Source organism: Lysinibacillus sp. BF-4 (assembly GCF_000743635.1).
Classification (GTDB): Bacteria; Bacillota; Bacilli; order Bacillales_A; family Planococcaceae; genus Metalysinibacillus; species Metalysinibacillus saudimassiliensis.
The window spans coordinates 1-57,671 of record NZ_JPUW01000005.1 but is presented as its reverse complement, the minus strand read 5'-3'; the positions used below and the strand labels follow the sequence as shown (position 1 = coordinate 57,671).

At 39.9% G+C, this 57,671-nt stretch carries 51 protein-coding genes and 2 riboswitches (1 of these 53 running past the window's edge); of the genes, 40 read left to right on the top strand and 11 right to left on the bottom strand.

The window, feature by feature from the left end; genetic code table 11:
- Positions 1–1,358, bottom strand: the 5' portion of a protein-coding gene (locus CH76_RS03825) for a hypothetical protein (RefSeq protein ID WP_036143177.1). It extends 43 nt beyond the left edge of the window; only the first 1,358 of its 1,401 coding nucleotides appear in the window; it begins with the start codon at positions 1,356–1,358; its stop codon lies off the left edge, out of view.
- Complete coding sequence (locus CH76_RS03820) at positions 1,358–2,038, bottom strand: hypothetical protein (protein WP_036143175.1); 681 nt, start codon at positions 2,036–2,038, stop codon at positions 1,358–1,360. Before CH76_RS03820 ends, CH76_RS03825 begins: the two co-directional genes overlap by 1 nt.
- A 226-nt stretch (positions 2,039–2,264) precedes the next feature.
- Here CH76_RS03820 and CH76_RS03815 point away from each other — a divergent pair, with 226 nt between their 5' ends.
- From CH76_RS03815 to CH76_RS03800, 4 genes are all read left to right on the top strand, one after another.
- Entirely contained in the window at positions 2,265–6,206 is a 3,942-nt protein-coding gene (locus CH76_RS03815; protein ID WP_036143172.1) for a hypothetical protein, read from the top strand.
- A gap of 59 nt (positions 6,207–6,265) precedes the next feature.
- Positions 6,266–7,321, top strand: a complete 1,056-nt coding sequence (locus tag CH76_RS03810) for a CAP domain-containing protein (RefSeq protein ID WP_036143169.1) — start codon at positions 6,266–6,268, stop codon at positions 7,319–7,321.
- A 299-nt stretch (positions 7,322–7,620) separates the two neighbouring features.
- Complete coding sequence (locus CH76_RS03805) at positions 7,621–8,535, top strand: C40 family peptidase (protein WP_036143167.1); 915 nt, start codon at positions 7,621–7,623, stop codon at positions 8,533–8,535.
- Positions 8,536–8,720: 185 nt separating this feature from the next.
- Positions 8,721–10,625 carry an N-acetylmuramoyl-L-alanine amidase gene (locus CH76_RS03800; protein WP_235190343.1) on the top strand — a complete coding sequence of 635 codons (1,905 nt, stop codon included), beginning with the start codon at positions 8,721–8,723 and terminating at the stop codon, positions 10,623–10,625.
- Positions 10,626–10,670: 45 nt separating this feature from the next.
- On the opposite strand, the gene CH76_RS03795 is transcribed toward CH76_RS03800, so the two are convergent.
- A complete protein-coding gene (locus CH76_RS03795) occupies positions 10,671–12,602 on the bottom strand; it encodes an S-layer homology domain-containing protein (RefSeq protein WP_036143163.1) in 1,932 nt (643 codons plus the stop codon).
- A gap of 174 nt (positions 12,603–12,776) precedes the next feature.
- Between CH76_RS03795 and CH76_RS03790 the strand changes: the two genes are divergently transcribed.
- The gene (locus CH76_RS03790; protein WP_036143159.1) at positions 12,777–14,078 is read left to right on the top strand and encodes a membrane protein; all 1,302 of its coding nucleotides are present in this window, start codon (positions 12,777–12,779) and stop codon (positions 14,076–14,078) included.
- A gap of 44 nt (positions 14,079–14,122) precedes the next feature.
- Here the strand turns inward: CH76_RS03790 and CH76_RS03785 are convergent, their stop codons facing one another.
- Complete coding sequence (locus tag CH76_RS03785; protein WP_051910224.1) at positions 14,123–16,045, bottom strand: S-layer homology domain-containing protein; 1,923 nt, start codon at positions 16,043–16,045, stop codon at positions 14,123–14,125.
- Positions 16,046–16,214: 169 nt separating this feature from the next.
- On the opposite strand from CH76_RS03785, the gene CH76_RS03780 reads away from it, so the two are divergent.
- From CH76_RS03780 to murJ, 4 genes are all read left to right on the top strand, one after another.
- Positions 16,215–18,485 (top strand): S-layer homology domain-containing protein, encoded by a 2,271-nt coding sequence (locus CH76_RS03780; protein WP_036143157.1) that lies wholly within the window; start codon positions 16,215–16,217, stop codon positions 18,483–18,485.
- An 84-nt stretch (positions 18,486–18,569) separates the two neighbouring features.
- Positions 18,570–19,715 carry a polysaccharide pyruvyl transferase family protein gene (locus CH76_RS03775; RefSeq protein WP_036143155.1) on the top strand — a complete coding sequence of 382 codons (1,146 nt, stop codon included), beginning with the start codon at positions 18,570–18,572 and terminating at the stop codon, positions 19,713–19,715.
- On the top strand, positions 19,712–20,797 hold the full coding sequence (locus CH76_RS03770; protein WP_036143153.1) for a glycosyltransferase: 1,086 nt from the start codon (positions 19,712–19,714) through the stop codon (positions 20,795–20,797). Before CH76_RS03775 ends, CH76_RS03770 begins: the two co-directional genes overlap by 4 nt.
- Positions 20,794–22,320, top strand: coding sequence for a murein biosynthesis integral membrane protein MurJ (murJ, locus tag CH76_RS03765; RefSeq protein ID WP_036143151.1), 1,527 nt, complete (start codon positions 20,794–20,796; stop codon positions 22,318–22,320). The genes CH76_RS03770 and murJ overlap by 4 nt, the downstream gene beginning before the upstream one ends.
- A 45-nt stretch (positions 22,321–22,365) precedes the next feature.
- Here murJ and CH76_RS03760 read toward each other — a convergent pair whose 3' ends face one another.
- Complete coding sequence (locus tag CH76_RS03760; protein ID WP_036143149.1) at positions 22,366–23,409, bottom strand: glycosyltransferase family 4 protein; 1,044 nt, start codon at positions 23,407–23,409, stop codon at positions 22,366–22,368.
- Positions 23,410–23,586: 177 nt separating this feature from the next.
- On the opposite strand from CH76_RS03760, the gene secA2 reads away from it, so the two are divergent.
- Positions 23,587–25,965 carry an accessory Sec system translocase SecA2 gene (secA2, locus tag CH76_RS03755; protein WP_036143147.1) on the top strand — a complete coding sequence of 793 codons (2,379 nt, stop codon included), beginning with the start codon at positions 23,587–23,589 and terminating at the stop codon, positions 25,963–25,965.
- Entirely contained in the window at positions 25,965–26,867 is a 903-nt protein-coding gene (locus CH76_RS03750; RefSeq protein ID WP_036143145.1) for an accessory Sec system S-layer assembly protein, read from the top strand. Before secA2 ends, CH76_RS03750 begins: the two co-directional genes overlap by 1 nt.
- A 43-nt stretch (positions 26,868–26,910) precedes the next feature.
- Here CH76_RS03750 and CH76_RS03745 read toward each other — a convergent pair whose 3' ends face one another.
- Both CH76_RS03745 and CH76_RS03740 read right to left on the bottom strand, forming a co-directional pair.
- A complete protein-coding gene (locus CH76_RS03745; RefSeq protein ID WP_081892609.1) occupies positions 26,911–27,915 on the bottom strand; it encodes an LCP family protein in 1,005 nt (334 codons plus the stop codon).
- Positions 27,916–27,989: 74 nt separating this feature from the next.
- Positions 27,990–28,625, bottom strand: a complete 636-nt coding sequence (locus tag CH76_RS03740; protein WP_036143143.1) for a YigZ family protein — start codon at positions 28,623–28,625, stop codon at positions 27,990–27,992.
- Positions 28,626–28,757: 132 nt separating this feature from the next.
- On the opposite strand from CH76_RS03740, the gene CH76_RS03735 reads away from it, so the two are divergent.
- The 29 genes from CH76_RS03735 (at position 28,758) to secA (ending at position 54,077) form a co-directional block, all read left to right on the top strand.
- Entirely contained in the window at positions 28,758–29,924 is a 1,167-nt protein-coding gene (locus CH76_RS03735) for a sensor histidine kinase (protein WP_036143141.1), read from the top strand.
- Between the two features lie 19 nt (positions 29,925–29,943).
- Complete coding sequence (locus tag CH76_RS03730) at positions 29,944–30,618, top strand: response regulator transcription factor (RefSeq protein ID WP_036143139.1); 675 nt, start codon at positions 29,944–29,946, stop codon at positions 30,616–30,618.
- Positions 30,619–30,776: 158 nt separating this feature from the next.
- The gene (locus CH76_RS03725) at positions 30,777–31,295 is read left to right on the top strand and encodes a hypothetical protein (RefSeq protein ID WP_036143136.1); all 519 of its coding nucleotides are present in this window, start codon (positions 30,777–30,779) and stop codon (positions 31,293–31,295) included.
- 58 nt (positions 31,296–31,353) lie between these two features.
- Positions 31,354–32,211 (top strand): DegV family protein, encoded by an 858-nt coding sequence (locus tag CH76_RS03720; protein WP_036143134.1) that lies wholly within the window; start codon positions 31,354–31,356, stop codon positions 32,209–32,211.
- 37 nt (positions 32,212–32,248) lie between these two features.
- Complete coding sequence (locus CH76_RS03715) at positions 32,249–33,574, top strand: DEAD/DEAH box helicase (protein WP_036143132.1); 1,326 nt, start codon at positions 32,249–32,251, stop codon at positions 33,572–33,574.
- Complete coding sequence (locus CH76_RS03710; protein WP_036143129.1) at positions 33,571–34,161, top strand: ComF family protein; 591 nt, start codon at positions 33,571–33,573, stop codon at positions 34,159–34,161. The genes CH76_RS03715 and CH76_RS03710 overlap by 4 nt, the downstream gene beginning before the upstream one ends.
- 48 nt (positions 34,162–34,209) lie before the next feature.
- On the top strand, positions 34,210–34,620 hold the full coding sequence (locus CH76_RS03705; protein ID WP_036143127.1) for a TIGR03826 family flagellar region protein: 411 nt from the start codon (positions 34,210–34,212) through the stop codon (positions 34,618–34,620).
- A 116-nt stretch (positions 34,621–34,736) separates the two neighbouring features.
- Positions 34,737–34,994 (top strand): flagellar biosynthesis anti-sigma factor FlgM, encoded by a 258-nt coding sequence (gene flgM / locus CH76_RS03700; RefSeq protein ID WP_036143125.1) that lies wholly within the window; start codon positions 34,737–34,739, stop codon positions 34,992–34,994.
- A gap of 13 nt (positions 34,995–35,007) precedes the next feature.
- A complete protein-coding gene (locus CH76_RS03695) occupies positions 35,008–35,502 on the top strand; it encodes a flagellar protein FlgN (RefSeq protein WP_051910222.1) in 495 nt (164 codons plus the stop codon).
- 10 nt (positions 35,503–35,512) lie between these two features.
- A complete protein-coding gene (flgK, locus tag CH76_RS03690) occupies positions 35,513–37,069 on the top strand; it encodes a flagellar hook-associated protein FlgK (protein ID WP_036143123.1) in 1,557 nt (518 codons plus the stop codon).
- Between the two features lie 15 nt (positions 37,070–37,084).
- On the top strand, positions 37,085–37,987 hold the full coding sequence (flgL, locus tag CH76_RS03685; protein WP_036143121.1) for a flagellar hook-associated protein FlgL: 903 nt from the start codon (positions 37,085–37,087) through the stop codon (positions 37,985–37,987).
- Positions 37,988–38,048: 61 nt separating this feature from the next.
- On the top strand, positions 38,049–38,618 hold the full coding sequence (locus CH76_RS03680) for a DUF6470 family protein (RefSeq protein WP_036143119.1): 570 nt from the start codon (positions 38,049–38,051) through the stop codon (positions 38,616–38,618).
- A 15-nt stretch (positions 38,619–38,633) separates the two neighbouring features.
- Entirely contained in the window at positions 38,634–39,068 is a 435-nt protein-coding gene (gene fliW, locus CH76_RS03675) for a flagellar assembly protein FliW (RefSeq protein ID WP_036143117.1), read from the top strand.
- Positions 39,069–39,290: a carbon storage regulator CsrA gene (gene csrA / locus CH76_RS03670; RefSeq protein WP_036143115.1), complete on the top strand. Its 222-nt coding sequence runs from the start codon at positions 39,069–39,071 to the stop codon at positions 39,288–39,290.
- Between the two features lie 208 nt (positions 39,291–39,498).
- Entirely contained in the window at positions 39,499–41,190 is a 1,692-nt protein-coding gene (locus tag CH76_RS14195) for a flagellin (protein WP_036143113.1), read from the top strand.
- A gap of 73 nt (positions 41,191–41,263) precedes the next feature.
- On the top strand, positions 41,264–41,851 hold the full coding sequence (locus tag CH76_RS03660; protein WP_036143111.1) for a hypothetical protein: 588 nt from the start codon (positions 41,264–41,266) through the stop codon (positions 41,849–41,851).
- 17 nt (positions 41,852–41,868) lie between these two features.
- The gene (gene fliB, locus CH76_RS03655) at positions 41,869–43,065 is read left to right on the top strand and encodes a flagellin lysine-N-methylase (RefSeq protein ID WP_036143110.1); all 1,197 of its coding nucleotides are present in this window, start codon (positions 41,869–41,871) and stop codon (positions 43,063–43,065) included.
- Positions 43,066–43,264: 199 nt separating this feature from the next.
- Positions 43,265–43,666 carry an IS200/IS605 family transposase gene (tnpA, locus tag CH76_RS03650; RefSeq protein WP_036143108.1) on the top strand — a complete coding sequence of 134 codons (402 nt, stop codon included), beginning with the start codon at positions 43,265–43,267 and terminating at the stop codon, positions 43,664–43,666.
- Positions 43,667–44,026: 360 nt separating this feature from the next.
- Complete coding sequence (locus CH76_RS03640; protein WP_036143106.1) at positions 44,027–45,478, top strand: hypothetical protein; 1,452 nt, start codon at positions 44,027–44,029, stop codon at positions 45,476–45,478.
- 254 nt (positions 45,479–45,732) lie between these two features.
- On the top strand, positions 45,733–46,014 hold the full coding sequence (locus CH76_RS03635; RefSeq protein ID WP_152553285.1) for a hypothetical protein: 282 nt from the start codon (positions 45,733–45,735) through the stop codon (positions 46,012–46,014).
- Between the two features lie 209 nt (positions 46,015–46,223).
- On the top strand, positions 46,224–46,661 hold the full coding sequence (locus CH76_RS03630; protein ID WP_051910218.1) for a flagellar protein FlaG: 438 nt from the start codon (positions 46,224–46,226) through the stop codon (positions 46,659–46,661).
- Positions 46,662–46,682: 21 nt separating this feature from the next.
- Positions 46,683–48,752: a flagellar filament capping protein FliD gene (fliD, locus tag CH76_RS03625; RefSeq protein WP_036143101.1), complete on the top strand. Its 2,070-nt coding sequence runs from the start codon at positions 46,683–46,685 to the stop codon at positions 48,750–48,752.
- A gap of 25 nt (positions 48,753–48,777) precedes the next feature.
- On the top strand, positions 48,778–49,185 hold the full coding sequence (gene fliS, locus CH76_RS03620) for a flagellar export chaperone FliS (RefSeq protein WP_036143098.1): 408 nt from the start codon (positions 48,778–48,780) through the stop codon (positions 49,183–49,185).
- Entirely contained in the window at positions 49,182–49,538 is a 357-nt protein-coding gene (locus tag CH76_RS03615; protein WP_051910216.1) for a flagellar protein FliT, read from the top strand. The genes fliS and CH76_RS03615 overlap by 4 nt, the downstream gene beginning before the upstream one ends.
- An 89-nt stretch (positions 49,539–49,627) precedes the next feature.
- Positions 49,628–50,002, top strand: a complete 375-nt coding sequence (locus CH76_RS03610) for a PilZ domain-containing protein (protein WP_036143096.1) — start codon at positions 49,628–49,630, stop codon at positions 50,000–50,002.
- Between the two features lie 86 nt (positions 50,003–50,088).
- Complete coding sequence (gene hpf / locus CH76_RS03605) at positions 50,089–50,640, top strand: ribosome hibernation-promoting factor, HPF/YfiA family (protein WP_036143094.1); 552 nt, start codon at positions 50,089–50,091, stop codon at positions 50,638–50,640.
- 60 nt (positions 50,641–50,700) lie between these two features.
- On the top strand, positions 50,701–50,868 hold the full coding sequence (locus CH76_RS13890; protein ID WP_161769861.1) for a hypothetical protein: 168 nt from the start codon (positions 50,701–50,703) through the stop codon (positions 50,866–50,868).
- Positions 50,865–51,494, top strand: a complete 630-nt coding sequence (locus CH76_RS03600; RefSeq protein ID WP_036143091.1) for an S-layer homology domain-containing protein — start codon at positions 50,865–50,867, stop codon at positions 51,492–51,494. Before CH76_RS13890 ends, CH76_RS03600 begins: the two co-directional genes overlap by 4 nt.
- A 69-nt stretch (positions 51,495–51,563) precedes the next feature.
- A complete protein-coding gene (gene secA, locus CH76_RS03595) occupies positions 51,564–54,077 on the top strand; it encodes a preprotein translocase subunit SecA (protein WP_036143089.1) in 2,514 nt (837 codons plus the stop codon).
- A 49-nt stretch (positions 54,078–54,126) separates the two neighbouring features.
- Here the strand turns inward: secA and CH76_RS03590 are convergent, their stop codons facing one another.
- From CH76_RS03590 to CH76_RS03575, 4 genes are read right to left on the bottom strand one after another with little or no spacing between them, the layout of a single operon-like run.
- Positions 54,127–54,630, bottom strand: a complete 504-nt coding sequence (locus CH76_RS03590) for a cupin domain-containing protein (protein ID WP_051910214.1) — start codon at positions 54,628–54,630, stop codon at positions 54,127–54,129.
- On the bottom strand, positions 54,630–55,244 hold the full coding sequence (locus CH76_RS03585; protein WP_036143087.1) for a methylthioribulose 1-phosphate dehydratase: 615 nt from the start codon (positions 55,242–55,244) through the stop codon (positions 54,630–54,632). The genes CH76_RS03590 and CH76_RS03585 overlap by 1 nt, the downstream gene beginning before the upstream one ends.
- Positions 55,228–55,893, bottom strand: a complete 666-nt coding sequence (locus CH76_RS03580; RefSeq protein WP_036143085.1) for a 2-hydroxy-3-keto-5-methylthiopentenyl-1-phosphate phosphatase — start codon at positions 55,891–55,893, stop codon at positions 55,228–55,230. Before CH76_RS03580 ends, CH76_RS03585 begins: the two co-directional genes overlap by 17 nt.
- 1 nt (position 55,894) lies before the next feature.
- Positions 55,895–57,115: a 2,3-diketo-5-methylthiopentyl-1-phosphate enolase gene (locus CH76_RS03575; protein WP_036143084.1), complete on the bottom strand. Its 1,221-nt coding sequence runs from the start codon at positions 57,113–57,115 to the stop codon at positions 55,895–55,897.
- A gap of 71 nt (positions 57,116–57,186) precedes the next feature.
- Positions 57,187–57,293: riboswitch (SAM riboswitch) on the bottom strand.
- A gap of 155 nt (positions 57,294–57,448) precedes the next feature.
- Positions 57,449–57,597: riboswitch (SAM riboswitch) on the top strand.
- Positions 57,598–57,671 lie beyond the last annotated feature (74 nt).

Sequence of the window (57,671 nt, the reverse complement as noted above, 5' to 3'; positions counted from 1 at the left end):
AATTTTTTAAATGTGCGCCATTGCTTTTTATCTAAAGTAAAAGGCATTGTGCGGAAAGTACGTGCCATTGGCTCGCGTTTTTGATTGTTGAGCATTGGTGTACCATCATCAAGAATACTTGTAAAAACTGTTTTCCCTTTATCTTCAAAAGCAATGTCAACTGACTCTAAACGAACCTTGCCATCGTAATCAACATAATAAATGTTATCAACCGCATAAGGTTCAGCTTCCTCGTCATCCTCATCTTGCTCAATCGTCTCGACAACCCAATCACTTGGCACTTTGTTAGCGTCTGTTGCTTCATCCGTAATGATTGACACATGACCATCCGCTGCAAATGGTGCTTCCTCAATAGTTTGGTCAGGAGTTATGATAATTTCGTAGTAAGCTTCTTTCTTTTTAAGAGGGTGCAATACGTTATAGTTAGCTGTCCATAAATTTGTTAGGTCAGCAGGTAATAATACTTTATGTGCTACAACACCCGTTAATAAATTTTTTGGTTCTTCTTCAAGCTCTAGTTTAGCACGATGTTTAGCAAGTGCTTCTTGTAGCGCTTTAGATTGTTTTTCGTCCTTTGCTTCTTCATTTTTTAATGCAAGCTCAACAGGATCGTTATTTTCGATTTTACGCCAATCTTTTTCCGTTACATACGTACGAAGGTGACGCTCGTTACTAAAGATAGTAAATGTAACGTAACCACCAGACTCAGCAATATCGGCTACTACACCATCAACAGGGCTACTTACACTTTGACGTGTTTGAAGCTCATTTAATTGTGCATCAACGATAGAGATTTGGCGGTTAGCCTGTGCGATATTACCTTCAATAATTGCTTTAGCTGTCGCAGGTGATTCGCTTTGTGCTAATTCAAGTTGTACATTAACGTTTAAATCTTTTTCTTTTTGTTGCGTTTTAATACTGCTCTCAGGTTTACGTGCAGAGCGTAGGTCGCGTTCAATCGTAGCAAGTGCAGATTGCAAATCACTTAGCTCACGTTGGTAGGCAGTACGTTCTTTTTCTAAGCGTGTGCGGACATCGTCCACTTCGCTACCACGGTAGGTGGCTAATTCGTCCGAAGAACTAATCGCATCGCCTACTTGTACCTTAATTGCTTCAAGCTCATCGGCTTTTGCTGTAACAAGCTCTGTTGTGGTTGGTGTAACAATGGCAGGTTTATTAATACGTGCATCAAAATCACTTGCATGCGCGCGCTTAAACTCGTCAACAAAGTAGGTGCGTGTAACCGCACTTTCCTTTTCGAAGGTTGCATAAATACTAGCAAGTAAAAGTACAAGCCCTATAGTAATGCTAGCAAACTGCCAAGGCTTATCCTGAATAAAGTTGCGTAAACGAGACATTATACAAGCCCCCTTACAATCCATTGCTGTAATGGCATACTACTCATTAAACCAATAATGATAGCAAGCACGATGTGGATGGCAATAATTTTAGCAAGCAAACCTTTATGAGCGCTTTGCTCCATCCAGCGTTTTAAAAATGTGTACTGCACAATGATAGCGAGTACAGAGAATACTGATAACTGGTTTAGCGTAAATAAAATAATTGGTTCAGACGTTACTTTAGCTACCAAAGGCGCTAAAGAAAAGAAATTTAAGTTTGTCGTGAAACCTACGCTATAAAATACAGCAAGCAGTATGGCCTTTTCGGTCATAAAAATAGCTACCACAAATAATTGTACCTTGCGAACCCATTGCTTAGGAAGCTCATTGAAGGTAGCTAGTACAAAGGCGATTAAATAATAATGGAATACAAAAAATAAAATAGCCCAAACTATCGTTATTGCAAATGAAATCATACGTGCAACAAAGTACGTGTTAGCTTCATTTGTAGCAAATAGATGAGATAGCCCGGCTGTGCCCATTCCCCAAATGTTTTGCAAAGCAAAAATAAGTAATGTAAAAAATACAACAAATGCAACGCGGCGTTTGTAACCACGTATCTCTGCTTCTCTTGCTAATGCAGTTGTTAGGGAAGAGGGATTAAATAAGCTTTTAAAAAATGCGTAATCATAAAACATGCACAGCTTCCTCTCTTAATATCATTAAAACGTTATGATACCTCATTATACAATCACTTTGGTAATAACGATACCAAAATCATGTAGCCTATGTGTTTAATTACCTTCTAGGCTTTATGCTAAACGTCAAATGCCAACAGTTGCTAAAAAAGCGGCCTAAAATGCCGATATAAAGTATATAATTATAAAGAAGTAACAGCATACATAAAAGGAAGGATTGAGTTACGTGACTAAAAAAATACAAATAAGCGTAGTAGCAGGAGCTTTACTTATACCAACGATACTAACACCTATTGCAGAGGCAGCACCTACTATGCCAACATCTACGTCATTACCGACAGCCGCGACAATGTCCGCAGACCCAGCTGAGTTAAAGCAACAACTCATTACACTTGTCCATGGATTAACTGAGCTTGCTACAAGAGAGCAAATCACTTTAGCCCAAAGCTATATTACTACTAATCAACTTGACAAATTAGGTTTTACTACCGAAGAAATTGAATTACTAACAGCAAAAGTTACATATATTGATGCGTACTTTACGTATCGTGCCGATATTCAAGCGTTAGGTACAAAGCTTGCGCCTTTATTATTTACACATACTAGCTTAGTAGACGCTTACGAAGCGAGTGGAGTTAAAGCTGCGTACAACGACATTGATACAAAGATGACAGCAACTAATAAAGCATATAAAGATTTTCTAGTTGTAGATAAGGTAACGCCAGCGCTCATTGACCAATTTGTAGGACAGGCACTGCAGTATGGTAATAGTGAGGTCAATCAAAAGAAGTTTTTTGTTGATCAAGGTTTAAATGTTGACCATTTATTACGCGTAGAGCAAGTGGTAAGTGAGATTAAACCAACAATTGATAAATTGAAAACTTTCCATGGGACACAGGATAGTAAAGCAGCAGATGAGCTTGCGCGTGAGATACGTACTGCTTATAATAACACCTCGGTTGAGGGACAAAATGCTATTGCATCTTTTACGATGCCTGGTGAATCAAAACCTGTCTTTACTTTACTTACTCAAACGGAGCAAGTAGCAAGTGAGGTTGAGGCTGTGCGCGTAATGCTCGAGGAGCTAAATACTAAACACTATAAAACGTCAGCTGATTATTTACGCGCCGTGAAAGCAACTGAAGCGGCATATTATCGACTAACACCAGTGGGGCAAGGCTTAATTGATAAGGTGGAGCTAGATGCTTTTGTTAATGAAGCAACCTTTATTGAGGAAGTTGCAAAGTTACGTCCTTCTAACAAACCTGAATACCGTACACAAGTAGACGATTTAGCGAAGCTTGGTGCTAGCATTACAGCACCACGTAATAAAATTGAAGTAGACCGTGCACTCGAAATAATCGGAGCCCAACAACAATTACTAGAAGACGTGCTAGCCGTAGAAAAGGCTATTGCGGCTATTACTTCTATTGATGCGGTACAAGCAGCACGTGCTGATTTCGAAAAGTTAGATAAGGAGGCACAACGTCTAGTTGCTAACGCAAAGGATTTAAGCACATGGGAGCGTCAAATTAAAGCGCTAGAAAAATTAGATAGTCAACTAGAAGCACTGCACCCAGCAGATAAATCATTTGCTACAAAAACATTAAGTGCGCAAAAAAATGTAGAAAAATATACACCAGCTGAACAAGCATTACTAACTTATAACAATCGCTTAGCAACGTTTGTACCGCTTGCACAACTTGATCAAGCTGTCAGCAAGCTCAAACCAACACATTACGATTATGCAAATGAATTGAAAAAATTACGTCAGATGCATAGCGAATTAAAAAATGATATAGCTGAAGGCAATCTTAAAGAAGCGACTGCCAAACGCATTACACAATTAGATAACCAAATTAGTGTAATGGAGGACGAAAAAAAGGTAGCGGCAGATGTTATTAAGTTGATTGACTCACTTGATACATTAGTTAAAGGTGATAAGACTACCTATATTAAGACAATGATTGAAGCGCGAGCTAAATATAATGATTTGCCAACGTCAGCACGTAAAGTAGTAGTCAATAGCAAAGACTTAGCGACCCACGAAAAGGACTATAAGGCTGTGTTACGCGTGATTGATATGATTGATACTATTGACGAAGGCGCTAAAAACTTCACTAGCAAAGTAAAGTCTGCTAAGAGTGCTTACGATAAGTTACCAACTGTACAGCAGGCCTATGTTACTAACTACGCCTTTATCGAAGAAGCCTTAATTTATAGCGATATTATCGAAGCATTAAATAAACTACGCCCTACTACAAAAACTTTCCGTGAAGATACGAAAACCTTGCGAACAACGTATGATGCATTGCAGTCTTCACATCAAGCTAAAGTATTTAACTACGGCAAACTGTTAGAGGCTGAGGGCTTTATTAAAGCGGCAGATGATATGGATACACGTATTATGGCGCTTGAAAATACGCCACCTGAAAAAATGGTAGAAGAAGTAGCGAAACTGGGTACAGAGTATAAAGCGATGGATAGCAATATCAAACGCCTTGTACAAAATGGTAAAGTTTTAACGAATTTTGAGCGTGAAAATAAAGCAGTTATTAAAGTAGTACAGTTAATTCAAAACTTAGATCCAGGTTACCGTGATTATGCTAAGCGTGTGACAGCAGCGCGTAAGGCGTATGATAATTTAACACCGCTATCGAAGGCGCGTGTTACAAACTACAAAGATTTAGTAAGCGTGGAGCCAGTTGCTTATTTAATTGGTGATATTGCTGCGCTCAAGCCTACAAATAAAACTTTTGCGAAGGATGTAGAGCGTTTACGCAAAGCGTATGAAGCATTAACCGAACTAGAGAAGGGGCTTATTACTAATCTTGATTTACTAGTAGAGGCTGAGCAACAACTTGGGCAAGCTGCAGAGGTAATTACACTTATTGATGAGGCAATCGCGGATACAAAACACGAGGACTATATGAAGCGTTTAACAGCAGCGCGCATAGCGTTTGACCGTCTTTCTTCACAACAAAAACGCCTCGTTAGCAATCAAAAAGAGTTAACAGTGCATGAGCGAGCAGTAAAGCCTGTATTAAATACAATGGTGTTAATTGAACGCATTGATCCTGAGATGGATAGTTTCATTAAAGATACAGCAGCGGCACGTAACGCCTATGGCAAGCTCGACCGTACACAACGAACTTTAGTGAGCAATTACGATTGGTTGCAATATCATGAGCCTGTAGCTAAGGTGACAGAGCTTATTAGTAAAATTAAACCTGCAAGCAAAACGTACCATGACGATACCGAAAAATCACGCGCGCTTTACAATGCGTTAGATGATGAGCGTAAGGCGCTTGTACCAAACTTAGACATTTTACTAGAGGCCGAAAAAAATATTGCGAGTGCTTCTGATATTGATGAGCTAATAGCTTCATTACCTAACTCACCAGCCGAAGACTATTTAAAAAATGTACAAACAGCACGTAATATTTACAATGGGCTTTCTGCAGAGCGTAAACGCGCTGTAAAAAATTATTCCTTACTACAAGCCCAAGAGAAAATAGCAAAACCTGTACAGGATGTTGTAAATAAAATTGATGCTATTTTTACTGCTAGAGATATGGCTAAACAATATCAAATTGTAATGAATGCCTATGACAAGCTTGATGGTACACAACGTAAGTATGTTTATAATGCAAAAGTATTTTTAACATTAACAGATGTTATTAAGGTACATGATAAAATTGAAGCACTTAAGCCATCAGACCCTAACTATTTTGGTCTCGTTCAATTAGTGCGTAAAGAGTATAATCAATTAAGTAGTGCAGATAAGCAACGCGTCTCTAACTATAATAAGTTACTTGAGGCAGAGGCACAGCGTGCAACGTTGGATAAAGTTATGGAAACCATTGCACGTATTTCACCAACATCTTCCGATTACTTTACAATGGTAGAAGATGCACAAGCAGCCTACGTATCCTTACCAACGGCGTTACGCAAGCATATTATTAATTATGATAAGCTTGATAAAGCAAATAAGGATGTTACAGCTGCTCGCAAAGTGATTGACTTGATTACGAGTATTGATGAGGATTCGCCGAACTTTGAAAAACAAGTGCTAGCCGCACAAAAAGCATACGATGCTTTAACGTCTGAGCAACGACGTTTAATTCATAACGCCTTTATGTTAGAAGATTATTTAAAACAACTATAATAGAAGAAAGGCTATCTGCGGACAACTCAGATAGCTCTTTTTTTAGCCAGGGGGATGGAATGAAAGTACAACGTTATGTTAAAGAAACTGTTGGTATGATGCTACTAATTATGTTTATGGGGAGCACAATGACTGTGCAAGCAAAGGAATATGAAGATGTACCGCCAGAGCATTGGGCGTATAGCGCGATTAATCGTTTAGTTGCGGGTGGCTATTTAAAGCGCGAGAGTGATTTCTTTGAACCAGAAGCTTTTGCTACTAGAGAAGAGGCAAGCGAAGTTATTGCAACATTAATTGATCGCGAAGTACCTACAATCCCGCTTGCTTTTAAAGATGTTACAGACAAGATGCCTCATTACGAAGCAGTAAAGCGTTTGACAGCTGTAGGTGCTCTACAAAATACGACGCATTTTAATGGCGATAAATATTTACGTCGTAGCCATGTTGCAAAGATGGTAGCTATCGCTAATGAAATGGAATATAATACACCTCACTGTTTAACATATGCGGATGTTACAAAAAATACATGGTCTTATAATTATATTGGTGCGCTTGCTTCAGCAGACATTATGAGCGGAGTCTCTTTACAACATTTTTATCCAGAGCGTTATGTAACACGTGCACAGCTAGCCGTAATTATGGAGCGTGCTATTGATTATAAAGAGCATGTAGACTACCGAGCAGTTTATGATTACCTAAATAAAATTATGCTACCAACTGTTAACTATTCACGTGAGTGGGCAATTGAAATTGCCAATTTAACAAATGCTTATCGTGCACAGCAAAACTTGCCACCATTACACTATGATCGCTCACTTGAACAAATTGCTATTGTCAAAGCGAATGATATGATTCAAAACAATTATTTTGAACATTACTCACCAAGCTATGGGCAACCATGGGATATGGCTACGATTTTTGATTATCAATTTGTAGGGTTTGGTGAAAATATTGCACGCTATTTTGCTACGCCAAAGCATACCGTACTTGGGTGGATCAACTCGCCAGGGCATCGTAAAAACATGTTAAATGAGCATTACACACGTATTGGTGTAGCGATTGCTCAGGATGAAGATGGTAATTTTTATTGGGTTCAGCATTTTGCAGGTAGATAAAAGGGGAATGAGTTAGGAGATTTGTTGGATTTTATGAGAAAAACGTCGAAAATAACTATTACAATGTTACAACAGTGTTACAAACGGGTATAAACATAGAGTGTGAAAAAATAAAAAAGGGCGACAAACGTTGATTTAATAACGTTTGTCGCCCTTTTTTAAGCGTTACACAATTGAAAAGTAATTCGGTGTTTATTTATGATAGTCTATATACAGGTCAAAGAGAGACCGCATAACACAGCAAAATATAAAATTCGTTCATATAATAATTTATTAGTCGAGAGGGGAACATTAACAAGATGAAGAAAAAGTGGTTATTACCAGTATTCGCAGCATTCATGCTATTTACAACAGCACCAGGTGAAGATAATACAGCAGAGGCTGCATCACCATCAGAATTAATCCAAAAAGCTAATAAGTATCAAGGCATTCCTTACCGTTGGGGCGGTACTACTACAGCAGGTTTTGACTGCTCAGGTTTCACACAACGTGTTTACTCAGATATGGGTATTAATATCGGACGTACAACTTGGGATCAACACGCTCGTGGTACAAGCGTTTCAAAGAGCAACTTACAAACAGGAGATTTAATCTTCTTTAATACAGCAGGTCCAGGAAGCTTAAGCCACGTTGGTATTTACGTAGGTAACGGCAAAATGATTCACTCTGGCACAAGCCAAGGCGTTAGCTACGCAAGCATCAACGACCCATACTATTGGGGTAGCCGTTATGCAGGCGCTAAACGTATCACAAACTTTGAAGAAGTAAAAGAAGCTTCAATTGACACAGCTAAATACGCTACACGCGGTGAGGTAGCCTACCAAATTGCAACAGCATTAGGTTTAGATACTTCTGATCCAATCGTAGATAGCACACAAATTAAAGATGTAAAGCCTACTCATGAGTATGCAGGTGCTATCGAAGCAACGCGTAAAGCAGGTATCTTCTCAGGTGATGCTGAAGGTAAATTTAATCCTTCTTCATTAATTACACGTGCACAAGCAGCTAAAGCTTTAACAATTGCATTTGGTTTACAAGATCAAGGCGAAGTTAAAACATTTACAGACGTGCCAGCTGACCATTGGGCATTCTCATATGTTAGCACATTAGCTAACAATGAAATTACTACAGGTAAAACAAATGGTAGCTTTGGTCTTAACGATAACTTAACTAAAGATCACTTAAAACTGTTTATTGAGCGTTCAGTGAAGTAATAGTTCAACAACAGTGATAATTGTATAAACAGTTTTAATGGGAGGGGTGGGGTTGCAATATGCAAAACCCCCTTTTATTTGTGAAAAGGAAGTGTTGTTTACGTAGAGATGAAAATAGCTAACTCAGACAACCTTGGATTTTGGATAATAATAGAATAGGTGAACAACGAGAGGAGGAATTTGTTTTGTGGCGTAAAATGATAAGTTACATTGCAATTATCGCAGTTACTATGGCAGCTTTCTTCACAGCAGCTATGAGCACACAAGCAAGTCGAGCATTTTCAGACGTAAGTGAGTCACACGGAGCTCACAAGGAAATTGAGTATTTAGTAGGTAAAGGTGTTATTAAAGGGTATACAGGTGAAGATGGTTTCGCTATCTTTAAACCAAATAACAAAGTATCACGCGCGCAAGTAGCTAAAATGTTAGTTATTGCTAGCGGTCAAAACCCAGCAGATACAACAGAGTCAAGCTTTACAGACGTAGAAGCTACAAGTGAGTACATTCCTTATATCGAACGTGCCGTTGAATTAGGTTACTTCGAAGTAGAAAAAGGGCAAAAGTTCTTCCCACACGAAGCGATTAAACGTGGCGAAATGAGCTATGCTTTAGTAAAAGCATTTGATTTAGATACAAGTGATTTTGAAGGCGAAGATACAATTTTTAGTGATGTAACAGCCAATCATAAGTATGCAACATCAATTAACACAGTGTATTATAATGGTTTAGCGATTCGCGCTATGAATTTTAAGCCTGATAATACATTATCACGCGCACAATTTTCTTCATTTGTAGCACGTGCAAGCTCTGAGGATTTCCGTTTAGAGTTACCTGTAAAAGGTGAAACAAACGTAGCTGAGAAGCCAGATCCAAAAGAAGTAATTGCAATTGTGAGTTCTACAACACAAGCTGCACCAATTTATGCAGAAACTAAAGTTAATAGCAAAGTGATGGGTAATGTTAATACAGGTGGTAAATTAGCCGTTTATGATATGCAAGATGACTGGTTAAAAATTACGTACAATGGTGAGTTTGGTTATATTCAAAAAAATAACGTAGCGTATGTAGATGCTACAACACGCGAGCCATTAGGCGTTTCGACTAAAAAAGTAAAAGCTAACCAAGATTTAAATCTATACTTTGATGCTTCTTCTTCAAGCAAAAAAATTACACAAGTTGGTGTAATTAAAAAAGGTACTGAATTAGATGTTTATACAAGTAAAGATGGTTACTACCAAGTTGCTTATAAAAATGTACCAGGTTACATTGTAGCTAATAGTACAACAGATATTACACCTGTACAGCCAACACCACCAACAGCAGGACCAACTTCAACAGTAGGTCGTGTAACAGTGGATTATGTTAATGTACGTGCACAAGCTAACAACCAATCAAAACAAGTTGGTCAATTACGCATGGGTCAACGTGTAGCAGTTAATAAAATTTCTGGCTACTGGGCTAACATTAACTACAATGGCCAATCAGCATGGGTATACAAATCATATTTAAAATTATTAAACCAAAACGGCTTACCATTACAAAATCGTATTATCGTAATTGACCCAGGTCATGGCGGTAAAGATCCAGGTGCTGTGTCAAATGGTTATAATGAAAAATCAATCGTATTAAAAGTAGGTAATTTAGTAGGCCAAAAATTACGTGCAGCAGGTGCTGATGTGCGCCAAACACGTACGACAGACAAATTCCTTGAGTTAGGTGAAATCGTAGACTTCACTAACCGTAACGAAGCAGAAATCTTTGTAAGTGTACACGTTAACTCATTCTCTGGACAAAATGCACATGGTACTGAAACATACTACAGCGTTTCAGCGGGCGATATGTACAAAGAAGATCATGACTTAGCAACGTTTATTAATACACAAATTGTTAACAATGCAAACATGTATAACCGCGGTATTAAAACTGCACCGTTCTACGTAACACGCAATGTTATCATTCCAGCAGTATTAGTTGAGCTTGGCTTCATTTCAAATGATAGCGACCGTGCTAAATTAGTTTCTGATAAATATGTAGAAATTTATGCAGAGTCAATTTACCAAGGTATCGTTCAATACTACTCAAAACAATAATACGACAGTAAAAGAGCTCATCGCGATTAGGCGATGAGCTCTTTTTTACTTAGCTTGATTAAATAATGTGCGGTTAACAAATTGTGAAAAGTTTTGACGAGTTACCGCATTATTAGGGCGGAACGAATTATCTTGGTAACCTGTTGTAATGTCTAGAGCTGCCAATGTTTGAATGGCGTTATGTTGTGGATGTGTAGATGGTACATCTGTAAATGTTCGAGTATGTGGGCCAACAAGTTTAAAGCCACTCACTAATGCTTGTGCCATATCACCACGTGTCATAGGAGCGTTGGCATTAATGCGACCATTTTGTGGAGATACGATGCCATATTGTGCTGCAGTAGCTAATACATCGTAACCATATTGACCACGTTGTAAGTCACTAACATTTAAGTTAGCACTACTTGAAGGTGATACGCCTAGTGCACGTAAAACCATTGTAGCAGCTTGTGTGCGTGTAATTGTTTTTGTTGGTGCAAATGTTGTAGCGCTATAACCTGTTACAACACCAAGGGCATGTAAGTTTTTAATATCATAATAAGCGCCGCCACTTTGTGATACGTCGCGGAACATTGGTACATTATTAAAGCGCGCATGCGTGTTACCACCAGCGTAATGGAATGTTTTTACTTCAGCCATTGTTTTAAATTTAAAGCCTACCGTTTTTTGGTCAAGGCGACCTTCTGTAAAGCTTGTACGTACTGTATAAACACCAGCAGGTAAGCCTTGAAGGTAAATTTCAAATTTTTCGTGGTGCTTACTTACGTCACGCTTATCTGCATTATTTTCAGTAGCGTCTGCAGCAAGACCTGGCAAGTAGCGCTGATGGCTTGTACCTACAACTTTACCATTACTGTTTAGCACTTCTACTTTTAATGTACCACGTGCGGGTACATTACCATTATTTTTTACAGTAGCTGTTGAGCGGTAAACAAAGCCTCGTGGTGATACATAAGCTTGGAGACCGTCTGTATAAAGTGATAGGTTGTATTGACGTTTGTTGTTGCTTTGGTTTGGTGCTTTTACCCAGTTTAATGAAGACTTCATAAATGCTTTAGCATCTTCATTACCTTTTTTGTCGTTGAAGGCTAAACCTTTTGAGTTGTCTTCCCAATTATCGTTTGCTTCGACATGAATATAGTCCATGATTTTGTAGCCGATTTGCACAACGCGCCCTTTACCATATTGGATGGCATGTGCTGCACCATACGTATCAGCGTTCATTGTCGCAGACTTATCAGTATAATCATATTTTGAAAAGAATAATACAGGTTGGATATTATTGTTTTTGTTTTGCCAAGGTTTAATGATTTCTACCCAGTTGTGTGATGTGTCGGTCATTGCTAGCTTACGTCCTAGCTCAGCTTGTGCATTTGCTACGATAGGGTGTGTGCTGTTACCAGCTGTTACAGTAGCATTTCCTAATACAACATCATCAATAAAGCGAGATTGGAAAACTTCAGTTAAATTATCCCACTCAAAAATCCAAGAGTCAGTGTGGAAAATAAGTGGTGATACGTCTGGCTGTCCAGCTTTAGGGAAATGAGCCCCTTCATTACGAGCTGTTTGGAATGCAAATACTGCACCGCCACCTGCACGGACATACGCTTTTAATGATTCGCGTTGTTGGTGGTTCATCATTACAGTATACGGGAACACAATAGCATCAAATTTCGTCAAGGTAGTAACATCGCTTAACATACTTTCCGAAACCTTTTCTACGTCATAGCCCATTTGTTTATACATGTGGTAAGCTTTAAGCTCTTTGTCTAGTGTTGAGCTGTAATCTACCTTCGGATACACGGTTTGTACACGATCAGTGTTAGGGCTAGTAAATTCTCCACCAGGATGTGTTGTGTTGGCGTATTTTTCGCTGCTCTCAGAAAACATAATACCAATCTTCTCTGCGCTAGCATTAGCAGTTGGTAAAAATGAGAACATGAGTACAACAAATAAAGCAATTGATAATTTCTTCATAAACTTCCTCCAATATGGGATTTTTTAGAACAGACCTATTATAGCATGAAAATATAAGGTATCGTATAGGTCTTACAATATGTGTTATAATGAAAAAAGTTTTGTGAGTTTAAGTACGAAGCGATAAATTTTAAGCTGCGAGGAGGTAGCACATCTACATAAGATGTGAAAAACATGAGTTATTTAAAATCAACATTGGCGAAGATGAACAAGATTGATACATTTTCTCCGTATTTCTTTTTACCATTTATTTTAGTATTGTATTTCTTTACAAGTTTATTTGACTTCCATCGATTTGAATTATTTAATATTTCTTATTCGATTTGGCCCGCTGTAATTACAGCGCTACTATTTTATTATATTGGTGTTTATATTGTAGATAAAAAAGGGTGGACATTTCCTACATTTGGCCTTGCAGCGTTAGGAAAATATGTTGTGCACTTTATTGTGGCATTAATGGTCATTGGTATTGTAGCTTATGGCTTTATGATTGTACAAAATGGTTTAGGGATCTCAGACGAATCCGTACGCCGTGGTTTAAATCCTAAGTTAATGTTCTTTAGCCATTTACTATGGTACGGGGCATTATTATTGCTCTCTTACCGCATGGTAAAAGAAACAAGCATGACTTGGAAGAAGGCAATTGTTTATGCAGCAGCATTTGCTGTTATTATGTTCTTATTCCTATTAATGGGTTACCGCACGCCATTAATTTTAATGTTATTTACAGGGATTATTGTGTTCCATTATACGGTTCAGCGTATTAAGCTATCATGGTTCTTAAGCTTCTTATTAATCGTAGGTATTTTATTCTCTATGTTTGGTTTCCTACGTGTTGTAACAGAGGATACAACGAAGGAGTTTAACAATCGCGATCAGCCTGATATTAGTGAAATGAAAGAAGAAGAAAAAGAAAAATTATTAACGGTTGAACAACAAGTTAACTTAACACCAAAATGGATTCGTGGTTTAAATGGTGAGAGTGTAACAGGACATATTGTATTAAGTAAAATTATTGAGTATACCGATAAAGAGGGTTACCTTGGTGGCGAAATCCATGCGGGTGTCTTTAGTACAGTACTCCCAGGTGAGCAAGTATCACCACGTATGAAAGTAACAGAAGTTGTTAACTCATTAAGTGTAGAGGATGGTAAGTTTATTACACGTCCTAACCGCACAACAACGCCAACATTTATTGGACAGCTATTTTTAGATGGTGGGTACTTACTAGTAGCATTAGGCTTCCTATTATATGGTGCGATTGTATCGCTCGTTTATAATAAAGTGAAGCAAGCAGGTATGCACAGCTTCCATACGGTGGCTTATGCATTTGTTATTACGATGTTTACCGTATCTATGCACACAGGGTTACTTGATTTAATCTTTGTGTTGATGCTAGGCTTTGTGATATTAGCGTCCGCTATTATTAAAACGCCTGATACAACAGGTCGCATTAAATTTGATATTCGTAACTAATAAAAAGCCTTTGAAATCAATTTGATTTCAAAGGCTTTTGTGTATTATTTTGTTGTTGGGATAATACGTACATTTGCTTTTGGTGCGTAGATTGGTGCTGAGTGAAGTTTGTCTGACAGCACTTCGTACCAGTCAGCAATATTATCACTAGTAATCGCTACTGGCATACCAGCGCGTTTGTATGTGAAGAATGGTGTGTTGTTGTTCATTGTTGCTACTGTACGAACAGGTAGGGCAGATGTTGTTAAGCCAAGCGTGTAAGGCTGGTTAGCATCTTTAAAGCCCATTGTTTTTTCGGCACGGTAATAGTGACCTGCAATTTTTGCACCCCAGAATGGATCAGAAGCATATTTCATATTAAAACCAACTGCTTTAGAGCCTACAGCACCACCGTTAGCGTAAGGGCCTGTTGGTGTTAAGTAGTTAGGTTGTAAAAACTTATTAACAAGCTCATCAATGTTAGCTTCAATTGAATTGAACTTTTTATTAAGTGGGTTTGTATCATAAACATACAGACCAAATAAATTGTTTAACTCTTGTGCATGCTTACTCATACCGTAGGCACTTTCGTGTTGTGCTAATGATAGGATAAGCATTGCGTTAATTTGGTATTTTTGTTCAATACGTTTTAATGGCTCACCAAGACCAATTAATTTACTGCGTGATGCAATATTTTTTTGTTGAGCACCGTTTACCCAAATGCCGCCGCTAGCATCTAAAGAGCGTAGCATTGTCATAATGTAAGCATCTAGCTCAGCTGCAGTGTAGTTTGTTTTTGTACGTGCAGGTAAAAATTGATAGTAGTTATATGCTTCGGCTGTAGTGCCGCCGCCTGTAAAGTTCATGCCGTTCCAGCTATAATAGCGCTCGCCAGGCTTCATGAAGTCTGGTGCTTTACCAATCGTATATGAAGCGTAGTATTGGTTAGCTGAGTGTTTGTATAAATAATGTGTTAGCTCGCCGTTAACGTTAGCATAATACGCACGACCTTTAGCTAATGAAAATGGATAAAGTGTAACATCATTTAAACTTACTGTACCGATTTGACCTGAAAGACTTACTTTAGCATTAACACCATCACTACTAATAAATTCTAGCTCTGTGTTTTCGGCTACTGCTAACTGATCATTAATTGTTTGTGAACGGTATGGGATGTATTTATTTGTAACAGCAAATCCTGATTTCATTTCGATGATACGGTTGTTAAGTGTTACGACTTGATTAGCATTTGCCATCGCTGCACGTGCTTCAGTTAATGTAGGGAAGCTTGATTTAGCGATTAATTGACCATGCTGTACTTCTTTAACTACATACTTACCTGTAATTGCAGGAGGTGGTGTAGGTTTTTCACTTGGCTTAACTTCAGGTACTTCAAGTTTTGGGTCAATAACCTTTACAGTACGAACAATAAATGTTGCAGCTTGTGCAATCGTTGCGTTGTCCTGTGGCATAAAGTAACCTTTTTTACCTTGGATAATGTTAAGTGCAGCGCCAACAGCTACTGCATCTTGATAGTCAGCTAAAATTTTATCAGCGTCTTCAAAGGCTAGTGGTGCTGTTTTTAGCGGAACTTTTTTGTATTCGAGCATACGGTTAAGCATAACCGCCATATGGACACGTGAGATAGGTTCGTTTGGTTTGAACGTGTTATCCGTGTAGCCTGTAACAATGCCAGCCTCAACAGCTTTACTAATATCGCTGTAGTTTGTAGCATCTTTAGCTACGTCGGTAAAAGTAGCATCGCCCTCTGTTGTTAGGTTTAAACTTTTTGTAATGAATGAAGCAAATTGTGCGCGCGTGACAGGTGACGTTGTGTTAGTAGAAGGCGATAACGCATTAATATTAATTAAATAATTAATCCCCTCTGTGTGTGAGTTGACCGTAGCAGCTTTTGCGGATGTACTACCAATCGCCAAAAAACCAAGTAATAAAACGAATGTGAAGAAGTAATTACTAAATTTCTTCAAACAAAACCCTCCCAATATATAATTACTTTAATAGTAACATACGATTTAACGCGAATGACACATTGCAATCGTAATATAAACAAATTGCCATAATTGTAATATAGCAATTGCAAGTAGAGTTTGTTAGTGTAAATAGTAGTGTGTCTAAGAAAGGAAGGAAGTAGAAAAAATGAATACGTTTTCGAAGATGTTGTCCGTTGTCGCAAGTGCGTTTGTGCTAGCTAGTCCCATTAGTGCGTCTGCATTTCAGTCCACTGAAAAGGAATATCCTCTCGCAGAGGACATTCAATATAAACAATACAAATATTACGATAATGGTCAGCAATATATTAATCATATTGCGGTTGACGTTACACCAGGTAAAACTGAGGTGCAACTTGGCTTACCAACGCGTATTAATGGTAAGGAAACAACAACTTCACTTGCAACGCGTAACTCACGTGATGGCAATCGTGTAGCAGGTGCTATTAATGCGGGCTTCTTTAATATGGCAGAGGGCTTTCCGTTATTTTTATTAGCGTATAAAAATACGATTGTTAACGGTGGCGTTGTATCCAAGGGCTCTGACGAGTATTTAAATGTACCAACAGCATTTGGTATTGATAAATCAGGTAAGGGGCTTATTGATTTCTTTGATTTTAAAGTGAGTTTAACGAGTGGCGGTGTCACAAATGAAATTACAGGTATGAACCGTCAACGTAATATTTACGAATCTATTATTTATACTCCGCAGTTTTATAAAAGCTATACTGATACAAATGAGTACGGCTTTGAGATTGTCGTAGATACAGGTAAGGAGATTAGCTCTAACTACTTTGGTCAAACCTTAACAGGTAAAGTAACACAAATTAAGCCGTATGGTTCAAAGCAACGCTTAACGATTCCGCGCACGGGTTTTGTTGTGTCACTGCAAGGCTCTGATTGGTTTAATAAGTACAAACATATCCAAGTTGGTGACGAGATGACGGCCAATTTCCAAATTGACTCGAAATGGCACGGCGCAGATTATATTATTGCGAGCGGTCCAATGCTTGTGCGTGATAGCAAACCGTATGTCATGATGAGCAGCTCAAGCCCACGTGCACGTGAGACAGCACCACGCACAGTTGTCGCAACTAGTAATGGTGGTAAACAAGTTCATTTAATTACGATTGATGGCCGTCAGTGGCATAGTAAAGGTATGAATATGACACAGCTCGCAAATTATTTAGTAAAGCTTGGCATGGAGTCGGCAATTAATTTAGATGGCGGTGGTTCAACGACAATGGCAGTACGTAATCGCTTATCATTTGATAGCCGTATTGAGCTTGCTAACTTGCCATCAAATGCAGGCAATGCACAGCGTCAAGTTTCAACAATTTTACAGGCTGTTTCTAAAGAGCCAACAGGCGCGGGTAGCCGTGCGTGGATGGAAATCGACAAAGATATACCATTAGTAGTAGGTGCTAGCTCATCCGTTAAAGTAAGCGCTGTTTTTGACAAAAACTATAATCGCTTGCCGCATGATAAAGGTATCACCTTATCATCACAAAATGGTACGCTCGCAATTAATGGCACAAGCTATAAGGCAACAACTGCTGGTGATGACCGCATCTTTGTATACCATAATGGTACACAAGTCGAGTCCTTCCCAGTAAAGACACTAGCAGGCCCTACAACAATGGCCGTACAGCCAAGCGCGATTACGATGAGTGAGGGGCAACAAGTTAAATTTAATGTCGTCAATGTATTAGACGACAATGGACAAAAGATTGCGTATGATGAAAGCGCGATTGAATGGTCAACAACAGGTGATATTGGTGGTGTGGCAAGCAACGGTACATTTACTGCACGTACACCAGGGGCATCAGGACAAGTAATTGCTAAACTAGGCAATAAACAGGTAGCTGCAAATGTTACGGTTAAAAAGCAAGGACTATTTACGGACATTCCTGTAGATTATACCTACGAAAAGGAACTTGCGTATTTAACAGATAATAAAATTATTAATGGTTATAGTGATGGTAGCTTTAGACCAAACCAATCATTAAGCCGTGAGCACGCAGCACTGATTTTAAGTAAAGTGTTACAACTTGATACATCAACGATAGAAAACCCGAACTTTGCGGATGTACCAACAACACATGCTTACTATAAAGAAATTGCAGCCTTAGCTAACGCTGGTATTATTTCGGGCTCAAATGGCAAATTTAATCCTAAAGGTACGCTTACACGTGCACAGATGGCAAAAATGATTAGCCTAGGCTTTGAGCTAACTGACGGCGTGGCAAAAGACTTTAGCGACGTAAGTGAAGATGATTGGTATTATGAGCACGTGCAAAAAATGGCGGCACATAATATTACAACGGGCTATGGTGATGGTACATTTAAACCAACAACAGCTATCACACGTATGCACTTTGGCTTGTTTGTTTATAAGGCAATCAATATGGAAAAATAATTAAAAAGCTGCCTTTGTTCATAAAGGCAGCTCTTATTATGTATGGTATAATCAACCTTAATTAAAATAAAAGGATGTAGTGGAATGAGAATAGGTATTGTAGGCAACTACGGCAATGATAACAACGGTGACGAGTCTATTCTATATAGCATTATTCAACAGGTTAAAGAAGTATTTCCTGTTGATGACCAAGACATCACTGTGTTTAGTAACAATACGCAGCAAACATCCGAGCGCTACGGTGTCAAAAGTTATCCGCTATATTATAGGAAGAATAAATTATATAAAACATTTATTCATACGTATAAGAATAATAAGCGTTATGTGTCGCAGTTTGATTTACTTATCATTGGGGGCGGCGGTATTTTAATGGACTTTTATCGCAGAGAAGCTCATTTATACGGTGCCTATGCAATGATGGCAAAAAATAGTAACGTTCCTTATATCGTTTATGGTTGCGGTGCAGGTCCGCTCGATACATTTATGGGGCGCACCATTATTAAGGTGATGTGTCGCTACGCCGCAAATATTTCGGTACGTGATCCCGAATCTAAGGAACTGCTTAAAAAGATTGGCGTCAAGAAGGATGTAGAGGTAATTGGTGATCCTGCATTTACGCTTAAACAGGAGCGTACGCATTATGCCAAAAAGCCGCGCAAGATTGGTATTTCGGCTGTGCCTTATTATAATGCCAACTACTGGCCTGAGGGTAATATCGAAAAATACGATGTTTATACGACAAGTATGGCAAAAAATATTGATAGCCTAGTAGAGCAACAAGATGTAGATATTACATTTTTTGCGACAAAGTATCCACAGGATGTAACGGTGACAAAGGATATTCAAAAAAAGATGCGTTATAAAGAGCGTGTCTCTATTTTAGATGAAAATTTATACCCAGAACGTTTGCTTGAGGTAGTAGGGGAGCAGGATATTGTCATTGGTACGCGGCTACACTCGTTGATTTTAGCAACAGATGCTGAAACACCTGTGTTAGCCATTTCGTATCATGTCAAGGTGCGTGATTTTATGTCACTTGTTAACGCATCACATCGTTGCCTATCAATGGAAGACATCGCACGAGATGATGCAATTGTAGCAAGACGCATCAGTGAGATGTTTGGCGACTGGGATAATCTTATTATTGAAACAAAGCAAATTGCTAATCATATTCACAGCGAAGCCATGAAGGGGAAACAATTAATGAAAGAGGCGGTGAAGGAGCTATGAAGAAAATTTTAGTCATTAGCAACATGTATCCTACCGACAATCATTTATCCTTTGGCATTTTCGTGAAAAATCAGGTAGAAGCATTGCGAGAAGCGGGCTTTGAGGTTGTAACAGCGGTTAACGACAATCCTGCGACAGGCAAGAAGAACGTATTGTTAAAGTATACTAAGTGGGGACTAACAGCACTTAGACAGGGCTTTAAGCATCGTAAAACTGTGCAAGTCACACATGCACACTATGCCTTTCCATCAGGTATGCTAGCGTTAATGATTAAGCGTTTATTTGGCATCCCTTATGTAGTAACAGCACACGGTGGCGATATTGAGCGTATGGCGCGTAAAAGCTCGCGTTTATTTAGTTGGACCGAAACAATTTTGGCAGGCAGTGAGCATGTCATTGCAGTTGGTCCCGTATTAGCTGAACAAATTGAACAGGATTTTTCTGTACCAAAGGAAAAAATCTCTGTCATTAGTATGGGTGTAAACCGTGAAGTGTTTAAGCCAGCACCAAAAGCTATAGTAACGAATGATGAGCCTTTCCATTATTTATTTATTGGTAATGTCATTGAACAAAAAGGTGTAGAGGAGCTTGTACAGGCTTTTCAAATGGTGAAAACAAAAGGTGATCGACCTGTAAAGCTTACGATTATTGGCGCACGACGCGATCAAGAATTTTACAAGCGTCTAAAACCATTTATTGATGAGGATGTTACTTTTATTGATCCATTGCCACAAACTGAGCTTGTACAATGGTTACAGCGAAGCGATGTTTTTGTTTTGCCATCGCACTTAGAAGGCTTTGGATTAGTAGCACTAGAGGCATTAGCAACGGGGACACCGGTGATTGCTAGTGAAGTAGGTGGGCTTGTTTCGTTATTAGGCTATGGTGCAGGGCATCTCGTACCACCACGTAATGCAACAGCACTCGCACAGGAAATGAAGCGTGCCTTAAATGTGCCGCTAGAAGATTATTATAATGAGCGTGCCGTACAGGATGTGCTGACACTACATGATGAAAAAAATATCGTCATGCGCTTGCAGCAAATTTATGAGGCTGCCGCTAAAGGCGGTCGAAACCAATGAACAAATTTTTCAAAATTGTAGGTGCAGTAGCCGTCATTAATATTGTAGCCCGTATTTTTGGTTTCCTACGTGAAATGGTGATTGGCTTCCAATATGGTTCGACAAATTACTCAGATAGTATTTTTACAGCGTACACCATCCCTAACTTTTTATATTTAGCGGTAGGTGGTGCGTTCACCACGGCGGTTATTTCGATTTACAATCGTGAAACGACAGATAGAGCGCTATTTGTAAAGCAATCCTTTACGATAGTGTTGATTACAACCACGCTGTTAACAGCAGTTATGATGTTCTTCACAGATTCATTACTTCAGTTATTTTACCAAGGTAAACAGGAAATGGAAGGCGAGCTTTTAACACTAACAGAGCAACTGTTTTATTGGATGATGCCGTCTTCAGTCTTACTCGTACTTTCTTCGTGGTATAGTGGTTTACTTAATGTAAACGACAAGTTCCATTTATCAAGTTTTGCGATTTTAATTTATAATGCGAGCTTTTTAGTTATTGCTGTTGTGCTGTCTTATTTTGTAGGCGCAGTAGGTTATGGTATTAGTGCTTTAGTGAGTGCGGCTATTATGGTGTTCTTTTTAATTATTGGCTATCGCCGATTAAAGACACACCCTGTTGGCATATCCTTTAAGCACACCTTATCCACTCAGCAACTCTGGTTGATGGTGTTACCAATGGTAATTGGTGGTGCAACAATCCAACTATACGCATTACTGCAGCGTTTATTTGCAACAGGTTTATCAGATGGTGCGATTTCAGCTGTTAACTATGCCTCGCGCTTGATGCAGTTCCCGCAGGCGATTTTAATTACCGCGGTTACGACAGTTATTTACCCGATTTTAAGTCGTAAGGAGGCCGAAAAGGATATTAGTGGTATTCGCACACTATACTCAAAAGGCTTACACTATTTATTGTTACTATTATTACCTGTCACAGTATTCTCTTACTTTTATTCCGAAAACCTCGTTCAAGTTGTTTTTGAATATGGTAACTTTGACAAAAATTCGACAGCACTGACAGCACCGATTTTAGCGATTTTTGTGCTAGCGATGTATTTCTTAGCTGCGAATATGTATATTACGCGCTTCTATTATGCGAAGGGTGACTCAATTGCACCAGTTGTATTTAGTATCATTAACGTACTTGGTATTAACATTTTAATTATGATGTTATTTGTTGATAAGTACGGACCTAGTGCTATTGCATGGGGTACATTAGTGAGTGCGGTCATCAACTATATAATGTTAGTAGCGTATGCATACTTTAAGTACGGCTTAAAGTTTGGTCTATTTGCGAAGGAGTCAAGCTACTACCGTGCGTGGCTACCATTTGTGATTATTACGTTGATTGTTTATTTAGCAAGTGAGTTTTTAGTATTTGATTATAAATGGCTAACCTTTATCGTAGGTGTCGTTGTATTCTTTGTGACGGTGTTCGTAACCTATTGGGTGTTCGGCATTGAAGAGTTTAAAGAGTTCATTCGTAAATCTACACGTAAATTTAGAAAAGCATAAGAAAAAGGCTCGCATTGTTCAATTGAACAGTGCGAGCCTTTTAGTTTACTTGTTAAAAATACGAACAATATTGAGTAGCGGACGATAGTTTTTACCTGCTAGCCCAATGATCTCTACGAATAACTCAATCGCAATTAAAATAACGCTGATGAGTAAAATCGCGCCCCATACTTTAGCCATTGAGAAAATAATTGCGGCTACACCAAACATCGCAGCAATACCGTAAATTAATAATACGGATTGACGGTGAGAGAAGCCCATATTTAATAAGCAATGGTGTAAATGGGATTTATCTGGGTCAGACCATTTTTGCTTCATTCGGAAGCGGCGCACGATGGCGAAGAATGTGTCTGAGATTGGCACACCTAGCATGATGATTGGAATGATGAACGACACCATCGTAATGCTTTTAAAGCCAAGCAGTGATAGTACGGAAATCATAAATCCTAAAAATAGCGCGCCTGTGTCACCCATAAATATTGACGCAGGATGGAAATTGTAAAATAAAAAGCCTAAGCATGCAGCGGCTAAGATGGCTGCAGTAGCCATTACAAATGTATTACCCATAATGAAGGCCATCGCAGCTAATGTCATTAACGCAATTGTTGAAACACCTGCGGCAAGACCGTCAAGCCCATCAATTAAGTTAATCGCATTTGTAATACCAATAATCCAAAGTAATGTAAATGGAATGCTCAAGAAGCCAAAATCTAAAGTGCCTTGAAAAGGTAAATTAATAAACTCTACCTGAATGCCACCTACAAAGATTACAATAAGTGCTGCGGCAAACTGACCGATTAATTTTGCCTTTGCTGAAATTTCGTACATATCATCTAGTACGCCAGTAATGACAATAATAGTTGCGCCTAATAAAATTGCGAGACTGTATTTACTTTGCGGCTGGTAAACAGCAAAGCCAATCACGAACGCTAAAAACACAGCGAGTCCGCCTAGACGAGGCATAATACGCGAGTGCACTTTACGGTAGTTGGGCGCATCAACCGCCCCTATACGAAATGCAACGCGTTTGACTACTGGTGTAAGTAAAATTGAGGCTATAAAAGCCACAACTAAAGACAAGTAACCCAAGGGTATCCTCCTCAAAAAATAATGTGCATGCCAATCTACCGTTTATTATAGCATGCGTCAAATTTTTTTTGTAGTAATTTCCTATAGTATACGTTTGCATAGGCAATGCACGCAAAATTTGTTAAAATGAGGAGTGCCTATATCGATGTAGGCAAACATTAAAGGAGCGTTAGATGCATGTTCTCATTTTTTAAACGAAATCCAGAGAAGACAAGTCGCAAAGAGTTAAAGCGCTACTACAAATTAGTAGATCAAATTAATGCGTTAGAACCAAATTATGTTGACTTAACTGATGAAGAATTAAAAGCAAATACACCTCTTTTCAAAGAGCGCCTTGAAAATGGTGAAGATATTACAACTGTAATTCCAGAAGCTTTCGCAGTGGTGCGCGAAGCGTCTAAGCGTGTGCTTGGCATGCGTCATTTTGATGTGCAATTAATCGGCGGTTTAGTATTAACTGAAGGTAATATTGCTGAGATGCCAACAGGTGAGGGTAAAACATTAGTTGCCTCACTACCATCTTATGTACGTGCCCTTGAGGGTAAAGGTGTGCATGTTATTACAGTAAATGATTATTTAGCAACGCGTGACTATGAGCAAATTGGTCAAATCCATCGCTTCCTAGGTTTAACAGTTGGTTTAAACGTGCCAATGATGGAGGCTGATGATAAAAAGCGTGCCTATAATGCGGACATCACATACGGTGTTGGTACAGAGTTTGGCTTTGATTACCTGCGCGATAATATGGCACACAGCATTGGTGAGCGCGTACAACGTCCTTACCACTTTGCGATTATTGACGAAGTGGACAGTGTACTAATTGACGAAGCCAAAACACCATTAATCATCGCAGGTAAAATGATGGCTAATGAAGAGCTTCATAAAATTGCTTCGATGCTAGCAAAACGCTTTAAGCGCGACGAGCATTATGATTTTGACGAGGAAACAAAAGCAACGTCATTAACAGATGCAGGTATTGAGATGGTAGAGGCAGCCTTCGGTATCGACAATCTGTATGACTTAGAGCACCAAACACTATATCACTATGTGATCCAAGCCGTGCGTGCCCACGTAATGTTTGAGCGTGACGTAGATTATATTGTGAAGGAAGATAAAATCGAGCTTGTGGACATGTTCACAGGTCGTATTTTAGAAGGACGTTCGTTGTCAGATGGTTTACACCAAGCTATCGAAGCAAAAGAGGGCGTTACAATTACGGAAGAAAATAAATCGCAGGCGCAAATTACGATTCAAAACTACTTCCGTATGTATCCAAAGCTATCAGGCATGACGGGTACAGCAAAAACACAGGCGAAGGAAATTAAAGAGGTGTATGGTATGGATGTTATTCAAATCCCAACCAACCGCCCACGCCAACGTATTGACCAAGACGATATTGTCTTTGAAACAAAAAAAGAAAAGTATTTATATGTAGCTGAACAGGTGAAGGCGCGACATGCGACGGGGCAACCTGTATTAGTTGGTACGACTTCGATCTTACAATCCGAAGAAGTAGCGAGCCATTTAAAAGAAGTCGGCTTAAAATTCCAATTGTTAAATGCCAAAACGGTAGAGCAAGAGGTAGAGCTTATTTCGGAAGCAGGGCAAGTAGGTCGTGTGACAGTTGCTACAAACATGGCAGGTCGTGGTACGGACATTCAGCTTGCAGAGGAAGTACATGATTTAGGTGGTTTGTTTGTTGTTGGTACAGAGAAGCACGAGAGCCGTCGTGTGGATAACCAATTACGCGGACGCTCAGGCCGTCAAGGTGACGTTGGAGAAAGCCGCTTCATTTTATCATTAGAGGACGACATGTTCCGCCGCTATGCAGGTGAGGAAGTCGAGAAATTTAAAACGAAAATGAAGAAGGACGAGCACGGTATTATTCAAGGGCCAGAAGTACAAGAGCTAATTGACCGTACACAGCGTATTGTTGAAGGCTCGCAGTACAGCATGCGTGAATATAACTTAAAACTAGATGACGTAATTAATGACCAGCGTACGGTAATTTATGGTTTGCGCGATAGTATTTTACAGGGCGATGACGTTATTAAACATCTACAAAAAATGTTAGTCGAAACCGTAGATTTTGCCATTCACGAAAATGCTTCAGATGATATGGAAGTAAGTGAGTGGAATTATGATGAGATGGAACGCTCATTAAACGGCTTATTTTTACAACCTATTGCATTTGACCGCGAAGAAACCAAAGTTAATCGCTTAGTTGCTGCAGCTCAACCTTATACGGAGGAGCTACAAGCAAAAATTGAGCAGTTTGCTAATGACGAGCGCGTAACGGAAATCATTCCGAATGTGATGCTGTCCCATATTGATGTGGCTTGGGTTAAACATTTAGAGGCTATGGCGCATTTAAAAGAGGGCATTGGCTTACGTCACTACCAGCAGGAAGATCCAATGCGTATTTACCAACGCGAAGGACTTGAGCTGTTTGGACGTCATTTCCAAGAGTTACGCCGTAATATTATTGTGGAGATTGTAGGCTTTATGAAAACAATCGAAGCACGTGATTTACAATTTGAGGAGGAGCAAAACTAATGGGTATTTTTGATTTTTTATTTAAAAAGACAGATACAGTTAAAAACGAAAACACAATTGACTCTACGGAGCTATTAAAAGGGAAGAAGTCAGCATCAGGTAAGAAGGAAGTGAAGACAGCTCTTTCATTACACCCAGATTGGGATGTGCCACAGGAGCAACAATACATTTTTAACTTCTTAGCAAATGATTTAACACCTTTACAACCAAACCAATTATCACTATCAACAATTAGCATGGAAGAAAAAGACGGTGACTGGTTTGTACGTGCCTTCTTCCGTTCGTCATTAGACCATGCGATTGAGCTTGGTGAGATTGAACTGTATATTTTAGATAAAGATGGTGAACTACTTGCCTCAAAACGCTTTGACTTTAGTGCACTTGGCGTAATCCCTGCAGAGAGTGCGCGTCCTTGGGTGTTTACATTCGAAAAGAGCACACAAAAACAAGAGCTTGAAGGCTTACCAGAAGACGGCTGGCGCATTGCGTTTAACTTAGTGTACCTACGTGGACATCAGTTAGACCTAGACCCATCATGGGAAAAACAATTATCAGCTGCCCAAAAAGAACATCTTGAAGGTATTGTGAGCCGCTTACCAGAGTTAAAAGAAGCAGAAATTAACTTTACAGGCCTACAAATCCAACAAACGGATGAAGGAGCATTAAATGCAACCGTATTAATCCGTAATGGTCACTATAAAGCAGTTAATATGGAACAACTACCACTTGAAATTTATGACGCTAACAGCAATCGTGTAGCGCATGGTTCATTTAAAATGGATCCACCAATTACAGTTGAGCCAAATACAACTAAGCCTTGGACATTTATTTTCCCAGCGAACTTAGTTGAACTAGAGGATGCAGATTTATCACGTTGGTCAGCACGCGTTGCTCGCCAGTAACATAATAAAACACCACCGAAAAATTTTCGGTGGTGTTTTTTTGTTATTCATATAAGCTTGCTTCAGGTTCAAAATCTTCTTTTGGTGGTAAGCCTAAATGCTTGTGGAGTTTTTCGCTAATCATTTCACGCGATGCTTCGTCTACTTGGTAGTAGTAGCCTTCAGGTAAGTTAACATCCTCACCCTCTAGCACAAGTGTATCAATTTGTGGCATGCCTTTTGATAAATAATAAAGAAGCGATTTAATTTCTGAGAAGGTTAAATCTGTTTTCATATTGTCACCGACAGCACGTAACACATCATCATATTTTAATAGTGAGCCCATTGAAGCGGCCTTTTTAGCAATGGCTTGTACAAGTTCTTGTTGACGCTTGCCGCGGTCAACATCCGTATCTTGTTTACGTGTACGAGCAAAAGCTAATGCCTCGCTACCATTAAGTGTTTGCTTACCAGGCATTAAATGTACCGCTGTGCGGTCAAACTCATCTTTCTCTAGCAATTCGTAGGGTACTTTTGCTTCGACCCCGTCCAGTGCATCAACGACATCAATAAAGGCGTTAAAATTCATACGCACATAGTAATCAACAGGTACGTCAAATAATTCTTCGACGGTTTCGATTGTACCAAGTGTACCTGCCTTTGAGTGAGAGTGTGTAATTTTATCGCTATAGCCTAGTGCTGGAATATGCACATACGCATCACGCGGGATGCTAACAAGCTTTACAGTTTTTGTTTTATTATTAAGTGTTGCGAGCATTAATGCATCAGAGCGTGAATTATCTGCGCCCTGCTGGCGAACCTCGCTATCATCTACGCCAATTAGTAAAATAGATAAGTTGTCCTTTAAAGGCTCTACTTTACCATCGCGTTTGCTGGAGTTTTCGCGCCCGTCTAATTTTTCGTGGGCTTGTGTAACAGCTACCTCAGCCTGTTTGGTTAAATACACAGCGTAAATAGCTACACATAGCAAGGCAATTGTAGCAATAATAAGGAGTGCTTTAACTATCGTAGTGAGACGCGTGGACCTGCGTTTCTTTTGTTTTGTCATGTAAATTCTCCTTCAGTAAATGGCGATAATACAAATTATACTATGTGCGCTATCAATGAACAATTACAAATATGTTAGGTAAGTGCAAACTCTACAAAATCAATTGCCTCGAATGTTGTCAACGCTTGCCCGTTAGTTAGCTCCGTTATCCACGCTGCAAAAGTGTCTTTTTGTTCTTCTGGTGTAGCTACAATAAGTTCTACATTTTCGGCATATACAATATCAACGAGGGTATAGCTAGAGTTGCGGATTTCATTTTCGAGTTTACCAAGCCATGTGTAATCAGCGCTCACGCGAATGGTGCGATGTTGTTTGCGCGCTACAACACCAGCGGCTTTAATACCTTCTGTTGTGGCTTTACCGTACGCGCGAATGAGCCCGCCGCTACCAAGTTTAATGCCGCCAAAGTAGCGAGTGACTACAACGACTACATCTTTCAAGCCTTGTTTTTTTAATACTTCAAGCATGGGTACACCAGCAGTACCGCTAGGCTCACCGTCGTCGTTAGCTTTTTGAATGTTGTCGTGCTCGCCGATTAAATAGGCGGAGCAGTTGTGTGTTGCTTGGTAATGTTGCTTTTTAATTTTATCAATAAAGGCGATTGCCTCTTGCTCAGTTTCGGCTCGCTCGACAAATGTTAAAAAACGTGATTTCGAAATAATAATTTCACTTTCACCGTAGCCTGTGACGGTGTTATAATTTGCTCGCATGTTTTATTAACAGCTCCTTTGAAATTTGTAGTAAACTCTTAATGGTTTTGCAATATTTTTTTTGGTATATAAATGATATAATTGATTTAGGTATGAAAAGCTATAGGGATGACAGAACTGGAGAATGAGACTATGCAATCAAAAGACAATATTGATATTGCCGCAATCGACGTCGTATTCAATCGTATGGTTGAGACGATAACGAGTTCAAAAGATGACATCTTCATTATAAGCGAAAAGAGCCGACAAAGCTTTGAAGAAATGCAGGTCGAGCTTGTGATTGTGCGAGAGAAAATCAAAGAAGCAATAAACAAGAGTGACAATCTAGAACGAAATACCCAAGCAGCAAAGCAACGCCTTGTTTATGTAAGTAAAGCATTTGATAAGTATTCTGATACACAGATTCGTGAAGCATATGATACAGCTCAGGTCTTACAAATTGACTTAGCTATTAGCCAAAGTGAAGAGCGTCAATTGCGTGATAAGCGTGATGACCTAGAGCGCCGTTTGCGTTCGTTGTCAGATACGATTGAGCGTGCGGACCATATCGTTAACCAAGTAAACGTGGTACTAAATTATTTAGTATCCGATTTAAAAAATGTCGGTCAAGCATTAGAAAAAGCAAAATTAAAGCAAGATTTCAGTATGCGTATTATCGCTGCACAGGAGGATGAGCGCAAGCGTTTGTCGCGTGAAATCCATGATGGGCCAGCGCAAATGATGGCGCATGTGTTAATGCGTTCGGATTTGATTGAACGTGTCTACCGAGAGAAAGGCATCGACCAAGCATTAAAAGAACTACGTGACTTAAAAAGTAATGTGAGAAATGCACTATCGGAAGTGCGCAGAATCATCTACGACCTAAGACCAATGGCTTTAGATGACCTGGGTGTCGTGCCAACGCTAAAGAAATATCTTTCAACTGTCGAAGAATATAATAGTGGTGTTACGATTCACTTTCAATCAATAGGCGCTGATCGCCGCCTGTCGCCTGATATTGAAGTTTCGTTGTTTCGCTTAGTTCAAGAAGGGGTAAACAATGCTGTTAAACATGCAATGCCTCAAGAGATTTGGGTCAAACTTGAATGGCGTACAGACAAAGTAAATATTGTAGTTAAAGATAACGGCACAGGATTTGATAAAAATAAGGTGGCCAAGGGGCAATCCTTTGGCATTATCGGCATGCAAGAACGCCTCGAATTATTACAAGGTACCATGAAAGTTTCTACCGAGTTACATAAAGGTTCGACTTTTTTATTTCAGGTACCTTATAAAGTCGACGGTGAAATCGTAGAGTGAACTTAAGGGGGAGCAAGTTATGACAAAGATCGTAATTATTGACGATCACCAACTATTCCGCGAAGGCGTTAAACGTATTTTAGATTTTGAAGCATCGTTTGACGTAATTGCAGAAGGTGGTGACGGTACAGAGGCATTAGCACTGTATGAAGAGTACCAACCAGATGTGATTTTAATGGACATTAATATGCCAGAAAAAAATGGTGTAGATGCAACGGCTGAGCTAACAGAGGCTTATCCAGATGCACGCGTTATTATTTTATCGATTCATGATGATGAGTCGTACGTGACACATGCCTTAAAATCAGGCGCATTAGGTTATATGTTAAAAGAAATGGATGCTGACGAAATCGTTGGCGCAATTAAAGTTGTATCTGAGGGTGGCTCGTATTTACACCCGAAAGTAACGAAAAATTTAGTGGCTGAATTCCGTCGCTTAAGCGAGCACGAAAATAAAGGTAACTTCCATCAAACAGACATTCGACGCCCGTACCATTTATTAACGAAGCGCGAGTGTGAGGTTTTACAATTATTAACGGACGGTCAGAGCAACCGCACCATCGGTGAAACACTGTTCATTTCAGAGAAGACCGTGAAAAACCACGTTTCAAGCATTCTGCAAAAGATGGCGGTAAGTGACCGTACACAAGCAGTAGTAACAGCGATTAAAAATGGTTGGGTTGAAGTACGCTAATACCATTTTGGCTGTAGGTATGTATCCGAGTGATATGTACCTACGGCTTTTTTTGTGCATGGGCAACTAAAGTTAGGTAGATACGTCAGATAATGAGAGATGTTTCACTACCACTTTTGTTGGTTTGTGCTACAATATTTCGCGGGAGGTTAGTTGAAATGAAAAAATGGTTGTTAGCGCTAGCATGTGTCATGGTATTGGCACTCGCAGCATGTAGTAATAAAGAGGAAGAAACACCGAAGGACGATGGTGTAGGGTTTCAATTAAGCGGTGATAATATCGAAGAGGCAACAAATGTGCCAGCCGATACAAAAAAAGAAATTATTGCAGGGTTTGAAGAATATATTAATTCGTTTAATGATAAAGATTTAACACGTTACCTTGCAACATTATCAAAGCATACAAATAGCTTTGATTATGCGGAGCAAGAAAAAAGTGTCGCACAGGAGTTTGAGCAGTTTGATACGACACGTACAGCTGACAAAGTGACGATTGTTAAATATAAAGAAGGTAAAGAGGCACACGTCTTTGCTAATATTGGCATCGCTCGTACGGAACAAGCGAGTGGTCAATCTGCTGAAGTGCAAGGTCGTCAAGTAACGGTATTAGTACCAGAGGACGACACATGGAAAGTATCGAGCATTTATTTCATTGCAGATACAGCACCTCATGAGTAATAAGCTGTTCACAAGCTATGCATTATACGGTAAAATAACAATAATGAGGTGAATTATTGTGAAAACGGCAATCGTAACAGACAGTACGGCTTACCTTACACCAGAGGAGCAAGCAAAGTACAATATTTCTATTATCCCACTAGCAGTTACTATCGCAGGTGAGGTATATGACGAGACGGATTTAAGTGCTGAGGCATTTTATGATAAAGTACGTACAAGCAAAGACTTTCCTAAAACGACACAACCCGCAATTGGTCGTTTTGTCGCGCTTTTTGAGCAATTAAAAAGCGAGGGCTACGAAGAAGTTGTCTCTATTCATTTATCGAGCGGCATTAGCGGTACTTATCAAGGTGCGATCCAAGCAGGTAATATGGTAGATGGCATTACAGTTCACGCCTTTGATAGTGAAATTTCGTGTGCAGTACAAGGCTTTTACGTGTTAAAAGCAGGCGAACTTGCCGAGCAAGGCGCAAGTGCTACTACTATTATTGCAGCGCTTGAGGCAATGCGCCCGAGTATTGATGCTTACTTTATTGTAGATGACCTGGCGCATTTACAACGAGGCGGTCGCCTATCAGCGGCAGCGGCATTAATCGGCGGCTTATTGCAAGTGAAGCCCGTACTTCATTTTGTAGATAAGGTGATTGTGCCTTACGAAAAAATCCGCACACGTAAAAAGGCAATGAAACGTGCTGAGGATATGCTTGCACAAGCCGTAAAAAATGATGGCATTACAGATGTTGCCATTATCGAAGCTAACTGCAAACAAGAGGCAACAGAGTGGATGAACGCACTACAAAAGCTGTACCCGCAGCTTAACTTTAAAATTAGTTATTTTGGTCCTGTTATTGGCACGCACTTAGGTGAGGGCGCCATTGGCATGGGCTTTGCAAACATGAAGGCTTCTACGAATTAATTTTCGTAGGAGCTTTTTTTATTAAGGAGGAAACCGTATGAAAAAATATAAAGGTTATATTATACCGCCAGCAGTACGTGATTTTTTTGCGGGACGTATTTGGGATGCGGCGCGTGTACCTGAAGGCATAGCAGCGCATGATATGGCGCAGCTTATACGTTATAAACATGTTGCCATACAACCTGCGATTACAGATAAATGTGAGCGCTGTGGTACAGCTGAGCTCATTCATTACAGTTTGACGTATTGTCGCCACTGCCTAACAATGGGGCGCATTACGAGCAACACTATGCTTATGACATGGCAATCACATGCCCCGCGCTTTACAAAATTTAGCTATAATGCGAGTAATTTAAGTGAGGCACAGCAACGTGTGAGTGCCGCATTAATTACCAGTGTGCGCGAGCGCCGCAATCATTTAGTAGATGCTGTTTGTGGTGCAGGTAAAACCGAAATGCTATTTGGTGCGATTGCGTATGCTTTAAAGCATGGGCTACGGGTTTGTGTTGCCACACCGCGAGCAGATATTGTGCGAGAGCTTGCCCCGCGGTTAAAGGCGGTGTTTCCACAGACGACGGTGCATGTATTGTACGGTGGTGCACCTAAGGAGGCAGGTTGCCCACAACTGGTTATTGCGACGACTCATCAGCTGTATCATTTTTATCAAGCGTTTGATGTAATGATTGTGGACGAGGCGGATGCCTTTCCCTATACGTATGACCAAGCGTTGCAACGCGCAGTTTACAAAGCTAAAAAGCCAGATGCTCCGATTATTTTTGTTACAGCTACACCTTCTAAACAAATTTTGGCGCAGGCTAAAAAAGAGCAATGGGGTCATAGCTCTGTATGGCGGCGCTACCACAGCTTTGATTTACCCGTACCACGTTATGCTCCGTTATTTCACTACCACAAAACCCTTCGCAAAAAGCTACCACCTAAACTTGCGCGCTGGACAACGGAGCGCCTAGCCGCTAACCAACCCTTTTTAATTTTCTTTGCTACCAAAAAATTAATGGCACAAGCGTTGCCTTACTTTAAACAACTACACGCTACTATTGAAAGCGTACATGCTGAGGACGAGCACCGTGCCGAAAAAGTACAGCGCCTGCGCGATGAGGAGTGTGTGGGTTTATTAACGACGACTATTTTGGAGCGTGGCGTTACGATTAAAAATGTACAAGTAGCTGTGGTTGGCGCAGAGGCTACCATATTTGAGGCAAGCGCACTCATTCAAATTAGTGGGCGTGTAGGGCGTAACGCTAATTTTGCGAGCGGCGATGTGGTGTTTTTCCATCACGGGATTACGGCGGCAATGGATGAGGCAAGGCGTACCATCCGTAAACAAAATGAGGTGAGCGTATGAAGCAAGCCATTACCGCATGCCTATTATGTGGCAACACATTGCAACCCGTGCGTAGCTGGTGGCAATTGCTAAGCAATCAACTTGCGCCTACACTGTGCGAGGCTTGTTACAGCCATTTTGCGCCTGCTCAAACGGACGCGCTGTTTACGTATAACGAGGCAATGAAGGCGTGGCTTAATCAATATAAAATCCTTGGCGATGTGCAACTCGCTCACAGCTTTAGGACCGAGCTTGCGCGCGCCTTAAAAACGACGGCTATTATTGTGCCCATCCCTGTGCACCCTGCAAAGCTTGAGCGTCGTACATTTGCGCAGGTTGATATGTTGCTTGATTGTGCGGGCATTCGTTATACGCATTATTTATGTAAAGTGGAGGATAGTACGCAAGGTTTGCGTAATCGAGCGGAGCGGCTAGCTAGTGCTAATCCATTTACACTTGCACCAAATCAAAGCGCAACAGGCAAGCATTTTATTGTGTTTGATGATATTAAAACGACAGGTACAACACTTAGGCAGGCGTGTGAAATCTTAACGCAAGCAGGCGCGGCTTCGGTCAAAACATTCACATTAAGTGCTAGTGAATTGTGAGTGATACTGTATAATGGAGGTACAAACTTGTAAGAGGAGGAAAATCATATGGCAGAAGTACGCAGTTGCCCAAAGTGTGACGCATTTTTTAACTACACAGGTATGCGCGATGTATGTGCAAAATGTGCACAGGCAGAGGAGGATTTATACCAAGTCGTTTACCGCTTTTTACGTAAGCGTGAAAACCGAGCAGCAACCGTTGAGCGCATCGTAGAAGTTACAGGTGTGGAGGAAGCTACACTTTATAATTGGGTGCGTCGAGGACGTTTACATACAGCCATGTTCCCTAATTTAGGCTACCCTTGTGACCAATGTGGTCGTTTAACATCAGAGGGCAAAATTTGTGCGCGTTGTCGCGAGGAGTTAAAACAGGATTTACGTACATTTGATGCGGCTAAGCAATTCCGTGAAGATGTAGCAAATCGCGATAAGGGCACGTATCACGCAGGCAAACATTAAGGAGTACCGACAGGGTTACTAACCGCTGTCGGTATTTTTTTGCGTGAGGAGGACTTAACAATTAGGATTTAAGACCGAAGTAATACCTATAGATATATATAGAAAGGGTGTTAATTATGAAAATCAAACCATTCCATGTCCAGCCACTCCACACATATACTAATCCAACGAAGCCAGCTAAAGCTGCAGCTAAGTCGTCTTTTATTGATAAGGTAGAGATTTCGTCGGTAGCTATGGATATGCGTGGTACTAATCCTGTTGAGCAGGCACGCGCTGAAAAAGTAGCGCAATTAAAAGCAGATGTCCAATCAGGTGCGTACCAAGTAGATGCACGTAAAGTTGCACAGGACATGTTAAATTACTATCGCTTCTAAGGAGTGACAATAGATGGATAAAATTATCCAAAACTTAACGAATTTATTACGCATGCATAAAAGCCTGCTAGATCTTGCAACGAAAAAAACGGATATTATCGTTGAGAGCGACATGGACGCGCTCGATGCAATGATTAAAACTGAGCAGGCACATGTAGCAGCTATCGAGCAGCTTGAGCGACAACGTCAAGCCATGGTAACGGATTACCTAGCGGCAAATGGATGTGCCACGTCATTGACGCCTACCGTTGCACAGCTAATCGAAGCGGCTGATGCAGCGTCAAAACAACAAATTCAAGCCATCCGCGAGGAGCTCCTTGCCGTAATTGATGCTTTAAAGGCTAAAAATGAGCTTAACCAAAAGATGGTGTTTCAATCTTTACAAATGGTAAACATGACCTTAGATATGATGCGCCCGCAACCCGCAGCGCAAGCAGATACCATGAATTACTCAAGCAAAGAAGTTCGCCGACCAGCCAACTTCTCAACCACATCATACGAAGTATAGGGGGATCACCATGCGTTCAACATTTATGGGCTTAGAGGCCAGCAAGCGCGGTATTTTTACACAGCAATCAGGGCTGTACACCGTTGGGCATAATATTTCTAACGCCAAAACTGAAGGCTATACACGTCAGCGCGTTAACATGGAAGCTACGCGAGGCTTCCCGACAGCAGGCTTACAAACGCCTAAAACAGTCGGTCACATTGGTACAGGGGTACAAGCAGGCTCTATTCAGCGTATTCGCGATGAGTTTACCGACCGTCAGTACCGTCAAGAAACTAACCGCCTTGGCTATTGGGATACGCGTGCCAAAGAAATCGAACAAATCGAAGCGATTATGCACGAGCCATCAGACTTTGGGCTAAACGAAGCCTTTAAACTATTTTGGCAATCGATGCAAGACGTGGCAGACAAACCAACGGACCTATCAGCACGTACCGTAGCAATTGAGCGTGCGAAACATTTGTCTGACTCATTTAACTATATGGACAAACAAATCCGCCAAGTGCAATCTAACTCTGCTAAACAAGCAGAAGTTGTAACGGACGAGGCTAACTCACTACTTGCACAAATCGCAAACCTTAACCATCAAATTATGAAGGTTGAGCCAAATGGCTATGTACCAAATGATTTGTATGATGCGCGTGATGTGCTAGTTGACCGTTTAAACGAAATTATCCCTGTCACAACTGAACGCGTACCATCAGGTGGTAACGCTAACGAAGTTGCAGAAGGTAGCCTAACGCTTTATTTTAAAGATGCAGATGGCAAAAAAACCGAACTCGTTAATGGTAACGTAGTTGGCGAGATTTCATTAAATGGTGCAGGTAAACCAATTGATGGGCAACGTTCACCCGTACTATTTGAAAAAATGACGATTACATCGCCAGACGGTAAAAAAACCGATTTTGAACAAGGTGACTTTGAGCCAACTAAAGGTGAGTTATTGTCATTAATTAACGCCTACGGTTATAAGGACGCGGGCGATGATAAGGGCTTAATGCCAGAGCTATTAGGTAAGCTTGATACAATGGCAAGAACGTTTATGGACGAGTTTAACGAAGTACTAAAAGAAGGCTACACTTTAAAAGCTACACAAGCTGATGGTACAGTAGTGGACTCTAAACAAGGTACGGACGAGGATTTATTTACAGGTACGTCAGCGAGTGACATAGGGATTAACGACAAATTCTTTAAAGAACCTCACCTATTAACAGCATCAGGTAAAATTGGTGAAGAAGGCGACAACAGTAACGCATTAAAAATGGCGAATATGCAACACAAGGGCTACGCTAAGTTAGACAATGGTACAATCGAAAGCTTTTACCAAGGTGTAACAGGTCGTTTAGGTGTTGATGGGCAGGAGGCTATTCGTTCTGCTAAGGACTCAGCTATCCTACAATTATCGATTGCTAACCGCCGTGCATCTGTGAGCTCCGTATCACTAGACGAAGAAATGACAAATATGATTACGTTCCAACAAGCATACAATGCTAACGCACGTATGATTACCGTTGTGGACGAAACATTAGATAAAATTATTAATGGTATGGGCCGTGTCGGTCTATAATAAGGAGGAAATGAAATGCGCGTAACACAATCGATGTTGTCAGGCAATATGCTGCACAACTTAAACAATAGTTATGGTCGTATGAGTGAGCTCCAAGACCAATTAAACTCTGGCTCTAAAATTAATCGCCCCTCGCAAGACCCTGTTATTGCAGTAAAAAGCATGGGCTACCGTCGTGATTTAGGTAAAGTAGAGCAGTTTAGCCGTAATATGAACGAAGTTAACTCATGGTTAGATGCGACTGATGATGCACTGTCACAACTTGAGGCATCTATCCACCGCGTGCATGAGCTAGTAGTTGATGCAGCCAATGATACTAAAACTGCAAAAGACCGTGAAGCCATTGCTCAAGAGCTTGAGCAAATCCATGAGCATATGCGAGATTTAGGTAACACGGAGATGGCTGGGGTTTATATTTTTAGTGGTACGAATACATTGTCACCACTATTTAAAGCCGACGGTACTATGGATGCAGCATTACCAGGCTTAGATAACCCTGTAGAGATCGAAGTGTTTGAGGGGATTAACTTAAAGGTTAATGCCAATGCTAATAAAATTTTTAAAACAGTAGACGCCGCGATGACAAAAATCGTAAGCACAGTGAAAGACCCAACTTCAACAGGTACAGAGATTGGTAGCTTGCTAGGTTTAGTTAACGAAGAAAATAATCCTAATAGTATGCGCTCTACTGTATTAACAGAGCACGCACGTATTGGTGCGATGCAAAACCGCGCAGAGATTATGCAAGACCGTTTAGACTTACGTGAGATTATGGTCAAGACGCGTATGCGTGATAACGAAAGTGTGGATTACTCAAAAGCCATTACCGAAATGGTGACGCATGAGTCCATTCACCAAGCAGCGCTATCTGTCGGTGCACGTATTATTCAACCAACATTAGTGGACTTTATGCGCTAATAACTTCAAGCGTTTGAACAATTTGTTCAGGCGCTTTTTTTGAAAAGGAGTGTGGTTAACGATGATGCCACAAGTTCAACTCGGCATACGAGACATTCAAATGGATTTGAAACCAGCCGCTGTCACAGGGCAACAACAATTACAACAACCGCGTGCAGATTTACGCATTGAGCAACCTGCTGCCATACTTGATATTAATACGCGTCAAAGTGAGTTGCGTATTGACATGTCTGGGCTGTGGAAGGAACTAGGTTTGCTGACGCCAATGCAATCCGTAGCGCAATATGCACAAGACGGTAAGCAAGAAAACTTAAGCGGTATTGCACGTCGTGCGCGTGAAGGACAACAAATGAAAAATATGGCGGGCAAAGGGCAAGGCGCAAAAATCGCGCAAACCATTGCCAAACAAAATCACGGGCCTAAGCGTGTGCCATTTAACATTGCCTTTAAGCCTTCAGGTAATGCGATTGATATTAGCTTTACTAAAGGTGATATTGACATAAATATTACACCGCAAAAGCCACGCATCAATGCTACAATAAATAAACCAATCCATAATTACACACCAAGCAAGGTCAGCTATACAATGCTACAGCGCCCAAGTGTAAGTGTGATTGATGTAACTAAATAAAAAGGGGAAATGAAGATGAAAATCGAAACAAAATTTTTAGGTGAAGTTGACATTGTAGAAGAAGATATTTACACGTTTGAAAACGGCTTACCTGGTTTCGAGGACTTAACAAAATTTGTACTTATCCCACTAGACGCTGATTTACCATTAGCGATTTTACAATCAACGGAGCAGGCTCCTATCAGTTTTGTAGTAGCTTACCCATTTGCTTTTAACCCTAGCTATGCGTTTGATTTAAGTGAGGAAGATAAACAAGCATTACATATTGAAACAGAAGATGAGGTTGTACCATACGCGATTGTTACGATGAATGACACATTTGATAAATCAACGATTAATTTATTAGCCCCTATCATTCTTAATATAACTAAAAAGTGTGGGAAGCAAGTTGTGTTAGGAGATAGTAAAAAGTATCCCCTACATTACCAAATTAAAGAGAGTGTGAAGTAAATGCTAGTTTTATCTCGTAAAAAAAATGAGTCCATTATGATTGGCGATCAAGTCGAAATCCAAATCTTAGCGGTTGAAGGTGACCAAGTAAAAATTGGTATCGTTGCCCCGCGCGATATTAAAGTACACCGTACCGAAGTATTTGAAGCAATTAAAGCGCAAAACGAAGCGGCACTTAATATATCACTTGATGCTTTAACGCAATTTAAGCAAAAAAAATAGTGTTCAAACTTTATACACAAGTAGGCTAACCCTTGCTGTATCAATGGTTGCATGGTGCGTAATAAAAAACATGCAAAAAGTTATAAAAAAACATTAAACATTATAGGGTACAACACGATATAATGTATGTAAGAGGCACAATACCTCTAAACACAGGCGCCCACAAGGATGTGAGCGTACTACAAAACATTCAAGGAGGAATTCCATTATGAGAATTCAACATAACATTTCAGCATTAAACACACACCGTAACCTAGCTTTCAACAACGCTCAAGCGTCTAAAAACCTTGAGAAATTATCTTCTGGTTACAAAATCAACCGTGCAGGCGACGACGCTGCAGGTTTAGCAATCTCTGAAAAAATGCGCGGCCAAATCCGTGGTCTAGACATGGCTTCTAAAAACTCTCAAGACGGTATTTCTTTAATCCAAACAGCTGAGGGTGCACTTAACGAAACACACGCAATCTTACAACGTATGCGTGAACTAGCAGTACAAGCTGGTAACGATACAAATACAACAGATGACCGTGGTCAAATCCAAAAAGAGATTGACCAATTAACTTCTGAGATTAATCGTATCGGTAACACAACAGAGTTCAATACTAAGAAATTAGTGAATGGTGAGCTTTCTGACAGTTTTGTAACTGCTGAGGGTTCAGCTGGTACAACAGTAAGTAAAGATTTTGCTATTGACCAAACACAAGTTGTAGGATCAAACCCGACAACTTGGTCAGGAAGTAATCAATTAGAGACTTCTACTAATTTATCAATTACAGGTGCAGCAACAAATGGTTTAGATTGGAGTAGTCTAGACCAAACTGCCGATAATAAAGTAGAAATCAATAAAAATGGATCTGAAATGGAAATTTCAGTGACAGCAAAAGATTCAACTGGTAAAGAGTTAACTATTACTTCAAAAGCAATGGCTTATGATGCAGATTCAAAAACTTATAACTTTGATCAGGATGGCGTGAAACTAACATTAACAGCAGATCAAGTTAGTAAATGGGCTGATGGTGAAACAGCAACTATCGATTTAGAAAAAGGAGCGGCAGCAGGACCAGTTGATGCAACAGGTAACATTGACATTGCTTCTAATACAATTGCTTTAGGAACAGAAACAGGTGGCACAGGTTCAACAATTGGTAATGTTAAAGTAAATGGAGACAGCCCTGAATTATTAGCGAATGTTTCAAAAGCAGTTGTTTCATTTGATGCGGGGAAAGTAACCGTCGATTTACAAGATTCTACAGGTAATTCAATTAATAAAACAGATTATTCAGCAGCGGCAGGAGATACTATTGCCTATAACGAAAATGGTATTGATTTCAGTTTAGCAATTGGTACTAGTGTTACAAAAATTGACGCGACTACTATTAATTTTGATACAAAGTCGAAATCAACAGTAGAAGGTGCTACATCTGATACTACAGAAGACCGCTCATTGAAGTTCCAAATTGGGGCTAATGAAAATCAAGCAATGGCAGTTTCTCTTGATGATATGCGTGCTTCTGCACTTGGTATTGTAGGTTCAGGTGCTGGCTTCCAAAGTGAAGCTACTGTTACAGATGGTACAAGTGCTAAAGCGGTTGAAAGCTCATTAGACCTTTCAACTCATGAGTCAGCAGCTAAAGCGATTACTATTTTAGACGCTGCTACTAGCAAAGTATCTACACAACGTGCTAAATTAGGTGCTGTACAAAACCGTTTAGAGCACACAATTAACAACTTAGGTGCATCTAGCGAAAACTTAACAGCTGCTGAATCACGTATCCGTGATACAGATATGGCTAAAGAGATGATGGGCTTTACAAAGAACAACATTCTTATGCAAGCTGCACAATCTATGCTAGCGCAAGCTAACCAACAGCCACAAGGTGTATTACAATTACTAGGCTAATTTCTAACTTCCAGCGTGAGTGGGTAATCCCACTCACGCTTTTTTTATTATCGTTTATAAAGGAGATTAAAAAATGAAAATTATATTTCATGAACAAGAGGTAATGCTTGAGGACGCAGTACCGCATATCGTGTTTGAGGTTATCCAACAAATGCTGACGGACCGTTATTATTTTGATTATTTTATTATTGATGGGTTACGTATGGATGGTGACCCACAAAATATCATAGAAGATTATGTGAGTGATGCTGAGGTAATTGAAGTTATCGCCATTGAGGCAACACAATTTATTGTAGGTCTACAGCAGTCTATGGCAGGTTATGTTACGACAGCCTTACCTACTTTACGTATTACAGTAGAGCGTTTTCAACAACAAGAAGCAACAGCGCAACAGTGGCAAGACCTACATGATTTATTAGAAGGTATGCAGTGGTTACAACAAGTATATACGACCGTAGCTAGCTCTACATATGTGCCCAAGGAATGGCTGACATTACAGCAAATCTTTGTTCAGTTGATTCAAGTTTTGCCACAATTGGCGTCACATCTAGAGGCTAAAAATCAGCAAGGCATTGCACATTTACTGCAAATTACAATTTATCATGCGTTTGAGCAAATTGCAGATCAATTACACTTGTTTGTGGAACAGCCTAAAAATTGATAAGGAGGGAGTAACCTATGCGTAAAATTTTAGTACCTGATTATATTTCTTCTTTTGCCTGTATAGGCAGTGAATGTGAAGATACATGTTGTGCGGGTTGGCAAGTACCTGTTGATAAAGTAACGTATCAAAAATATCGTAAAGTTACAACACCTGTGCTACGCAAGCAACTAGATAAGGCCGTAACACGCAATCGTTCTACAGGCTCAAGTAATGATGCATGGTATGCTAAAATTAATCTTAAAGATGGAGGTGCTTGCCCTTTGCTTGACACCAAGGGGTTATGTAGTATTCAAAGTGATTTGGGTGCTTCATACCTTTGTAATACTTGTGCGGTATATCCACGCTATATTAATAAGGTAGGTGATAGTTATGAGCAGTCATTGACACTATCTTGTCCACAAGCAGCAAGAATTGTTTTACAAAAAGTTGAAGGCATTGGGTTTATTGAACAAACAGATGAAATTACAGGTGCAGTAGTTAAACAACTTAGTCTTTCAGATCAACCTTATTTTTGGGATTTACGCATTTACATCATTGAACTTATGCAAAATCGCAAGCAGTCGATTGAGGTCCGCTTAATTATATTAGGTTTGTTTCTTCAGCGTATTGAAGAGATTGCGATAACAGACTATCCTGTCTTACTTCCACAAATTATGAAGGACTATATGTTGCGTTTAGATAACGATGCATTTGTACAATCCCTTATGGAATTACAGCCTGCACGAACATTTCAGTTAGATTTAGTTACGCGATTATTAGCTAAAAGAGCCGATATGGGATTTGGTAACAAAAAGTATGTTGCACTATTACAATCGATTGTAGAAGGGTTACACTTAAATCAGTCACTACAAGAGAAAACACTAATTTATCAACAAACGTACGAAACATATTATGAGCCTTTTAGCCAAGAGCATGACTATATCTTAGAGAATTATATTGTGAATTATATATTTAAAAACCTTATGCCTTATGACAAGTCTACATTTCAAGATAGTTATATGATGTTAGCCATTCATATTATGTTGATTAAGCTACATATTACGGGTGTGGCTTCTGTAAAGCATGAGCTAGATGTAAGTGATGCTGTAGAATGTATATATTTAATAGGGCGTACTATTGAACATAGCGAGCAGTTTTTAAAGTTTGTACACACAAATATGGTACAAGCAGAATTTACAACGATGGGTCATATGTTTTCTATTATTAAATAAATAATTAGGATTAAGCCCTTCTGCTTCATTTTTTAGAGGAAGGGTTTTTTACAGATTTCCCGAACGAGAAAGCCCTTGCCTTTAGGCTTGGGATGAAAGTGAGGTCAGATAAGGAACGCCTACTATGGTGTTCTAATTATCTGAATTTTTCTATGTCTTTTTGTTGTAGTTAGAGTGATTAACTGATACAATCAGTAGCATGTTAAATGAATATAGAAGAACTAAAACAACGGTATCATTAATTAATTATCATTTTGTGTTTTGTCCACGATATAGGAGAAAAATTTTTCTCGACAGTAAATTGGAAGAACGTTTCAAAATGTTGGTTCAAGAGGTTTGCGAAGAATTAGAAATTGAAATTCTCGCAATGGAATGCGATAAAGACCATGTGCATTTATTTTTAAATGCACTACCAACCTTTAGTCCAACTGACATTATGGCAAAAATAAAAGGAGTGACTTCTAAAAAGTTGAGAGAGGAATTTCATTATCTTCAACATTTGCCTAGTTTATGGACACGTTCTTATTTCGTTTCAACTGCTGGAAATGTATCAAGCGAAACCATTAGACAATATGTAGAAAATCAAAAAACGAGGGGGTAATGACTACTTTGCAAATTAAATGTAGTAATTGTGGATTTGAACAATTCGTTAAAGACCACAAATTCAATAAGGAATATAGGAAGGACTACGAAAAAGCTAGATTAATCTTATGTGGAAGAAATGTATGTGATACTACACATATTAAAATTCCTAATGGATATGTCAGAGAGATGCTGTGGCTCGGTTCATGGTCAATAGTTAGAGAAGCATCTTTAGACGAGTACAGAAGCCTAAAAAAAGCCAGATTGCTTAGAGATTGGGTGGATAATAATGACACAAATAATAACAGGTAAAAACAATAGGAAGGATATGAAAACTATACTTCCTATTGTTTGTTCGTTTTTGAGAGGGTGAAACAGAATGGCAACGCCAAGCTATGTATTGACATTACGATTAAAAACAGAATCTTTCCAAGAAGATATTTTAAATAAGCGATTTGAAATCTCACGTAAGATGTATAACGCTTGTTTGAATGAATTATACAAGCGTTATCGCACCATGCAGCAATCAAAAGCCTTTCAAAAAGCGAAAAAGATGAAAAAAGGCAAAGAAAGAAATGCTATTTTTCGGGAATTGAATATACAGTTTGGGTTGACCGAGTATGCTATTCACGCATTTTTAACACCGATGAATCAACGATTTAAAGGAAATATAGATTCACAAGCGGGGCAAAAAATCGGAACAAGGGTTTTTAATGCCTTTCAAAAGATGATGTTCGGTGAAGCGAAGAAAGTCTATTTTAAACGCTACGGTGAAATAGAATCCGTTGAAGGCAAATCCAATAAGACAGGTATTCGTTTCGTAAACAATACGTTGATTTGGAAAGGTCTTTCTATCCCTGTTATTGTCCGTAAACAAGATGTGTACGCCCATTTAGCACTTCAAGATAAGGTAAAGTACGTTCGCATTAAAAGAGCATTTCTAAAGGGAAAATACGTGTATTACGCTCAACTTGTATTAGAAGGTATTCCCCCACAATCGTATAATTCCGAAGGTTTAAAACAACAAGTCGGTATCGGGCGAGTAGGGATTGATATTGGTACTTCTACGATTGCGGTTTGTTCCGAAAAACAAGCCATGCTAAAGGTGTTAGCACCTAACGTACAGACTTACGAGCCAGTTATCCAACGCATACAGCGTAAAATGGATAGAAGTAAACGAGCAACTAATCCTTTTAAATATAATGAGGACGGTACAATAAACCGTAGTAATCGGGAAAAATGGGTGTATTCCAACCGCTATGTTAAACTGCGTAATCAATACCGAGAGTTGCACCGTAAAAACAGAATGGTAAGAAAACAAGACCATGAAAGCTTATCTAATCAGTTGTTATTAATGGGAGATACTTTTTTTGTGGAGAAAATGTCCTTTAAAGGACTTCAAAAACGAAGTAACAAGACAGAGAAAAATAAAAAAGGTCGTTTTAAAAAGAAAAAACGGTTTGGAAGAACACTATCCAACCGCGCCCCTTCTATGCTTTTAAGTTGCCTAGAACGGAAATTGGAATACAATGGTTTGAAATTAAACAAAGTAAATACAACGAAAGTAAGAGCGAGTCAGTACAATCATTTCGATGATACATATACGAAAAAATCATTGAGTAAACGTTGGAATGACTTTGGCGGTATCCTAATCCAACGAGATTTATATTCATCTTTCCTTTTAATGAACATGGTTCACGATAAAGATTTAGACAAAATAGACAGAGATTTATGTTTTAAAACATTCGATGTATTCCTTAAACTTCATGATGAATTAATCAGTAAACTAAGAAAAGAACCCCATACACTCAAAAGCATGGGGATAAGATAAATGATAAAAAAACGGTTTTGGCATGAGCCGATGCGAACGCTAATGATGGCAATGGTCGTCTTGTTCGTTAAAGTCTAAAGGAAATAAGATAGTGTCTTTGTGTTGTACCCAACCAGCAACATCGGTTGATGGGAGAGTAAAGAAGAAATCTTTTGTACTTTAGAACCCCACTCATTTATGGGTGGGAGTGTCAGAAAGCAAAGTAGTAGCATTATTGAAAGGAAGTGCTGAGTATTAAAAGAACAGTGGGTTTTTTGTTAGTATCATTTAGCATCATCTTATCTTTAGTTTTCTTTTATTATGAGCAATTAGTAAAATTAACAACAAATATAGATTTAGCTTTATTGGTCGGTTTTGCAGCGATAGCTTCAGGTGTTTCAGGTGTTATGATGACATTATCATCAAATAAAGTAGCCAATTTTGAAGCAATACGTGAATACTTTCAACAAGGTGATGCCACTCACATGATGTTAAATCGTCAAGCAATCTGTCAACTACCCCCACTTCAAAACGCTTTAGCGTTTAAGTGGGGGTAGTTGACAATGCTTCCTACTCCCTACTATCAAATAGTGTTATTCTTTAGTATAGGGAATGATTGTAAGGATACTGTATAGATGAGGTGCAAACTTTATATAGGTTCTTCGGCTTTTTTATGAACTTTGGCAATTAGTGTGGAAGTTTTAGGTTAACTGACGATACTATACATATAGAACTATATAATACAAGGATGTAGGGGGTAACGAACATGCGAATTTCATCGCAAACGTCGTCAATGGATATGACGGCAAGCGTGTCAAGTGCCAGTAAAAACACAGCTTCAACGAACATAGCAACAAATGCACAGCGACAAGCAACACATCAGGCAAGTAAGCCAAAGGTTGTAGATCGTCCAACGGTTACAGAAGCAACAAGCGCACAAGCTGCAGAGGGTTTAGCTAAGTCAGCAGCAAATAAAGAGAAGCTGCAGCATGCTGTAGAGTCACTTAATGAATTTATGGAAGACCATATGCCAAAGCCAATGTCTTCAAAGTTTCGCTTCCACGAAGGGTTAGAGCGCTATTATGTTCAAGTTGTAGACCCACAAACGGATGAGGTACTTAAAGAAGTACCACCAGAAAAACTGTTAAACGCATTTTATGAAATGCAAAAAATGGTTGGTATGATTGTAGACGAAAAAATTTAATTTAAAAGGGGGACAATACTCATGGTAATGCGTATGGGTGGTTTAGCGTCAGGTATGGATATTGACGCACTAGTAGAAAAATTAATGAAGGCAGAACGTATACCTTTAGATAAAACATTCCAAAAAAAGCAAACGTATGAATGGCAACGTGATTCGTATCGCGGTGTAAATGCTAAGCTGAAAACGTTTGATACATACTTATTTGATAATATGATTTTGTCAGGTAAGATGAATCAAAAGTCAGCGACATCTTCAAACTCGGATTTAGTTAGTGTAACAGCTAAGGGTAATGCGTCAGGTAATATTTCAATTGGCGGTGTGTCACAACTTGCAACATCAGCACAGGCTGTAGGTAGCCAAACAGGTGCAACAGGTCAAACGAAACTAAGTGAGTTAGGTATTACAGATAGCTCAATTTCACTGCGTGCAATTGGCGCGGATGGTAATTTAGCAGAGAAAGCAACGACGATTAATTTTAATCCTGCTACAGATACCGTAAATGATTTAATGAAAAAAATTAATGAAAGTGGCGCAGGTGTTACAGCAGTTTTCGAGAGCGGTAAATTGTCACTTTCGGCTAAAAATATGGGTAAGGCAGCTGACGGTGCTGGCGAAATCATTAACGAAAGTAATAATGATGTCTTTAGCAAATTAGGCTTTGGTTCGGATAATGTTTTAGCTAGCAATGGGCAAAATGCAAAGTTTGAGGTAAACGGTATTCAAACGGAGCGCTCATCTAATACATTTACGATTTCGGGTTATGAGTTAACACTTAAACAAACATTTAATGCAGGTAATGTAGCACAAAAGCAATTAGCCGATGTAAACGAAAAGTTAGCTAAAGCAAATGACCGCGTTACAGCGTTTGAAGCGGATGTTGTAACAGCAAATGCAGCGCGTGATAGTGCGCAAACGGCATATACGGATGCGCGTACAGTAGCTTTTGATGGTAAGCCAGATTTAGAGACATTTTATGATAATACAGATAAAAATGTGTTAAAAGCATTAACAGATGAAGACATTACAGCATTAGGTAATCTAGCAGGTAAAACAGGAGCAGACGTAACTGCGGCAATTGAAGCGATGACAGATAGCCCTGAAAAAACAAAATTAGCGGCTATGAATGTAGCGGATGTAGAAAAGTTAGCTACTCATAGCGGTGAACTACAAGGGTTAAAAGACCTTGCAGAAAAAGAGCAAGCATTTAATGTAGCAGATACAGCAGCTACTGCAGTACAAGCAAACCTAACGGCAGCACAAGCAGATATAGTAGCATTAACATCGCAAAAAGCGGAAGCTGAAGATTTTGCGGCTAAAAATCCTGCAACAGGAACAACAGTTGCGCCTGTAACGATGAAAGCTTCTTCTGATACAAAGGCAGCTGTAGAGCAAATTACAGAGTTTGTGGATAAATATAATGAAATGATTGAAGATTTTGGCGGTCAATTAAAAGAAACAAAATACCGTGATTATAAGCCACTAACTAAAGAACAACGTGAAGATATGTCAGAAAATGAGCAAAAGCTATGGGACGAAAAGGCGAAAAGTGGTATGCTTCGCAATGACCAAACAATTCGTGAAGGTATGTCTAAAATGCGTATGACATTTATGGCACCTGTAGCAGGTTTAGGTGACGATACATTAAATTCTTTAGCTAAAATTGGTATCACAACATCAGGTAAACTTTCAGATAATGGCAAGTTAGAAATTGATAAAGATAAATTAGAAGCGGCATTAGCTAAAGACCCTGACCAAGTGCATCGTTTGTTTGCGGCTAATGGTGAAGTAAAGGAAACAACAGACGCTAATGGTAATCGTGTAACTGAGGATACGCGTGGTATTGCATGGCGTTTACGTGATGCAATGAAAGGCATGACGAATGAAATTGAGAAAAAAGCAGGTAAAGACGGGGCAGTTAACAATACCTTTGGCTTAGGCAAAAAAATCGTTGAGTCAGATGACCGTATTACTAAACTTCAAGCTAAAATGAAAGATATTGAAGCACGTTATTGGAAACAGTTCACAGCTATGGAAAAAGCAATTCAAAAAGCGAATGAGCAATCAGGTATGTTTGCACAGTTCGGTCAGTAATTATTTAAAGAAGGAGTTGTCTTGAATGGCAGCACAATCATCAGCGCACAATGCATATAAGCAAAATAGTGTAACAACAGCATCACCAGGTGAGTTAACGTTAATGTTATATAATGGGTGCTTAAAGTTTTTAACAATAGCAAAAAAAGCGATGCTTGATAAAAATATCGAGGCTAAAAATACAAATTTACAAAAGGCGCAAGCGATTATTACGGAGCTTATGGTAACGCTTGATATGAATGTGCCGATTTCGAAGGAAATTCAACCACTTTATGACTATATGAACCGTCGTCTGCTTGAGGCTAACATCCAAAATGATCCAGCGATTATTGATGAGGTGGCTGGGCTTGTGACGGAGTTTCGTGATACATGGAAAGAGGTTATTTTATTAAATCGCCAGCAACAGCATACAGGCGTTGGTGATCAAGCATGACACAGGCGATGATTAAGGATTTGCTTGCGACTTCGGCAGCGCTTTTTAATCATTTAACGACTGTGCCTGAGGGTGAGGCGCGCGATGCGTATATTGCTCGCATCGACGAATTGCTGGATAAGCGCGGGGCGCTCCTTGCGCAGTTGTCGCCTGTTGATTTGCAGGGACACCAGCTATTGCCGCACTTACTAGAGCTAGATGAAGGCATTCGCACGCGTTTGGATAAAGTAATGCTTATCGTTAAAAAAGATATTAAAAACTTTCAAAAGTCAAGGGAATCCGAGCGACAGTACACCAATCAGTACGATTCTGTGAGAAATATTGATGGTATGTACTACGATGGGAAAAAGTAGGTTATACTGTAGGTGGTAGCGACTAGATGCTGCCACCTATATTTTTTTGACCTGAAAAGGACTAAGGAACTAACTAGGGGGTAACTTTTATGGTGTATCGTAGAAACGAGGGCTTTCGTTATGCGTTTGGTGATGAGATAAAGGTCAAAGGGACTGTGAAATCTGAGATTGGTGCATTGCATGGTCAAACATGGGAGGGCACAATTTTAGATATTAGCCCACAAGGCATGAAGGTGCAGACAGATTTACATTTAACGTCGGCTGAGCGTCAGCAAGTGCAGCTCGAATTAACTTTTTGCTTAAATAAGGATACCATTAAGGGCTATAGCGAAATTCGCTGGGTGCGTAATTTGGGTAACCAGCATCAGTATGGCTTATATTTACATAATCAACCTGCAGTAGAAGGGCTAATTGTTGAAGAATTAAAGGCTCGTCGTCGCAAGGAAGTATTAAAGGGCGAATAATGTAAATGTTTTTTCAATAATAAGAAGGATTTTTTACATAGGACATCGAATATAGTAGTAAGTTGTTATTTAAAGGAGGAGTTTATATGTTAGACTTTAACATTCGTGGCGAAAATATCGAGGTTACGCCAGCCATCCGTGAGCACATTGAGAAAAAGGTTGAGAAGATTGAACGTTACTTTAACGAAGACATTAACGCAACAGCTCACGTTAACTTAAAAGTTTATAATGATAAACAAACAAAAGTCGAAGTTACGATTCCAATGAAAAATTTAACACTACGTGCGGAAGAGCGTCATAATGATATGTATGCAGCGATTGATTTAATCGTTGATAAATTAGAGCGTCAAATCCGTAAGCATAAAACAAAAGTTAACCGCAAATTCCGTGAGCGCGAGGGTGCAGGCTTATACTTTGCAGCAACTGAAGCTGCCGCTGCTGAAACAGCTGCAGAAGAGGAATACGAGGTTGTACGTACAAAGCAATTTGATTTAAAACCAATGGACGAAGAAGAAGCAATTTTACAAATGAACCTATTAGGTCATGATTTCTTCATCTATACGGATGCTGAGACAGATGGTACAAACATCGTCTACAAACGTAAAAATGGTAAGTACGGCTTAATCGAAACAAATTAATACAATTACAGATGCCTAAGCCGAATGTGGCTTAGGCATTTTTTTTAGGGAGAGATGGCAATGTCGTTTGGTGCGGCGGAGTGGTTAGCAGTAATATCAGTAGTTGTGGGGGTTGTGGTGGCGATTCAGTCAGCGCGATTTGCGCGTTCGGAGCGTCAGCAGGATGAGTTAGAGCGCGTTTACCCGTATCGTTTAGTAGCAAATCAAATGAAGGAGGACAAGGCATGAAGAAAATACTTTTAGCGGCATTACTTATTGCCTCACCTATGACGGTGAGTGCCGCAAGCTTTACGGATATTGGGCAACTTGCGCCAAAAACACAGGCCGAAATTAATGAAGCTGTAACGCTTGGTTTATTTAAAGACGCTACAGCTTTTAATCCACAACGTGCGATGTCGCGAGGTCAAGTAACCTTGACTGTTGCGCGTGCGATCGCCGGTGATCAAACCCCGCAACAATTTGTCGAGCATTTTGGATTAGAGCGTCAGGTTACACCGTTTATGGATGTGCCTGTAGCGTTTAAAACAGGTAATGCAGGCGAGCGAGAGTTATATTTCGCTTCGCTTATTGTAAAAGATGCAGGAGCATTTACGCAGCCTAAGTTACAGCAAGGGCAACCAATTAAGCGCGGTCAGTTAGCTAAAGTGCTCGTCAATGCCTTTGACTTAAAACAAGGTACAGCTAAGGTAGTAATTACAGACGTTGTCGGTGCTGAGGAGCGCGTCAATACGCAGATTTTAGCATCACTTGGTATTACACAGCCGCAAGGTACAAGCTTTAAGCCAGCAGGTCAGGTAACGCGTGCGCAAATGGCGAGTTTTTTAGTGCGTACATTTTCCGTATTAAACAAGTAGTGACAATTTGCGCCTAAGCTAGCGGAAATGGTACTATAAAAGATGAGACTAAATAGGAAGTGACGATACATGTTAAATCTTTTAAACAAGATGTTTGATGTAAATAAAAAAGAACTGAAGAAGCTATCTAAAATTGCTGATGCAGTAGAGGCACTTGCTGCACAAATGGAAGCATTAAGCGATGAGCAATTGCAAGCAAAAACGCAGGAGTTTAGAGACCGCTTCGCGGGTGGTGAGCCACTTGATGACATTCGTGTGGAGGCCTTTGCAGTTTGTCGTGAGGCGTCACGCCGTGTGCTTGGCATGTACCCATTCCGTGTGCAAATCATGGGTGCGGCAACATTAGATGAAGGTAATATCGCAGAGATGAAAACAGGTGAAGGTAAGACATTAACGTCTACACTAGCTGTTTATTTAAATGCAATCACTGGTAAAGGCGTGCACGTGGTAACGGTCAACGAATACTTAGCGAGCCGTGATGCTGGTGAGATGGGCGAGCTTTATGACTTCCTTGGCTTAACGGTAGGTCTAAACTTAAATAGCCTATCTAAAGACGAAAAGCGTGCAGCTTACGAGGCAGATATTACGTACAGCACAAATAATGAGCTTGGCTTTGACTATTTACGCGATAACATGGTGCTTTATAAAGAAGAACGCGTACAGCGCCCTCTTTATTTTGCCGTTATTGATGAGGTTGACTCAATTTTAATTGATGAGGCACGTACGCCGCTTATTATTTCTGGACAGGCAGCAAAATCCGTACAATTGTATAAGCAATCTAATGCCTTTGTGCGCATGCTAAAAAATGAAGAAGATTATACGTATGAAGAAGAATCTAAAGGTGTAACGTTAACAGAAAGTGGTATCGAAAAGGCGGAGAAAGCCTTTGGTATTGATAACTTATATGACCTTGCACATGTACGTTTACTACATGCGATTAACCAATCATTAAAGGCACAGGTCAGCATGCATTTAGACGTGGATTATGTCGTACAAGACGGCGAAATCGTTATTGTTGATGGCTTTACAGGTCGTTTAATGAAAGGTCGTCGCTACTCTGACGGCTTGCACCAAGCAATTGAGGCAAAGGAAAACGTCGAAATTCAAAACGAATCAATGACAATGGCAACCATCACCTTCCAAAACTACTTCCGTATGTACGAAAAACTGTCGGGTATGACAGGTACAGCGAAGACGGAGGAAGAGGAGTTCCGTAACATTTATAATATGAATGTTATTGCCATTCCTACGAATAAGCCAATTGCACGTGATGACCGTGCCGATTTAATTTTTGCGACAATGGGCGGTAAATACGAGGCAGTTGCAGCAGAGATTGCAGAGCGCCATAAAATCGGGCAACCTGTTTTAGTTGGTACAGTTGCTATCGAAACGTCAGAAATTATTTCTAACCTGTTAACAAAGCATAAAATCCCACATAATGTGTTAAACGCTAAAAACCATGAGCGCGAGGCAGAGATCATTATTGGCGCAGGTGAAAAGGGTGCTGTGACAATTGCTACTAACATGGCAGGTCGTGGTACTGACATTAAGCCTGGTGCAGGTGTACTTGAGCTAGGCGGTCTAGCAGTAATTGGTACAGAGCGACATGAGTCACGCCGTATTGATAATCAGCTACGTGGTCGTTCTGGTCGTCAAGGTAACCCAGGTGTGACACAGTTTTATTTATCACTTGAAGATGACTTAATGCGCCGCTTTGGCTCTGATAATATGAAAAATATGATGACAAAGCTTGGTATGGACGATGCACAGCCGCTTCAATCTAAAATTGTATCGCGCGCTGTAGAGTCAGCGCAAAAACGTGTTGAGGGTAATAACTTTGATGCGCGTAAACGATTACTACAATATGACGACGTATTACGTCAACAACGTGAAGTAATTTACGGTGAGCGCTACCAAATCTTAGAGTCAGAAAACATGCGTGAGCTTGTGGAAACAATGATTGAACAAGCTGTAGAGCAAAACGTAGCCATCTTTACACAGCACGAAAATAAAGATGAGTGGAACTTAAAAGCCATTGAAGATTATGCTACAAACAACCTGCTACAAGAGGGCGATGTTACAGCATCAGCGCTTACGGGCAAATCAGCAGAGGATATTGTTGCTTATATTTTAGCTAAAGTAACAGAGCGCTATGACGAGAAGGAACAAGAAATGACGCCTGAACGTATGCGCGAGTTTGAAAAAGTTATTTTACTCCGTTCAATTGATACAAAATGGATTGACCATATTGATGCGATGGATCAATTGCGTCAAGGTATCCACCTACGTGCGTACGGTCAAAATGATCCACTGCGTGAGTACCAGCAAGAGGGCTTCCATATGTTTGAGGAAATGATGGTCTCTGTACGTGATGACGTAGCGAAGTATGCAATGAAAGCCGAAATCCGTTCGAACCTTGAGCGTGAAGAAGTAGCGCAAGGTCAAGCGGTTAACCCTAAAGAAGAAGAGGGCGGCAAAGTCAAAAAACGACCAATGCGCAAAAAAGAGGAAGTGGGACGTAATGACCCATGCCCTTGCGGTAGCGGTAAGAAATACAAAAACTGCCACGGTGCAGTACAATAAACATAAGAAAAAGGTGAAGCGATTTTTTAATCGCTTCACCTTTTTAGTATTAATAAATCGCTACCCAGCCATCATTTGAAGCAAATAAACGAATAGCTACGGTTTGTTTATCTTCTGCAAGTGTAAAGTAATGGCGCACATTAGGTGGCACTGAAATTAAATCGCCTGGTGATAAATGTACGCTAAAAAACTCACCATCTACGCCTTGAATAACAAAAACGCTATGCCCACTAACAATAAAGCGCACTTCATCGTCACTATGATGATGCTCTTTTTGGAAATTTACGAGCAATTCTTCTAAATTTGGTGTAGTGCTCGATAAAGAAATAACATCGGCAGTTATATAATTGCGGCGTTTAGAAATTGAAGCAATTTCTTCATCAAAAACAGCTAAAATTTCACCTTTTTGTTGATCAGTTAAGGCAAAGTTTTCTTGTAAGTGGGCAGGTAATTTAGTTGTATCCCATTGTTCAAAAATGACGCCGTTTTCTGTTAAGAAAGACTCAACTTGTGCGCCTGTTAATGTAGTGTGGTTTGTTGTAATAGTTGCCATTATAAATTCCTCCTAAGTGTTGCGGTTGTAATATAGCACTGGCATAAAAATTCAACCGCTTCTACAATTTTTTTAGCCTCAAGCGCTGTGCGCCCCCACGCTGTAATGCCATGGTTATGAATTAGTACGGCACCTCTATCACTTGTTAAATGCGGGATAAAACTTGCTGCAAGTGTAGGAATATGTGCCGCATTTTTTACAATAGGGATGGTTAGCTGCGCATCTTCTTCCCATATATCAAAAGCTTTTATAAGTTCGTTATCTTGAAAGGTGACGGCTTGCTGCTTGGCAAAAATGTCAGAGACAACATTATTAGCGACCGTATGCACATGTAAACTACATTGTGCCTTGGTGTGGCTAAAGATTTCGCAGTGTAATAATGTTTCAGCAGAAGGCTTTAGCGTAGTTGAAACCGCTTGTCCGGCTAAATCTACAACTAAAAAATCTTCAGGGGTGACTTTTGTTTTGTCTTTACCACTTGCTGTTACGAGAAAGTGCTCAGGATGTTGAGCTAAACGGAGCGCAAGGTTGCCGCTTGTTCCCATAAACCAGTCACGCTGTGCAAAATCTTTTTTTATATCAGCGAGCGTTATCCATTCATTTTTGTAGTTCATTGCGTCGTTCCTCCAATATCGCTACTACCTCATAAAATGTAGTAAAGGCTTGGTGTGGTAAGTTTTCGTTTTGGCAAACGCTTAATAATTTATCGCAAGCAAAGACAAAATCCGCTTGGCGTGCAAGAGCATAATCTGTTACCGAATCGCCAATGGCAATAACGAAATTGTCTGCTGTAGTTAATTTACGCATAATGGTTGGCTTACAACAGCCGCAGTGTTGATTGACGCACTTTTTATCACATGGATAAGGATAGGTAACGGTAATGTGTTTGCCTGAAAAGTCTGAGCCATTACAATAAATGCCGTCAATTTGCGGAAATTTTTTAAGAATTGGTTCGACAAAGAAGTCAATCCCACCGCTTACTACATAAAAAGGAATAGCGTGTTTTGTAGTGTAAGCTAATAGTGCTTCAAAGCCTGCCCGAATTTGTACGCTGTCGAGTAAAAAATCGATGATGGCTTGTTTTTGTGTAGTTTCAAGTAGTTGAAACATTTGGCTGACACCATCTTTAATCGCCATTTTCCCTTGTAATACTGCCTCTTTAATCGGAGCAGAAGTTTCAGGCGCAAACTGTTCCATAATGGCTACGATATTATCGCTAGTGGTAATGGTGCCATCAAAATCACATAAAATAATCGGCTGCATTTTATTGCCCTCCCCATAAAATCAATGCTTGTTGTAAATCACGATGTTGGCTCGCTGCTTCTGTTAAGGTTAGCCCTTGCAAGGTAGCATCAATAGCCTGTCTAAAAGCAAGAGCGCCCCCAACTGCACCATTAGGGTGACCATGAATACCGCCGCCTGCATTAATCACGCAATCCATGCCAAAGTCAGCGATTAGTTGTGGTACTAACCCAGGATGAATACCGGCTGATGGGACAGGGAAGGTTGCTTTAAGTGAATTTTTTGCGGTTAACGCTTGTGCAATCGCATCTGTCGTTTGTTTAGCCAAAGCCACATTGCCATAAGGAGAAGGGAATAATGATAAATCAGCGCCTGCAATGCGTGTCAATGTGCCAAGTGCTAATTGCGCACTAATACCAACACGTTCAGCTGAGATAAATGCACCGCTTAGTGCAGGGTGTGCCAAGATAGGTAAAGCAATGTCATCGTCTTCTACTAAACTTTGTAGGACATCATAGCCATACGTATGCACATTTAATAATAATGCGTCAGCACCTAATGATTTGGCTAAACGTGCTTTATCACGTAAGTCAAAGGTACGACCTGTTAAGTTAACTGCATAGCGTGTGCGATGCCCTGTTTGTTCGTAAGTTTCTTGCAAAATCTTTTTCCCTTCTGTAATTCGTTTGCTAAAGGGGGTGAGTGGGTTATCAAATAAAATTTCATCATCTTTTACAATATCTACGCCACCTTCTGCTTGAGCACGTAATTGTGTCGCTAAGTAAGGTAAATCTCGACCAATAACGGTTTTAAAAATGCTCATGAGTAAGGGGCGGTTATACACTTGTGTTAAATCACGTATGCCCTCGATACCAAAGCGAGGGCCAGGGAAAGCACGCAATAAGGATGCGCCAAAGTGTAAATCTTGTAACTTAATTTCGCCATCGAGCGATAGTTTGCCAAATACGGTCGTTAATATAGCGGGGATATCTGGCGAAAAATTTACAGTAGGGTAGCTAATGGAAAATTGAATTTTCGCTTTATTTTTATCGTAAGGGTGAGGTTGCTCATCAAAAATTTCTAGGCTTTTCACTTCTCCTTTATGTTGTTGTAATTGTTGTTGGTCGAGCGTTGGTAAGTTGGTCCATGTGCCAATTGTTAAGCCTAGCGCAATATTTTCAGCGTAACGTGCAGCTTGTTGTGGTGTGCTATAGCTTGTGTAATCTGCGGTTATCGTTGTCATTTTACAGTGCTCCTTCATAAAAAAATCCCCTTCCATCAAAAGATAGGAAGAGGCAACAGTCGTGTTAACTCGTTCTATCTCCCAGCACATAGGCTGCAAGAATTAGCACCGTGTCTATAAAAATAGATCGGTTGCCGGGTTTCGTAGGGCTTGTCCCTCCACCAGCTCTTGATAGAATGTCAATTCGTATTATTTTAGTTGGTTATATAATTTATAGCCTTATCTTCGCACGCCAAAAAGCACTTGTCAACAAGAAAAATAATTTTTCTGAAAATGGTTGACAATTATTTTTTTGTGCTTTAAGATGATGAACATTCAACTGCATACACGACACTCTTATTTCGAGCAGGCTGAGGGATATGGCCCTATGACGCCCAGCAACCGACTGTAATACCATTGTGAAATGGGGCGCAAATTATTGCGCTTAGTAAGGCACGGTGCTACTTCCATCAAAGGTACAAGTGACTTTTGAAAGATAAGAGGCAAGGTTTTTTCTGCCTCTTTTTGAAGTTGAGGTAAGAGGTGTCATTCTACTTAGGATGACACTTTTTTTATC

Coding starts and splice junctions, on each gene's coding strand:
- CH76_RS03820 (WP_036143175.1), bottom strand. CDS start 2,038: ATGTTTTATGATTACGCATTTTTTAAAAGCTTATTTAATCCCTCTTCC.
- CH76_RS03810 (WP_036143169.1), top strand. CDS start 6,266: ATGAAAGTACAACGTTATGTTAAAGAAACTGTTGGTATGATGCTACTA.
- CH76_RS03805 (WP_036143167.1), top strand. CDS start 7,621: ATGAAGAAAAAGTGGTTATTACCAGTATTCGCAGCATTCATGCTATTT.
- CH76_RS03795 (WP_036143163.1), bottom strand. CDS start 12,602: ATGAAGAAATTATCAATTGCTTTATTTGTTGTACTCATGTTCTCATTT.
- CH76_RS03790 (WP_036143159.1), top strand. CDS start 12,777: ATGAGTTATTTAAAATCAACATTGGCGAAGATGAACAAGATTGATACA.
- CH76_RS03780 (WP_036143157.1), top strand. CDS start 16,215: ATGAATACGTTTTCGAAGATGTTGTCCGTTGTCGCAAGTGCGTTTGTG.
- CH76_RS03775 (WP_036143155.1), top strand. CDS start 18,570: ATGAGAATAGGTATTGTAGGCAACTACGGCAATGATAACAACGGTGAC.
- CH76_RS03770 (WP_036143153.1), top strand. CDS start 19,712: ATGAAGAAAATTTTAGTCATTAGCAACATGTATCCTACCGACAATCAT.
- murJ (WP_036143151.1), top strand. CDS start 20,794: ATGAACAAATTTTTCAAAATTGTAGGTGCAGTAGCCGTCATTAATATT.
- secA2 (WP_036143147.1), top strand. CDS start 23,587: ATGTTCTCATTTTTTAAACGAAATCCAGAGAAGACAAGTCGCAAAGAG.
- CH76_RS03750 (WP_036143145.1), top strand. CDS start 25,965: ATGGGTATTTTTGATTTTTTATTTAAAAAGACAGATACAGTTAAAAAC.
- CH76_RS03745 (WP_081892609.1), bottom strand. CDS start 27,915: ATGACAAAACAAAAGAAACGCAGGTCCACGCGTCTCACTACGATAGTT.
- CH76_RS03740 (WP_036143143.1), bottom strand. CDS start 28,625: ATGCGAGCAAATTATAACACCGTCACAGGCTACGGTGAAAGTGAAATT.
- CH76_RS03735 (WP_036143141.1), top strand. CDS start 28,758: ATGCAATCAAAAGACAATATTGATATTGCCGCAATCGACGTCGTATTC.
- CH76_RS03730 (WP_036143139.1), top strand. CDS start 29,944: ATGACAAAGATCGTAATTATTGACGATCACCAACTATTCCGCGAAGGC.
- CH76_RS03725 (WP_036143136.1), top strand. CDS start 30,777: ATGAAAAAATGGTTGTTAGCGCTAGCATGTGTCATGGTATTGGCACTC.
- CH76_RS03715 (WP_036143132.1), top strand. CDS start 32,249: ATGAAAAAATATAAAGGTTATATTATACCGCCAGCAGTACGTGATTTT.
- CH76_RS03710 (WP_036143129.1), top strand. CDS start 33,571: ATGAAGCAAGCCATTACCGCATGCCTATTATGTGGCAACACATTGCAA.
- CH76_RS03705 (WP_036143127.1), top strand. CDS start 34,210: ATGGCAGAAGTACGCAGTTGCCCAAAGTGTGACGCATTTTTTAACTAC.
- flgM (WP_036143125.1), top strand. CDS start 34,737: ATGAAAATCAAACCATTCCATGTCCAGCCACTCCACACATATACTAAT.
- CH76_RS03695 (WP_051910222.1), top strand. CDS start 35,008: ATGGATAAAATTATCCAAAACTTAACGAATTTATTACGCATGCATAAA.
- flgK (WP_036143123.1), top strand. CDS start 35,513: ATGCGTTCAACATTTATGGGCTTAGAGGCCAGCAAGCGCGGTATTTTT.
- flgL (WP_036143121.1), top strand. CDS start 37,085: ATGCGCGTAACACAATCGATGTTGTCAGGCAATATGCTGCACAACTTA.
- CH76_RS03680 (WP_036143119.1), top strand. CDS start 38,049: ATGATGCCACAAGTTCAACTCGGCATACGAGACATTCAAATGGATTTG.
- fliW (WP_036143117.1), top strand. CDS start 38,634: ATGAAAATCGAAACAAAATTTTTAGGTGAAGTTGACATTGTAGAAGAA.
- csrA (WP_036143115.1), top strand. CDS start 39,069: ATGCTAGTTTTATCTCGTAAAAAAAATGAGTCCATTATGATTGGCGAT.
- CH76_RS14195 (WP_036143113.1), top strand. CDS start 39,499: ATGAGAATTCAACATAACATTTCAGCATTAAACACACACCGTAACCTA.
- CH76_RS03660 (WP_036143111.1), top strand. CDS start 41,264: ATGAAAATTATATTTCATGAACAAGAGGTAATGCTTGAGGACGCAGTA.
- fliB (WP_036143110.1), top strand. CDS start 41,869: ATGCGTAAAATTTTAGTACCTGATTATATTTCTTCTTTTGCCTGTATA.
- tnpA (WP_036143108.1), top strand. CDS start 43,265: ATGTTAAATGAATATAGAAGAACTAAAACAACGGTATCATTAATTAAT.
- CH76_RS03640 (WP_036143106.1), top strand. CDS start 44,027: ATGGCAACGCCAAGCTATGTATTGACATTACGATTAAAAACAGAATCT.
- CH76_RS03630 (WP_051910218.1), top strand. CDS start 46,224: ATGCGAATTTCATCGCAAACGTCGTCAATGGATATGACGGCAAGCGTG.
- fliD (WP_036143101.1), top strand. CDS start 46,683: ATGGTAATGCGTATGGGTGGTTTAGCGTCAGGTATGGATATTGACGCA.
- fliS (WP_036143098.1), top strand. CDS start 48,778: ATGGCAGCACAATCATCAGCGCACAATGCATATAAGCAAAATAGTGTA.
- CH76_RS03615 (WP_051910216.1), top strand. CDS start 49,182: ATGACACAGGCGATGATTAAGGATTTGCTTGCGACTTCGGCAGCGCTT.
- CH76_RS03610 (WP_036143096.1), top strand. CDS start 49,628: ATGGTGTATCGTAGAAACGAGGGCTTTCGTTATGCGTTTGGTGATGAG.
- hpf (WP_036143094.1), top strand. CDS start 50,089: ATGTTAGACTTTAACATTCGTGGCGAAAATATCGAGGTTACGCCAGCC.
- CH76_RS13890 (WP_161769861.1), top strand. CDS start 50,701: ATGTCGTTTGGTGCGGCGGAGTGGTTAGCAGTAATATCAGTAGTTGTG.
- CH76_RS03600 (WP_036143091.1), top strand. CDS start 50,865: ATGAAGAAAATACTTTTAGCGGCATTACTTATTGCCTCACCTATGACG.
- secA (WP_036143089.1), top strand. CDS start 51,564: ATGTTAAATCTTTTAAACAAGATGTTTGATGTAAATAAAAAAGAACTG.
- CH76_RS03590 (WP_051910214.1), bottom strand. CDS start 54,630: ATGGCAACTATTACAACAAACCACACTACATTAACAGGCGCACAAGTT.
- CH76_RS03585 (WP_036143087.1), bottom strand. CDS start 55,244: ATGAACTACAAAAATGAATGGATAACGCTCGCTGATATAAAAAAAGAT.
- CH76_RS03580 (WP_036143085.1), bottom strand. CDS start 55,893: ATGCAGCCGATTATTTTATGTGATTTTGATGGCACCATTACCACTAGC.
- CH76_RS03575 (WP_036143084.1), bottom strand. CDS start 57,115: ATGACAACGATAACCGCAGATTACACAAGCTATAGCACACCACAACAA.